The sequence below is a fragment of the Bacillus sp. T17B1 genome, assembly GCF_026796395.1.
Classification (GTDB): domain Bacteria; phylum Bacillota; class Bacilli; order Bacillales; family Bacillaceae; genus Bacillus; species Bacillus spizizenii_A.
Genome location: NZ_JALAYA010000019.1, coordinates 1 through 57,671, shown reverse-complemented (window position 1 = coordinate 57,671; position 57,671 = coordinate 1). Strand labels below are relative to the sequence as shown.

General features: G+C 45.0%; 58 protein-coding genes (1 of these 58 running past the window's edge). 42 read left to right on the top strand and 16 right to left on the bottom strand.

Annotation, left to right across the window (positions count from 1 at the left end; genetic code table 11):
- The 4 genes in view from MOF34_RS09940 to prpB are tightly spaced (at most 32 nt apart) and all read left to right on the top strand, a layout consistent with a single transcriptional unit that may run on beyond the window.
- A protein-coding gene (locus tag MOF34_RS09940) for an acyl-CoA dehydrogenase (protein ID WP_268400051.1) crosses the window boundary here: on the top strand, positions 1-398 show its 3' portion. Its footprint begins 742 nt before the window's first position; only the last 398 of its 1,140 coding nucleotides appear in the window; its start codon lies beyond the left edge, outside the window; it ends in the stop codon at positions 396-398.
- 32 nt (positions 399-430) lie between these two features.
- Complete coding sequence (mmgD, locus tag MOF34_RS09935) at positions 431-1,549, top strand: citrate synthase (RefSeq protein WP_268400050.1); 1,119 nt, start codon at positions 431-433, stop codon at positions 1,547-1,549.
- A gap of 21 nt (positions 1,550-1,570) precedes the next feature.
- Complete coding sequence (locus tag MOF34_RS09930; RefSeq protein ID WP_268400049.1) at positions 1,571-2,989, top strand: bifunctional 2-methylcitrate dehydratase/aconitate hydratase; 1,419 nt, start codon at positions 1,571-1,573, stop codon at positions 2,987-2,989.
- Positions 2,990-3,008: 19 nt separating this feature from the next.
- Positions 3,009-3,914 carry a methylisocitrate lyase gene (gene prpB, locus MOF34_RS09925; RefSeq protein WP_268400048.1) on the top strand — a complete coding sequence of 302 codons (906 nt, stop codon included), beginning with the start codon at positions 3,009-3,011 and terminating at the stop codon, positions 3,912-3,914.
- A gap of 45 nt (positions 3,915-3,959) precedes the next feature.
- On the opposite strand, the gene MOF34_RS09920 is transcribed toward prpB, so the two are convergent.
- Entirely contained in the window at positions 3,960-4,193 is a 234-nt protein-coding gene (locus tag MOF34_RS09920) for a DUF2627 domain-containing protein (RefSeq protein WP_268400047.1), read from the bottom strand.
- A gap of 152 nt (positions 4,194-4,345) precedes the next feature.
- Here MOF34_RS09920 and MOF34_RS09915 point away from each other — a divergent pair, with 152 nt between their 5' ends.
- From MOF34_RS09915 to MOF34_RS09880, 8 genes are all read left to right on the top strand, one after another.
- Positions 4,346-6,421 carry a sigma-54 interaction domain-containing protein gene (locus MOF34_RS09915; RefSeq protein WP_268400046.1) on the top strand — a complete coding sequence of 692 codons (2,076 nt, stop codon included), beginning with the start codon at positions 4,346-4,348 and terminating at the stop codon, positions 6,419-6,421.
- A gap of 124 nt (positions 6,422-6,545) precedes the next feature.
- The gene (yqiS, locus tag MOF34_RS09910) at positions 6,546-7,445 is read left to right on the top strand and encodes a phosphate butyryltransferase (RefSeq protein WP_268400045.1); all 900 of its coding nucleotides are present in this window, start codon (positions 6,546-6,548) and stop codon (positions 7,443-7,445) included.
- An 11-nt stretch (positions 7,446-7,456) separates the two neighbouring features.
- Positions 7,457-8,551 carry a branched-chain amino acid dehydrogenase gene (gene bcd, locus MOF34_RS09905; RefSeq protein ID WP_019714905.1) on the top strand — a complete coding sequence of 365 codons (1,095 nt, stop codon included), beginning with the start codon at positions 7,457-7,459 and terminating at the stop codon, positions 8,549-8,551.
- 18 nt (positions 8,552-8,569) lie between these two features.
- Positions 8,570-9,661 (top strand): butyrate kinase, encoded by a 1,092-nt coding sequence (gene buk, locus MOF34_RS09900; protein ID WP_268400044.1) that lies wholly within the window; start codon positions 8,570-8,572, stop codon positions 9,659-9,661.
- Positions 9,662-9,682: 21 nt separating this feature from the next.
- The gene (gene lpdA / locus MOF34_RS09895; RefSeq protein ID WP_268400043.1) at positions 9,683-11,107 is read left to right on the top strand and encodes a dihydrolipoyl dehydrogenase; all 1,425 of its coding nucleotides are present in this window, start codon (positions 9,683-9,685) and stop codon (positions 11,105-11,107) included.
- Between the two features lie 21 nt (positions 11,108-11,128).
- Entirely contained in the window at positions 11,129-12,121 is a 993-nt protein-coding gene (bfmBAA, locus tag MOF34_RS09890; protein WP_019714902.1) for a 3-methyl-2-oxobutanoate dehydrogenase subunit alpha, read from the top strand.
- Between the two features lie 13 nt (positions 12,122-12,134).
- Complete coding sequence (bfmBAB, locus tag MOF34_RS09885; protein WP_019714901.1) at positions 12,135-13,118, top strand: 3-methyl-2-oxobutanoate dehydrogenase subunit beta; 984 nt, start codon at positions 12,135-12,137, stop codon at positions 13,116-13,118.
- A gap of 21 nt (positions 13,119-13,139) precedes the next feature.
- On the top strand, positions 13,140-14,417 hold the full coding sequence (locus MOF34_RS09880) for a dihydrolipoamide acetyltransferase family protein (protein WP_268400042.1): 1,278 nt from the start codon (positions 13,140-13,142) through the stop codon (positions 14,415-14,417).
- A gap of 60 nt (positions 14,418-14,477) precedes the next feature.
- On the opposite strand, the gene bmrR is transcribed toward MOF34_RS09880, so the two are convergent.
- The 3 genes from bmrR to MOF34_RS09865 all read right to left on the bottom strand — a co-directional run bounded on the left by bmrR (position 14,478) and on the right by MOF34_RS09865 (position 17,522).
- Positions 14,478-15,314, bottom strand: a complete 837-nt coding sequence (gene bmrR, locus MOF34_RS09875) for a multidrug efflux transcriptional regulator BmrR (RefSeq protein WP_268400041.1) — start codon at positions 15,312-15,314, stop codon at positions 14,478-14,480.
- A gap of 72 nt (positions 15,315-15,386) precedes the next feature.
- Entirely contained in the window at positions 15,387-16,556 is a 1,170-nt protein-coding gene (gene bmr, locus MOF34_RS09870; RefSeq protein WP_268400040.1) for a multidrug efflux MFS transporter Bmr, read from the bottom strand.
- An 81-nt stretch (positions 16,557-16,637) separates the two neighbouring features.
- Complete coding sequence (locus MOF34_RS09865; protein ID WP_268400039.1) at positions 16,638-17,522, bottom strand: YegS/Rv2252/BmrU family lipid kinase; 885 nt, start codon at positions 17,520-17,522, stop codon at positions 16,638-16,640.
- Positions 17,523-17,681: 159 nt separating this feature from the next.
- Here MOF34_RS09865 and brxB point away from each other — a divergent pair, with 159 nt between their 5' ends.
- The 6 genes from brxB (at position 17,682) to MOF34_RS09835 (ending at position 22,234) form a co-directional block, all read left to right on the top strand.
- Positions 17,682-18,119 carry a bacilliredoxin BrxB gene (gene brxB / locus MOF34_RS09860; RefSeq protein ID WP_003226477.1) on the top strand — a complete coding sequence of 146 codons (438 nt, stop codon included), beginning with the start codon at positions 17,682-17,684 and terminating at the stop codon, positions 18,117-18,119.
- Positions 18,120-18,387: 268 nt separating this feature from the next.
- A complete protein-coding gene (gene artP, locus MOF34_RS09855; protein ID WP_019714896.1) occupies positions 18,388-19,155 on the top strand; it encodes an arginine ABC transporter substrate-binding protein ArtP in 768 nt (255 codons plus the stop codon).
- A gap of 78 nt (positions 19,156-19,233) precedes the next feature.
- Positions 19,234-19,893, top strand: a complete 660-nt coding sequence (gene artQ, locus MOF34_RS09850) for an arginine ABC transporter permease ArtQ (RefSeq protein WP_268400038.1) — start codon at positions 19,234-19,236, stop codon at positions 19,891-19,893.
- Entirely contained in the window at positions 19,886-20,608 is a 723-nt protein-coding gene (gene artR / locus MOF34_RS09845) for an arginine ABC transporter ATP-binding protein ArtR (RefSeq protein ID WP_019714895.1), read from the top strand. The genes artQ and artR overlap by 8 nt, the downstream gene beginning before the upstream one ends.
- A 72-nt stretch (positions 20,609-20,680) precedes the next feature.
- Entirely contained in the window at positions 20,681-21,649 is a 969-nt protein-coding gene (locus MOF34_RS09840) for an aromatic acid exporter family protein (RefSeq protein ID WP_019714894.1), read from the top strand.
- 51 nt (positions 21,650-21,700) lie between these two features.
- Entirely contained in the window at positions 21,701-22,234 is a 534-nt protein-coding gene (locus tag MOF34_RS09835) for a L,D-transpeptidase (RefSeq protein WP_268400037.1), read from the top strand.
- 20 nt (positions 22,235-22,254) lie between these two features.
- Here the strand turns inward: MOF34_RS09835 and prli42 are convergent, their stop codons facing one another.
- Complete coding sequence (prli42, locus tag MOF34_RS09830; RefSeq protein WP_003226489.1) at positions 22,255-22,347, bottom strand: stressosome-associated protein Prli42; 93 nt, start codon at positions 22,345-22,347, stop codon at positions 22,255-22,257.
- Between the two features lie 88 nt (positions 22,348-22,435).
- Between prli42 and mce the strand changes: the two genes are divergently transcribed.
- Genes mce through MOF34_RS09815 form a run of 3 tightly spaced genes read left to right on the top strand, consistent with a single transcriptional unit; the run spans position 22,436 to position 25,507 of the window.
- On the top strand, positions 22,436-22,858 hold the full coding sequence (gene mce / locus MOF34_RS09825; protein ID WP_268400036.1) for a methylmalonyl-CoA epimerase: 423 nt from the start codon (positions 22,436-22,438) through the stop codon (positions 22,856-22,858).
- Positions 22,851-24,374 (top strand): acyl-CoA carboxylase subunit beta, encoded by a 1,524-nt coding sequence (locus MOF34_RS09820; RefSeq protein WP_268400178.1) that lies wholly within the window; start codon positions 22,851-22,853, stop codon positions 24,372-24,374. The genes mce and MOF34_RS09820 overlap by 8 nt, the downstream gene beginning before the upstream one ends.
- Before the next feature lie 17 nt (positions 24,375-24,391).
- Entirely contained in the window at positions 24,392-25,507 is a 1,116-nt protein-coding gene (locus tag MOF34_RS09815; protein ID WP_268400035.1) for a tripeptidase T, read from the top strand.
- A gap of 45 nt (positions 25,508-25,552) precedes the next feature.
- Here the strand turns inward: MOF34_RS09815 and MOF34_RS09810 are convergent, their stop codons facing one another.
- The 3 genes from MOF34_RS09810 to mifM all read right to left on the bottom strand — a co-directional run bounded on the left by MOF34_RS09810 (position 25,553) and on the right by mifM (position 27,589).
- Positions 25,553-26,281, bottom strand: a complete 729-nt coding sequence (locus MOF34_RS09810; protein ID WP_268400034.1) for a DUF2071 domain-containing protein — start codon at positions 26,279-26,281, stop codon at positions 25,553-25,555.
- Between the two features lie 162 nt (positions 26,282-26,443).
- On the bottom strand, positions 26,444-27,271 hold the full coding sequence (locus MOF34_RS09805) for a membrane protein insertase YidC (RefSeq protein WP_268400033.1): 828 nt from the start codon (positions 27,269-27,271) through the stop codon (positions 26,444-26,446).
- Between the two features lie 30 nt (positions 27,272-27,301).
- The gene (gene mifM, locus MOF34_RS09800; protein ID WP_268400177.1) at positions 27,302-27,589 is read right to left on the bottom strand and encodes a membrane protein insertion/folding monitor MifM; all 288 of its coding nucleotides are present in this window, start codon (positions 27,587-27,589) and stop codon (positions 27,302-27,304) included.
- Positions 27,590-27,661: 72 nt separating this feature from the next.
- Between mifM and MOF34_RS09795 the strand changes: the two genes are divergently transcribed.
- Together MOF34_RS09795 and gndA are read left to right on the top strand one after the other, a co-directional pair.
- Positions 27,662-28,906, top strand: a complete 1,245-nt coding sequence (locus tag MOF34_RS09795) for a DNA polymerase IV (protein ID WP_268400032.1) — start codon at positions 27,662-27,664, stop codon at positions 28,904-28,906.
- A 110-nt stretch (positions 28,907-29,016) separates the two neighbouring features.
- Complete coding sequence (gndA, locus tag MOF34_RS09790; protein WP_019714886.1) at positions 29,017-30,426, top strand: NADP-dependent phosphogluconate dehydrogenase; 1,410 nt, start codon at positions 29,017-29,019, stop codon at positions 30,424-30,426.
- A gap of 129 nt (positions 30,427-30,555) precedes the next feature.
- Here gndA and zwf read toward each other — a convergent pair whose 3' ends face one another.
- Positions 30,556-32,025: a glucose-6-phosphate dehydrogenase gene (gene zwf, locus MOF34_RS09785; RefSeq protein ID WP_019714885.1), complete on the bottom strand. Its 1,470-nt coding sequence runs from the start codon at positions 32,023-32,025 to the stop codon at positions 30,556-30,558.
- 225 nt (positions 32,026-32,250) lie between these two features.
- On the opposite strand from zwf, the gene rnz reads away from it, so the two are divergent.
- Complete coding sequence (gene rnz / locus MOF34_RS09780; RefSeq protein WP_019714884.1) at positions 32,251-33,174, top strand: ribonuclease Z; 924 nt, start codon at positions 32,251-32,253, stop codon at positions 33,172-33,174.
- Positions 33,175-33,254: 80 nt separating this feature from the next.
- Positions 33,255-33,404, top strand: coding sequence for a 50S ribosomal protein L33 (gene rpmG / locus MOF34_RS09775; protein WP_003226511.1), 150 nt, complete (start codon positions 33,255-33,257; stop codon positions 33,402-33,404).
- A 41-nt stretch (positions 33,405-33,445) separates the two neighbouring features.
- Here the strand turns inward: rpmG and MOF34_RS09770 are convergent, their stop codons facing one another.
- Complete coding sequence (locus tag MOF34_RS09770; RefSeq protein ID WP_268400031.1) at positions 33,446-34,207, bottom strand: alpha/beta fold hydrolase; 762 nt, start codon at positions 34,205-34,207, stop codon at positions 33,446-33,448.
- A 109-nt stretch (positions 34,208-34,316) separates the two neighbouring features.
- Positions 34,317-35,333 carry an NADPH dehydrogenase NamA gene (namA, locus tag MOF34_RS09765; RefSeq protein ID WP_268400030.1) on the bottom strand — a complete coding sequence of 339 codons (1,017 nt, stop codon included), beginning with the start codon at positions 35,331-35,333 and terminating at the stop codon, positions 34,317-34,319.
- Between the two features lie 171 nt (positions 35,334-35,504).
- On the opposite strand from namA, the gene MOF34_RS09760 reads away from it, so the two are divergent.
- Positions 35,505-37,139: a M20/M25/M40 family metallo-hydrolase gene (locus MOF34_RS09760; protein WP_268400029.1), complete on the top strand. Its 1,635-nt coding sequence runs from the start codon at positions 35,505-35,507 to the stop codon at positions 37,137-37,139.
- 48 nt (positions 37,140-37,187) lie between these two features.
- Here the strand turns inward: MOF34_RS09760 and proC are convergent, their stop codons facing one another.
- Positions 37,188-38,024, bottom strand: a complete 837-nt coding sequence (proC, locus tag MOF34_RS09755) for a pyrroline-5-carboxylate reductase (RefSeq protein WP_268400028.1) — start codon at positions 38,022-38,024, stop codon at positions 37,188-37,190.
- Between the two features lie 404 nt (positions 38,025-38,428).
- Between proC and MOF34_RS09750 the strand changes: the two genes are divergently transcribed.
- The 9 genes from MOF34_RS09750 to MOF34_RS20865 all read left to right on the top strand — a co-directional run bounded on the left by MOF34_RS09750 (position 38,429) and on the right by MOF34_RS20865 (position 49,337).
- A complete protein-coding gene (locus tag MOF34_RS09750; protein WP_268400027.1) occupies positions 38,429-39,388 on the top strand; it encodes an MBL fold metallo-hydrolase in 960 nt (319 codons plus the stop codon).
- 5 nt (positions 39,389-39,393) lie between these two features.
- Positions 39,394-40,173, top strand: a complete 780-nt coding sequence (locus MOF34_RS09745) for an SDR family NAD(P)-dependent oxidoreductase (RefSeq protein ID WP_268400026.1) — start codon at positions 39,394-39,396, stop codon at positions 40,171-40,173.
- A 78-nt stretch (positions 40,174-40,251) separates the two neighbouring features.
- Entirely contained in the window at positions 40,252-41,604 is a 1,353-nt protein-coding gene (dsdA, locus tag MOF34_RS09740) for a D-serine ammonia-lyase (protein ID WP_268400024.1), read from the top strand.
- Between the two features lie 71 nt (positions 41,605-41,675).
- Positions 41,676-42,635, top strand: a complete 960-nt coding sequence (coaA, locus tag MOF34_RS09735) for a type I pantothenate kinase (RefSeq protein WP_268400023.1) — start codon at positions 41,676-41,678, stop codon at positions 42,633-42,635.
- Positions 42,636-43,015: 380 nt separating this feature from the next.
- Entirely contained in the window at positions 43,016-44,011 is a 996-nt protein-coding gene (locus MOF34_RS09730; RefSeq protein WP_268400021.1) for a zinc-dependent alcohol dehydrogenase family protein, read from the top strand.
- A 60-nt stretch (positions 44,012-44,071) separates the two neighbouring features.
- Positions 44,072-45,553 carry a xylulokinase gene (xylB, locus tag MOF34_RS09725; protein WP_268400020.1) on the top strand — a complete coding sequence of 494 codons (1,482 nt, stop codon included), beginning with the start codon at positions 44,072-44,074 and terminating at the stop codon, positions 45,551-45,553.
- 15 nt (positions 45,554-45,568) lie between these two features.
- Positions 45,569-45,733 carry an HTH domain-containing protein gene (locus MOF34_RS09720; protein WP_268400019.1) on the top strand — a complete coding sequence of 55 codons (165 nt, stop codon included), beginning with the start codon at positions 45,569-45,571 and terminating at the stop codon, positions 45,731-45,733.
- A gap of 99 nt (positions 45,734-45,832) precedes the next feature.
- A complete protein-coding gene (locus MOF34_RS09715) occupies positions 45,833-47,632 on the top strand; it encodes a PRD domain-containing protein (protein ID WP_268400018.1) in 1,800 nt (599 codons plus the stop codon).
- Between the two features lie 4 nt (positions 47,633-47,636).
- Entirely contained in the window at positions 47,637-49,337 is a 1,701-nt protein-coding gene (locus MOF34_RS20865) for a PTS sugar transporter subunit IIA (RefSeq protein WP_268400017.1), read from the top strand.
- 108 nt (positions 49,338-49,445) lie between these two features.
- Here MOF34_RS20865 and MOF34_RS09705 read toward each other — a convergent pair whose 3' ends face one another.
- From MOF34_RS09705 to MOF34_RS09690, 4 genes are all read right to left on the bottom strand, one after another.
- Positions 49,446-50,708, bottom strand: a complete 1,263-nt coding sequence (locus tag MOF34_RS09705; protein WP_268400016.1) for an MFS transporter — start codon at positions 50,706-50,708, stop codon at positions 49,446-49,448.
- A 418-nt stretch (positions 50,709-51,126) separates the two neighbouring features.
- Positions 51,127-51,285 (bottom strand): hypothetical protein, encoded by a 159-nt coding sequence (locus tag MOF34_RS09700; protein ID WP_268400015.1) that lies wholly within the window; start codon positions 51,283-51,285, stop codon positions 51,127-51,129.
- A 49-nt stretch (positions 51,286-51,334) separates the two neighbouring features.
- On the bottom strand, positions 51,335-52,567 hold the full coding sequence (locus MOF34_RS09695) for an MDR family MFS transporter (RefSeq protein WP_268400014.1): 1,233 nt from the start codon (positions 52,565-52,567) through the stop codon (positions 51,335-51,337).
- Positions 52,568-53,062: 495 nt separating this feature from the next.
- The gene (locus MOF34_RS09690; protein ID WP_268400013.1) at positions 53,063-53,269 is read right to left on the bottom strand and encodes a YqzH family protein; all 207 of its coding nucleotides are present in this window, start codon (positions 53,267-53,269) and stop codon (positions 53,063-53,065) included.
- A gap of 167 nt (positions 53,270-53,436) precedes the next feature.
- On the opposite strand from MOF34_RS09690, the gene MOF34_RS09685 reads away from it, so the two are divergent.
- From MOF34_RS09685 to MOF34_RS09655, 7 genes are all read left to right on the top strand, one after another.
- Positions 53,437-54,675 (top strand): DNA polymerase IV, encoded by a 1,239-nt coding sequence (locus MOF34_RS09685; RefSeq protein WP_268400176.1) that lies wholly within the window; start codon positions 53,437-53,439, stop codon positions 54,673-54,675.
- Positions 54,672-55,010 (top strand): YolD-like family protein, encoded by a 339-nt coding sequence (locus tag MOF34_RS09680; protein WP_268400012.1) that lies wholly within the window; start codon positions 54,672-54,674, stop codon positions 55,008-55,010. The genes MOF34_RS09685 and MOF34_RS09680 overlap by 4 nt, the downstream gene beginning before the upstream one ends.
- Before the next feature lie 191 nt (positions 55,011-55,201).
- Positions 55,202-55,672, top strand: a complete 471-nt coding sequence (locus MOF34_RS09675) for a GNAT family N-acetyltransferase (RefSeq protein ID WP_019714870.1) — start codon at positions 55,202-55,204, stop codon at positions 55,670-55,672.
- 10 nt (positions 55,673-55,682) lie between these two features.
- Positions 55,683-56,027 (top strand): antibiotic biosynthesis monooxygenase family protein, encoded by a 345-nt coding sequence (locus MOF34_RS09670; RefSeq protein ID WP_268400011.1) that lies wholly within the window; start codon positions 55,683-55,685, stop codon positions 56,025-56,027.
- Complete coding sequence (locus MOF34_RS09665; RefSeq protein WP_268400010.1) at positions 56,020-57,051, top strand: GNAT family N-acetyltransferase; 1,032 nt, start codon at positions 56,020-56,022, stop codon at positions 57,049-57,051. Before MOF34_RS09670 ends, MOF34_RS09665 begins: the two co-directional genes overlap by 8 nt.
- Positions 57,048-57,371 carry an iron-sulfur cluster biosynthesis family protein gene (locus MOF34_RS09660; RefSeq protein WP_268400009.1) on the top strand — a complete coding sequence of 108 codons (324 nt, stop codon included), beginning with the start codon at positions 57,048-57,050 and terminating at the stop codon, positions 57,369-57,371. The genes MOF34_RS09665 and MOF34_RS09660 overlap by 4 nt, the downstream gene beginning before the upstream one ends.
- A 13-nt stretch (positions 57,372-57,384) precedes the next feature.
- Positions 57,385-57,624, top strand: a complete 240-nt coding sequence (locus MOF34_RS09655; protein WP_268400008.1) for a YqkC family protein — start codon at positions 57,385-57,387, stop codon at positions 57,622-57,624.
- Positions 57,625-57,671 lie beyond the last annotated feature (47 nt).

Here is a 57,671-nt window from a genome sequence, read left to right as displayed (position 1 = left end):
CGCTCGGAATTGCAGAGGCGGCTCTTGAGCATGCCGTTGGTTACGCGAAGCAGCGGGTGCAATTCGGAAGGCCTATCGCAGCAAATCAAGGCATATCGTTTAAGCTGGCTGACATGGCGACAAGGGCAGAGGCAGCAAGGCATCTTGTCTACCACGCCGCAGACCTTCATAACCGCGGCTTGGCCTGCGGAAAAGAAGCGTCTATGGCTAAACAATTTGCTTCTGATTCTGCGGTGAGGGCGGCATTAGACGCCGTCCAAATTTTTGGGGGATACGGCTATATGAAGGATTATCCGGTCGAGCGGCTGCTTCGTGATGCCAAAGTGACGCAAATCTATGAAGGGACCAACGAGATCCAAAGACTGATTATTTCTAAGCATCTGCTTAGCGGAACCTGATAGACAAAAAACGCAAAACGGAGGTTGAGGATATGGAGGAGAAACAGCATTATTCTCCGGGTTTGGACGGTGTGATCGCGGCAGAAACTCATATTTCTTATCTTGACACCCAGTCCAGCCAGATTTTGATAAGAGGCTATGATTTAATAGATCTTTCTAAAACAAAAAGCTATTTGGAGATTGTTCATTTACTGCTGGAGGGCAGGCTGCCGGAAGAAAGTGAAATGGAAGCGCTGGAAAGAAACATAAACAGTGCATCAAGCCTGCCTGCTGATCATCTCCGTCTGCTTGAGCTGCTCCCTGAGCATACTCATCCGATGGATAGCCTGCGTACCGGCCTGTCGGCACTTGCCGGCTATGATCGGCAAATAGATGATCGGTCTCCTTCTGCAAACAAAGAACGCGCCTATCAGCTTCTCGAGAAAATGACCGCCCTCACTGCTGCCAGCTATAGGATCATCAATAAGAAAGAGCCGATTTCTCCGCTTCAAACCCTATCCTACAGTGCAAACTTTTTATACATGATGACAGGGAAATTGCCTTCCTCACTGGAAGAACGGATTTTTGACCGCTCTCTCGTCCTGTACAGTGAGCATGAGATGCCCAATTCAACCTTTGCGGCAAGGGTCATTGCTTCTACACATTCGGATCTTTATGGTGCTTTGACAGGAGCTGTCGCCTCACTGAAAGGGAATCTTCACGGAGGAGCAAACGAAGCTGTGATGTATATGCTTTTAGAGGCGAAAACAACATCCGATTTTGAGCAGCTACTTCAAATAAAACTGAAAAGAAAAGAAAAGGTTATGGGATTCGGCCACCGGGTGTATATGAAAAAAATGGATCCGAGAGCACTCATGATGAAAGAGGCGCTGCAACAATTATGCGATAAAGCCGGTGACCATCGTTTATACGAGATGTGTGATGCGGGAGAGCAGCTGATGGAGAAGGAAAAAGGACTTTACCCGAATTTGGATTACTACGCTGCCCCGGTGTATTGGATGCTCGGCATACCGATTCCTTTGTATACACCTGTCTTTTTCAGCGCAAGAACGTCCGGTTTATGCGCCCATGTTATCGAACAGCATTCCAATAACCGTCTCTTCCGCCCCCGTGTCAGCTATAAGGGCCCGCGTTATCAGGCCGAATCATAAATCATGAAAGGAACTGGTAGCATGCTGAAAACGGATCATGTTATTGAAGAAATTACAGACTATGTGCTTGATAAAGAGATTACAAGTTCCGAGGCCTATACAACAGCAGGGCATGTGTTGCTGGATACGCTTGGCTGCGGGATTTTGGCGCTTCGGTATCCTGAATGCACAAAGCTGCTCGGCCCGATTGTTCCCGAAACGATTGTCCCGAATGGAAGCAAAGTGCCGGGTACATCCTATGTTCTCGATCCGGTGAGAGCGGCGTTTAATATCGGGTGTATGATCCGGTGGCTTGATTACAACGACACGTGGCTGGCCGCGGAGTGGGGGCATCCATCTGATAATCTGGGAGGAATCCTTGCCACTGCTGATTATGTATCGAGAGTGAGGCTGTCTGAAGGAAAAGATCCTTTAATGGTACGCGACGTACTTGAAATGATGATCAAAGCACACGAAATTCAAGGCGTGCTTGCGTTAGAAAACAGTCTAAACCGAGTTGGCCTTGATCATGTGCTGTTTGTCAAAGTTGCGACAACTGCTGTTGCAGCAAAGCTTTTGGGCGGCGGAAGAGAAGAAATCAAAAATGCACTTTCGAATGCATGGATTGACAATGCTGCCTTGAGGACATACCGGCATTCACCGAATACCGGCTCGCGCAAATCATGGGCGGCAGGAGACGCAACGAGCAGAGGTGTTCATTTGGCATTGATGGCGTTAAAAGGGGAAATGGGTTATCCAACAGCTTTGAGCGCACCGGAGTGGGGGTTTCAAGACGTTTTATTCAATAAACAAGAGATCAAACTCGCACGTCCGCTTGACGCTTATGTCATGGAAAATGTGTTATTTAAAGTGTCTTATCCTGCGGAATTTCATGCTCAGACAGCGGCGGAGTGCGCCGTCATTCTTCATCCGCAGGTAAAGGGCCGGGTTGATGAGATTGACCGTGTTGTCATCAGAACGCACGAATCCGCTATCCGGATTATTGATAAAAAAGGCCCGCTTCACAATTCCGCTGATCGTGATCACTGCCTCCAATACATTACAGCAATCGGTTTGCTTTTTGGTGATATTACCGCGCAACATTATGAAGCTGAGACAGCGAGTGACCCGAGAATAGATAAACTTCGTGATAAAATGGAAGTGACTGAAAATAAAACATATACGGAGGATTACCTGAAACCCGACAAACGTTCCATTTCAAATGCCGTTCAGGTTCATTTTAAAGACGGAACGAGCACGGAAATGGTGGAATGTGAATTTCCGCTTGGCCATCGTTTTCGAAGAGACGAGGCAGTGCCGAAACTGCTGGAAAAGTTTTCTGACAATCTCAAAACCCATTATGCTGATAAACAGCACAAACATATTTATGAGCGCTGTACCAGCTATGAGACATTACAAACGATGCGTGTAAATGAATTCGTAGATATGTTCTGCATGTAATAGAAGGAGGACTTGCGTCATGTCGTGGATCGTCAATAAACAATCGTCACAAGAGGAGCTTGCCGGGCGTTTCCGCAAGCTGATGTCAGCGCCGGACATTCTGCAAATTCCCGGCGCCCATGACGGGATGGCTGCCTTGCTTGCAAAGGAAGCCGGCTTTTCTGCGATTTATTTGTCTGGTGCGGCATATACAGCCAGCAGGGGGCTTCCTGATTTAGGGATCATCACGTCGACAGAAGTGGCTGATCGGGCCAAAGATCTTGTGCGTGCAGCTGACCTGCCTCTGCTTGTTGATATCGATACGGGGTTTGGCGGTGTGTTAAATGCCGCCCGAACTGCCCGCGAGATGCTTGAAGCCAGAGTAGCCGCCGTTCAAATTGAAGACCAGCAACTTCCGAAAAAATGCGGACATTTAAATGGCAAACAGCTTGTTCCGATAAAGGAAATGGCGCAAAAAATAAAAGCGATCAAACAAGCAGCGCCCTCCCTTGTCGTTGTTGCCCGTACTGATGCCAGGGCGCAGGAAGGGCTTGATGCCGCAATGAAACGGTCAGAGGCTTACATTGAGGCTGGAGCGGACGCGATATTTCCAGAAGCGCTTCAGGCGGAGAACGAATTCCGCCAGTTTGCTGAGAACAGCTCCGTTCCGCTTCTTGCGAATATGACCGAATTTGGGAAAACGCCGTATTATTGCGCCGATGAATTCGAAGATATGGGGTTTCGCATGGTGATTTATCCTGTCACATCGCTTCGAGCGGCGGCAAAAGCTTATGAGCGGATGTTTGGTTTGATAAAGGAGCACGGCTCACAAAAAGAAGGGCTTCAAGATATGCAGACACGAAAAGAATTGTACAAGACGATTTCTTATTATGACTATGAAGCGTTAGATAAAACAATTGCCAAGACTGTTTTGCCTGACGAATAGTTTCAACTAAAAAAGCCGGAGTGTTCTCCGGCTTTTTTGCAGCTATCATTTTCTGAATCGCGGGCTGACTTGATTGCGTTTTCTGTCTCTGAATAAAATGAACCCAGCCAGCACATAAAGGCCGAACACAAAAAAGATAAAACCTGACAAACCTTGGAGCCAAAGAGCTCCGAATGGCTTTATCGTATGGCCGAAAAGCGTATCCCTCATCAGTTTAATGCCTAAAGCGGAGATGGCGCCGGGGATGACTAATATCAAAAGCGCAAGAAGTCGGCTCATCCTCAGAAAACTCCTTTATCTTTTCATTTCCTTTATTGTCCAGCTGAAAAAATATTTTGTCAAGAGAAGAAAACGTGGTAACATAGGGTTGTGCAAATTATTGCAACGGAATAAATAGGCGTGCAAATTTTTTCATACAAAGGGGGAGCGGGATGCAAAAGGTACTGATTGTAGGTGCCGGCAAAAGGGGAACGGCGTTATTACACATTCTGATCAAAACAGCCATCATAGAGATCATTGCCGTGGTTGACAAAGACCCCGAAGCGCCGGGATTGATAGAAGCAGAACAGTATGGGATTGCCGTTTCATCTGACTGGAAACCTTACATACAACATAAACCGGATATCGTCATTCATACCACCGGCAATCAAGCCGTATTTGACGAACTCCTTCAGGAAAAGCATGAAGAGACTATTGTTATGCCAGGGAAAATGGCGTACATCGTTTTTCAGCTGATGGAAGAAAAGCAACACCTGATTCAAATGCTGAAAGAGCAAACATACAAACACGACCGAATTTTTAATTCTACCCATGACGGGATGATTTTTATTGATATCAATGAAGAAATCATTCTCTTTAACCATATGGCCGAAAAAATGGTCGGGAAAAAACGAGAGGAAGTCATCGGGCGCCCGATCAAAGAAGTCATTCCGAGCACGAAGATGCCGCGGATATTAAAAACAAGAGTGCCTGAATACAACCAGAAGCAGCTTTTAGGTGAGAATCAGATCGTGACGACCAGGCTGCCGATTATTGATGAAGGCGGCCGTTTGCTCGGAGCGCTCTGTGTATTCAAGGATATAACGGATGCTGTTGAGCTGGCGGAGGAAGTGACGAATCTCAAACAGGTGCGCACGATGCTGGAGGCGATCATTCAATCCTCTGATGAGGCAATTTCTGTCGTTGATGAAAACGGCATCGGACTCTTGATCAATAAAGCGTATACGAAAATGACGGGGCTTTCTGAAAAAGAAGTCATCGGCAAGCCTGCAAACACTGATATCTCTGAAGGCGAAAGCATGCATTTAAAGGTGCTTGAAACAAGACGGCCTGTCCGCGGTGTCAGAATGAAGGTCGGCCCGAATGAAAAAGAGGTCATCGTCAATGTAGCGCCGGTCATTGTAGACGGGATTTTGAAAGGCAGCGTCGGTGTGATTCACGATGTCTCCGAAATTAAAATGCTGACAGCCGAGCTCAACCGCGCCAGGCAAATCATTCGGACGCTGGAAGCAAAATACACGTTTGACGACATTATCGGCAAAAGCGAGCAAATGCTGGTTGCGCTTGAACAGGCAAAGCTCGGGGCGAAAACGCCGGCAACGATTTTGCTGCGCGGGGAATCGGGAACAGGAAAAGAACTGTTCGCCCATGCCATCCATAACGAAAGCGACCGGAAATACAATAAATTTATTCGCGTGAATTGTGCAGCCCTTTCTGAAAACCTGCTCGAATCAGAATTGTTCGGCTATGAGGATGGTGCGTTTTCAGGAGCAAAGCGCGGAGGTAAAAAGGGCTTATTCGAAGAAGCCAATAACGGCAGCATTTTCTTAGATGAAATCGGCGAGCTGACACAAAATATGCAGGCGAAATTGCTCCGCGTCCTTCAAGAGAAGGAAATCGTAAGAGTAGGCGGCACAAAAGCGATTCCTGTCAATGTCAGAGTGATCGCGGCGACAAATGTAAATATCGAAAAGGCGATGGCGGATGGAGCATTCCGCGAAGATTTGTATTACCGGATTAACCGCTATCCGATTTCTATACCGCCTTTGCGACAGCGGCTGGAAGACATTGAAGCACTTAGCGTCAGGCTTATCCAAAAGATCAACCGGGATTACGGCAGGAATGTAAAGGGACTCTCGCAGCAAGCCTTGCGTGCCTTATCTGCGTACCATTGGCCTGGGAATGTCCGCGAGTTGGAAAATGTCCTTGGACGAGCCATGATTTTTCTGAATCCGCATATGGAATGGATTGAAAAAGAACACCTGCCTGTTTTCGAACTTGAACATCAAGAAAGTGACACAGAACAGGGTGCAGGGTTTGATTTTCCGGATATTGAAGGCGAAAAGCTGTCTGTCGCAGTAGAAAAATTTGAAGCGCATTTAATCCAGCAAACGCTCGAAAAGCATCATTTTAACCGAACAAAAACAGCGAAAGCCCTCGGTGTCAGCATTCGGAATTTATATTACAAAATGGATAAATACGGCCTTGCAAATGAAGGCATGCAATAATTTGCAGAATGAACGCAAACATCTGCACTGATTTTTCAATATATCACGTTTTGACAGCATGGCGAGGAGTGGCATGGAACTTGCATAATAAAAGGCGGAGTCGAAACAAGAAAGGTGGTAACAGATGAAGCTGAAAGATTTGATCGGGAAAGCGTCGATGTACAAAAACAAGACCATTGCGGTTGCACATGCTGAGGATGAGGAAGTGATCCGGTCTGTAAAGCTGGCTGCCGAGCACCTATCCGCCCGTTTTTTGTTAGTGGGCGACAGCAAGAAACTAAACGATCTGACATCATCTATGCAAGGGCATCATGTGGAAATTGTTCATGCCGATTCGCCTGAGGAATCGGCAAAATTAGCAGTCCATGCCGTACATCACAAAACAGCGGACGTTTTAATGAAAGGGAATGTGCCAACTTCTATTTTGCTTAAAGCGGTGTTGAACAGACAGGAGGGGCTTCGGTCAACCAGTGTCCTTTCCCACGTGGCTGTGTTTGATATACCGGACTTTGACAGATTGATGTTTGTGACAGATTCGGCTATGAATATTGCCCCCTCGCTGGAAGAGCTTCGGCAGATTTTGCAAAACGCCGTTCGTGTGGCTCATGCAGTAGGGAACAATATGCCGAAAGCAGCTGCTCTGGCAGCGGTCGAAACGGTGAACCCGAAAATGGAAGCGACAGTGAATGCAGCTGCTCTTGCTCAAATGTATAAAAGAGGCCAGATCAAAGGCTGCATTGTTGATGGACCGCTTGCTTTAGATAACGCAGTATCCCAAATTGCTGCAGCCCAGAAAAAGATTTCGGGAAATGTAGCGGGCAGCGCTGATATCCTTCTCGTCCCGACAATTGAGGCCGGCAATATTTTATATAAATCACTAATCTATTTTGCAAAGGCCAGCGTAGCGGCTGTCATTACAGGAGCTAAAGCGCCGATTGCCTTAACGAGCAGAGCGGACTCTGCTGAAAATAAACTGTATTCCATTGCGCTCGCGATATGCGCATCTGAAGAATACGCACATTAGGAGGAACGAACATGGAACTTTTTAAATATATGGAGAAATACGATTACGAACAATTGGTATTCTGCCAAGATGAACAATCAGGCTTAAAAGCGATTATCGCAATTCATGATACAACGCTTGGCCCGGCGCTTGGCGGAACGAGAATGTGGACATATGAAAATGAAGAAGCGGCAATTGAAGATGCCCTCAGACTGGCAAGAGGCATGACCTATAAAAATGCAGCGGCAGGCTTAAACCTTGGCGGCGGAAAAACAGTAATTATCGGCGATCCGCGCAAGGACAAAAATGAGGAAATGTTCCGCGCGTTCGGCCGCTATATCCAAGGGCTGAACGGCAGATACATTACAGCTGAAGATGTGGGCACAACGGTTGAGGATATGGATATCATTCATGATGAAACAGACTATGTCACAGGAATTTCTCCTGCTTTCGGCTCTTCTGGAAATCCATCTCCAGTTACAGCGTACGGGGTGTACAGAGGAATGAAGGCAGCCGCTAAAGCTGCTTTCGGATCCGACTCTCTTGAAGGGAAAACAATCGCTGTACAGGGTGTAGGGAACGTGGCCTACAACCTATGCCGCCACCTCCATGAAGAAGGGGCAAACTTAATCGTTACGGATATCAATAAACAGTCAGTACAGCGCGCAGTTGAAGATTTTGGCGCCCGTGCGGTTGATCCGGAAGAGATTTATTCACAAGACTGCGATATTTATGCGCCGTGCGCCCTTGGTGCGACAATCAACGACGACACCATTAAACAGCTGAAGGCGAAAGTCATCGCGGGTGCGGCTAATAACCAATTAAAAGAAACGCGCCATGGCGATCAAATTCACGAAATGGGCATCGTTTACGCACCGGATTATGTCATTAACGCAGGCGGGGTAATCAACGTGGCAGATGAGCTTTACGGCTATAATGCAGAACGTGCATTGAAAAAAGTTGAAGGCATTTACGGGAATATTGAGCGTGTACTTGAGATTTCTCAGCGTGACGGCATTCCAACATATTTAGCAGCTGACCGCTTGGCAGAGGAACGGATTGAACGCATGCGCCGCTCAAGAAGCCAGTTTTTGCAAAACGGCCACAGTGTGTTAAACAGACGTTAAGAAATTGATCTGGAGGTTATGAAAGTGCTACATGATGAAAAACGCATTCTCACAATTAATCCAGGCTCAACTTCAACGAAAATCGGTGTTTTTCATAACGAACGAAGCATTTTTGAAAAAACATTGAGACACAACATAGAAGAGCTGCAGCGATTTAACCATATTATTGATCAGTATGAATTTCGCAAAAATCATATTCTCGAAACGCTACATGAACAGGGTATCAATATCTCAAAGTTTGATGCAGTATGCGCTAGAGGAGGCCTTCTCCGGCCGATTGAAGGCGGAACTTACGAAGTGAATGATGACATGATTGAAGACTTGAAAGGCGGCTATGCCGGCCAGCATGCTTCTAATTTAGGCGGTATTATCGCGCGAGAAATCGCTGACGGCCTGAATATCCCTTCGTATATCGTCGATCCTGTTGTCGTAGACGAAATGTCAGTTCTCGCAAAAGTTTCTGGTATGCCCGAAATTGAACGGAAAAGTATTTTCCATGCGTTAAACCAAAAAGCTGTCGCCCGTAAAGCGGCAGCCTCTCTTGGCAAACGATATGAGAACATGAAAATGATTGTTACCCATATGGGTGGCGGGATTACAATTGGCGTCCATGACCACGGGCGAGTGGTAGATGTCAATAACGGCCTTCACGGAGAGGGGCCGTTCAGTCCTGAACGTGCAGGAACAGTTCCTGCGGGAGATCTTGTGGATTTATGTTTTTCAGGACAGTATACAAAAGAAGAACTCATGAAAAAACTGGTGGGCACCGGCGGGCTTTTCGGCTATCTCGGTACGAATGATGCAGTAAAAGTGGAACAGATGATTCAGGGGGGCGATGAAAAAGCCCGTTTCATTTTTGACGCCATGGCGTATCAGGTAGCAAAGGAAATCGGGGCAGCCAGCGCCGCATTAAAAGGCGAAGTGGAAGCGATTGTGCTGACGGGAGGCCTTGCATATGGCAAAAGCTTTGTTTCCAGTATCAGATCATACATAGATTGGATTTCAGATGTTTTAGTTTATCCGGGAGAAAATGAACTGCAGTCTCTGGCCCAAGGGGCGCTCAGGGTATTGCTGGGCGAAGAGCAATCCAAACAATATCGTATTAAATAGACAGACTAGGAGTGAGTCACCATGGCAACTGAGTATGACGTAGTCATTCTGGGCGGCGGTACCGGCGGTTATGTTGCGGCCATCAGAGCCGCTCAGCTCGGATTAAAAACAGCCGTTGTTGAAAAGGAAAAGCTCGGGGGAACATGTCTACATAAAGGCTGTATCCCGAGTAAAGCGCTGCTTAGAAGCGCGGAGGTATACCGGACAGCTCGTGAGGCCGATCAATTCGGAGTCGAAACGGCTGGCGTATCCCTCAACTTTGAAAAAGTACAGCAGCGGAAGCAAGCTGTTGTTGATAAGCTTGCAGCCGGTGTGAATCATTTAATGAAAAAAGGAAAAATCGACGTGTACGACGGATATGGCCGTATACTCGGGCCGTCAATCTTCTCCCCGCTGCCGGGAACGATTTCTGTTGAACGGGGAAATGGCGAAGAAAATGACATGCTGATCCCGAAACAAGTCATCATTGCAACAGGATCAAGACCGAGAATGCTTCCTGGCCTTGAAGCGGACGGAAAGCATGTATTGACTTCGGATGAGGCTCTCCAAATGGAGGAGCTGCCAAAATCGATTATCATCGTCGGCGGAGGCGTTATCGGTATCGAATGGGCGTCTATGCTTCATGATTTTGGCGTGAAGGTAACGGTTATCGAATACGCGGACCGCATATTGCCGACTGAGGATCAAGAAATTTCAAAAGAAATGGAAAGTCTTCTTAAGAAAAAAGGCATTCAGTTCGTTACAGGGGCAAAAGTGCTGCCTGACACAATGACAAAAACGTCAGACGACATCAGCATTCAAGCGGAAAAAGACGGAGAAACCGTTACTTACTCTGCTGAAAAAATGCTAGTTTCCATCGGCAGACAGGCAAATATCGAAGGCTTCGGCATAGAAAACACCGATATTATCACTGAAAAAGGCGTCATTTCAGTCAATGAAAGCTGCCAAACGAAGGAATCTCATATTTATGCAATCGGAGACGTAATCGGTGGCCTTCAGTTAGCTCACGTTGCATCGCATGAAGGAATCATTGCCGTTGAGCATTTTGCGGGTCTCAATCCGCATACGCTAGATCCAACGCTTGTACCGAAGTGCATCTACTCGAGCCCTGAGGCTGCCAGTGTCGGCTTAACAGAAGATGAAGCAAAGGCAAATGGGCACAATGTCAAGGTCGGCAAGTTTCCATTTATGGCAATTGGAAAAGCGCTTGTATACGGTGAAAGCGACGGATTCGTAAAAATCGTGGCGGATCGTAACACGGATGATATCCTAGGCGTGCATATGATCGGACCTCATGTTACCGACATGATTTCAGAAGCAGGACTTGCAAAAGTACTGGACGCGACGCCGTGGGAGGTCGGTCAAACGATTCATCCGCACCCGACGCTTTCAGAAGCAATTGGGGAAGCAGCGCTTGCCGCAGCCGGCAAAGCCATTCATTTTTAAAAGCAAAAAGGAGGGGCTTGAATGAGTACAAACCGACATCAAGCACTAGGGCTGACTGATCAGGAAGCCGTTGATATGTATAGAACCATGCTGTTAGCAAGAAAAATTGATGAAAGAATGTGGCTGTTAAACCGCTCTGGCAAAATCCCGTTCGTGATCTCTTGTCAAGGACAGGAAGCAGCGCAGGTAGGAGCGGCTTTTGCCCTTGACCGTGAAATGGATTATGTACTGCCGTACTACAGAGACATGGGTGTCGTACTGGCATTTGGCATGACAGCAAAGGATTTAATGATGTCCGGGTTTGCCAAAGCTGCAGATCCAAACTCAGGCGGCCGTCAGATGCCGGGACATTTCGGACAAAAGAAAAACCGCATCGTGACAGGATCGTCTCCAGTAACAACGCAAGTTCCGCACGCAGTCGGCATTGCGCTGGCGGGACGTATGGAGAAAAAGGATATCGCAGCCTTTGTTACTTTTGGTGAAGGTTCTTCAAACCAAGGCGATTTCCATGAAGGTGCAAACTTTGCCGCTGTCCATAAGCTGCCGGTGATTTTCATGTGTGAAAACAACAAATACGCAATCTCAGTGCCTTACGATAAGCAAGTCGCATGTGAGAACATTTCCGACCGTGCCGTCGGCTATGGAATGCCTGGTGTAACCGTGAATGGAAATGATCCGCTGGAAGTTTATCAAGCGGTCAAAGAAGCACGTGAACGCGCGCGCAGAGGAGAGGGCCCTACATTAATTGAAACAATTTCTTACCGCCTTACACCGCATTCCAGTGATGATGATGATAGCAGCTACAGAGGCCGTGAAGAAGTAGAGGAAGCGAAAAAAAGTGATCCCCTGCTTACTTATCAAGCTTACTTAAAGGAAACAGGCCTGCTATCCGATGAGACAGAACAAACCATGCTGGATGAGATTATGGCAATCGTAAATGAAGCGACGGATGAAGCGGAGAACGCCCCTTATGCAGCTCCTGAGTCAGCGCTTGATTATGTGTATGCGAAGTAGGGAGGAAGAACAAATGTCAGTAATGTCATATATTGATGCGATCAATTTGGCGATGAAAGAAGAAATGGAACGAGATTCTCGCGTCTTCGTCCTTGGAGAAGATGTAGGAAGAAAAGGCGGTGTGTTTAAAGCGACAGCCGGCCTCTACGAACAATTCGGGGAAGAGCGTGTTATGGATACGCCGCTTGCTGAATCTGCGATTGCTGGAGTCGGCATCGGAGCGGCTATGTACGGGATGAGACCAATTGCTGAAATGCAGTTTGCTGATTTTATTATGCCGGCAATCAACCAAATTATTTCTGAAGCGGCTAAAATCCGTTACCGCAGTAACAATGATTGGAGCTGTCCGATTGTCGTCAGAGCGCCATACGGCGGAGGTGTACACGGGGCCCTTTATCATTCTCAGTCAGTCGAAGCGATTTTCGCCAATCAGCCCGGACTGAAGATAGTGATGCCTTCAACGCCATATGACGCGAAAGGCCTCTTAAAAGCCGCAGTTCGTGATGAAGATCCGGTGCTGTTTTTTGAGCACAAACGTGCATACCGCCTGATAAAAGGAGAGGTTCCGGCAGATGATTATGTCCTGCCAATCGGCAAGGCTGATGTAAAACGGGAAGGCGACGATATTACAGTGATCACATACGGCCTCTGCGTCCACTTCGCGTTACAGGCTGCAGAACGTCTCGAAAAAGATGGCATTTCAGTGCATGTGGTGGATTTAAGAACGGTTTATCCGCTCGATAAAGAAGCGATCATCGAAGCCGCATCCAAAACCGGCAAGGTTCTTTTGGTCACAGAAGATACAAAAGAAGGCAGCATCATGAGTGAGGTGGCCGCGATTATATCCGAGCATTGTCTGTTCGACTTAGACGCGCCGATCAAACGGCTTGCAGGTCCTGATATTCCGGCTATGCCTTATGCGCCGACAATGGAAAAATACTTTATGGTCAACCCTGATAAAGTGGAAGCGGCGATGAGAGAATTAGCGGAGTTTTAAAGACGTAAGGAGGTTACAATCATGGCAATTGAACAAATGACGATGCCGCAGCTTGGAGAAAGCGTGACAGAGGGGACGATCAGCAAATGGCTTGTTGCCCCCGGTGATAAAGTGAACAAATACGATCCGATCGCGGAAGTTATGACAGATAAGGTGAATGCAGAGGTTCCGTCTTCTTTTACAGGTACGATAACAGAGCTTGTGGGTGAAGAAGGCCAGACCCTGCAAGTCGGGGAAATCATTTGCAAAATCGAAACAGAAGGCGCCAACCCGGGTGAACAAAAGCAAGAGCAGCCGGAGTCGTCAGCAGCAGCGGAGACACCTGCTGCAGAAAGCCGCGCCGAAGAAGCCAGTCAGCCCAATAAAAAGCGCTACTCGCCAGCTGTACTTCGTTTGGCCGGAGAGCACGGAATTGATCTTGATCAAGTGACAGGAACAGGTGCCGGCGGGCGTATTACGCGAAAAGATATTCAGCGCATCATTGAAACAGGCGGCGTGCAAGAACAACCTGAGGAGCCGAAAACAGCAGCTCCTGAACCTGCGTCTTCAGCAAAAACAGAGCCGAAGAAGGAAGAGACTTCCTATCCTGTGTCTACAGCCGGAGATATAGAAATCCCTGTTACAGGCGTAAGAAAAGCAATTGCTTCCAATATGAAACGAAGTAAAACAGAAATTCCGCATGCTTGGACGATGATGGAAGTCGACGTCACAAATATGGTAGCATACCGCAACAGTATAAAAGATTCTTTTAAGAAGACAGAAGGCTTTAATTTAACGTTCTTCGCCTTTTTCGTCAAAGCGGTCGCTCAGGCGTTAAAAGAATTTCCGCAAATGAATAGCATGTGGGCGGGCGATAAAATCATTCAGAAAAAGGATATCAATATTTCAATCGCGGTTGCGACAGAGGATTCTTTATTTGTTCCGGTGATTAAAAATGCTGATGAAAAAACAATTAAAGGCATTGCAAGAGAAATTACTGACCTTGCCAAAAAAGTAAGAGACGGAAAACTCTCAGCAGATGATATGCAGGGGGGAACGTTTACCGTAAACAACACAGGTTCGTTCGGTTCAGTTCAATCTATGGGCATCATCAACTACCCTCAGGCTGCGATTCTTCAAGTGGAATCCATTGTCAAACGCCCGGTTGTCATGGATCATGGCATGATTGCTGTCAGAGACATGGTCAATCTGTGCCTGTCCTTGGATCACAGAGTGCTTGACGGCCTTGTGTGCGGACGATTCCTCGGGCGTGTGAAGCAAATTTTAGAATCGATTGACGAGAAAACATCTGTTTACTAATAAGCAAAAAGAGCGTTTTTTGAAATGTAACTTCAAAAAATGCTCTTTTTCTATACAGCATTATTCAGCGATTCGGATTTTCATTTCGACCCGATATTCTTCTTGTTTTTTGGGTGAGTAATGTACCGGTATAATTAACTCGTAAACATCACTGGCAACTGTTAATTGATGGTCTGCGATATACTTGATAAGCTTCTGTAAGTTGAGAAAATAATGCTCAGGTAAAAAATGATACGCGATACAAACATATCTGCCCTTAGGAATCGTTGTGATTTCCATATCCGGTGTAATGGCAGAAATTTGTTTATTCGTCAATACAGGCGTAAAGATATGACGGTAAGTCATTTCATCAATGCTGGTGTACGGCTGAAACGAGAAAGTTGCACCGTAGCTATTATTTGTAAATCCATCTGCTGATTCGATAAATTTTTTTAATTTGCTGTAGGAGGCGTTGAGCACGTTTTCAGGCCCAATTCCCTCTGCCTCTGTCTGAATGATGCGTGTTTCTTCTTCATCCAAAACAAACACCTCGCCGAGCGCAGGGTATTCCATCTGCCGCTTCATCCGCTTTTTCACCAAGGAAATGGACTGCTCTAATGTTGATAAAAAATCTAATTTCTCCCTGATTTGCTTTTCCTGCTCTGTATAAAAAGCAAACAGTTCCTCCATCTCTAATTCCTGTGCCTTTTTCATCTCTTCTAAAGGTGTGCCAATATATTTCAATGATTTAATCAAATCAAGATGATAGAGCTGAGAATCTGTATAATAGCGGTAGTTGGTATCCGGGTTGACGTAGGCGGGTTTAAATAAATCAATTTTATCGTAATAACGGAGCGCTTTAATCGACACATTTGCCAGCTTTGAAACTTCTCCAATTGAGTAATACGATTCTTTCATGCCACCACTCCTTCTATGATCAGTATAATGAAGAAGCGCATTCTTTGCAGTACACAAAGAATACGCTTTTTATTATGTGCTGGCTTTTAGATGTGCAGGCGCTTTCCAAGCAATAGTCAGCGCAATGCCTATGGCTAAAGTCACCGTTGCAAAGTAGAATGGGTAGTTTACATCGATATCGAACAGCATTCCGCCGATAATAGGCCCGAACACATTTCCGATACTTGTAAACATCGAATTCATGCCACCGGCGAACCCCTGTTCATTCCCAGCAATCTTTGACAGATAGGTCGTCACCGCAGGCCGCATGAGATCAAATCCGACAAATACGGTGACTGTAACCAGCAGAATCGCAACATAAGAATTCACGGCTGTCATAATGAATACCAGACTCGTCGAGAGAATTAAGCTATACCGAATTAAACGGATTTCGCCAAACCACCTTGTAAAGCGGTCGAATAAGAGGACTTGCGTAATAGCGCCGACAATCGCTCCTCCTGTAATCATAATAGCAATATCGCTGGCTGAAAATCCGAATTTATGGTCAACGAATAACGCAAATAAAGATTCAAATGACGCTAAACCAAAAGACGAAATCAAGATAATGAGAAAAGCAATGAAATACATGGGTGCAAAAATCCGTTTGAACCCTGTTTTTTGTCCTTTCCTGTCCTGATTTTCAGGATTTCGTTCCGGCTCGCGCAGCGTGAATATTGATAAAATGGCTGCCAGCAAAGCAAAGGCTGCCGCAAAGAAAAAAGGCAAACGAGAATAGATTTCCGCTAAAAATCCCCCGATGCCAGGCCCGATAATAAAGCCCGTTGAAATAGCAGCTGACATATAACCTAGCGCTTTTGGCCGTGTTTTAATGGTCGTGATATCCGCGATAAAAGCCGTGACCCCAGGCATAATAAAGGCAGCGCTGACACCGCCAAGCATACGGGAGATAAATAAAACCTCAACTGTTTGTCCCATACCGAATAAAAACTCCGAAACACTAAAGAAAAACAGGCCGATCACGATCATAATTTTACGTCCGAAGCGGTCAACCCACCTTCCGCCTATTGGTGAAATAATGAGCTGTGTAACAGCGAAGCAGGCGACCATATAGCCAACCGCAGTGCCTGATAAATGCAGTTCATTCATAATGGTAGGTGTTACTGGGATCACAAGTCCGATCCCCAAAAACGCAATAAATAAATTGGTTAGTAATATTGTTAAGGTGATATTTTGTTTCTCCATGTAACTTCCCCTTTTTCAAAAGTGTATCCCTTATACTCTAAGGCCTCCTCTTAGTGGAGAGTCAACGGATTTACAAAATCTTTACGGGACTAGCATATCAATGTGCCGCGGCAGGACTTGAATCACCGCAGGCGTATGAGTATAGATTTCTCCATCTGTATCAACCTTTTTGACAGTGTCCGTTTCAATTTCGACTCGAGAGGCCTGGATATAGGAAAGCTCTCCGGTAAACCGATCAATTGTGCCCTGTTCCATGCTCATCAGCTCCCGCAATGCGGAGAGATTGGTGCTGCGGCAAATGAGGATATCGAGTAAGCCGTCATCTATACTGGCATCCGGCAGGGGAATTCGGTTCGTTCCAATGTATTGTCCGTTCATAACAAGCAGCATAACGGCTTCTTCTTTAATTTCTTTTCCATCAATTTTTAATGTCATCGGAAATGATCCGGCAGATGAGACTGTTCGGAGTGCACTTGTATAATAGCTAATTTTTCCCAATAATGCTTTTGAGGTTTCGTTGATCTGATTCGACGTTTCTGTAATCAGACCGATCCCCCAGAAATTTAAAAAATAACGCTCGTTCATCTGACATACATCTACGCTAGTTTTTTTTCCTGACACAAGTGCTTCCGCCGCTTTTGCGAGATTTTGAGGGATGCCCAGCACTCTTGAAAAGTCATTGCACGTTCCGCCGGGCAAAATCCCGACCGCAGGCTTTCTTTCTAAAGCGCTGATGGCATTAATGCATTGATGGACTGTGCCGTCGCCGCCTAGAATAAAGACGGTGTCGACAGAATCATCAATGGATTGGCAAAAATAATACGCATCGTCTTTTTTCTTTGTCTCTTTAACGGTCACCTCATCTAAAGCTTGTGATAATACCGGTACCACAGCCCCTAATGCTTTTTCTATATTTTTGTTGCCGGCATTTCCGTTATGAATTAGTAACGCTTTCCGATGGCTCATACAAAACTGCTCCTTTATTTTACATCTGGTTATATAATCCCCTATTCCTGTAAGCTGTAAACGGAGACCAAAAAAGTGTACGGCTAAGCAATGTTATTTGCCGATATGGACGTTTCCTTGCTATCATAAGAACAGATGATAAAAAAGGAGAGGTCTTCATTGAACATGGATTTTAATTTATTTATGAATGATATTGTCCGCCAAGCGAGACAAGAAATTACTGCTGCCGGATACACTGAGCTGAAAACCGCTGAAGAGGTGGATGAGGCACTTACGAAAAAAGGAACGACGTTAGTCATGGTAAACTCTGTTTGCGGATGTGCCGGAGGAATTGCAAGACCGGCTGCCTACCATTCCGTTCACTATGATAAAAGACCTGATCAGCTCGTTACCGTCTTTGCCGGACAGGATAAAGAAGCGACAGCGCGAGCGCGTGACTATTTTGAAGGATATCCGCCATCTTCTCCGTCCTTTGCGATTTTGAAAGACGGAAAAATCATGAAAATGGTAGAGCGCCATGAAATTGAAGGACATGAGCCGATGGCAGTAGTGGCAAAGCTGCAAGAAGCCTTTGAAGAATATTGTGAAGAAGTATAAGACGAAAAACCCGGGTGCCTAAGCAGATCCGGGTTTTTTTATGCATAAAACCCCAAAGAGATATGAATAAATATTAAGAGATTATTCAATTGGATTATGCAACGAATCTATTTTTATCTAGTAATATCAAAAAGAAACCGTTGGAAAAAATAAGCTTGAAGAAATTTTTGAAAATAGTATTGCATAAAAATAAGAAACTGTTTAAAATACAAATTAACGAATAAATATTCAAATACACTAAAAGTAATGAATATGGGGGAAATGGATCATGAAGAAATGGCTCTTATTACTTGTAGCTGCATGCATCACCTTTGCATTATCTGCTTGCGGCTCAAGCAGTTCTGGTTCAGAAAGCGGAAAGAAAAAATTAATTATGGGTACTTCGGCGGATTACAAACCGTTTGAATATAAAGAAGGCGATGATATTGTCGGCTTTGATGTAGAGTTGGCAAAAGCGCTGGCGAAGAAGACTGGCTATGAAATTGAAGTGCAGGATATGGACTTCAACAGCTTAATTACAGCGCTGAAATCAAAACAGGTGGATCTGGTTCTGTCAGGAATGACACCGACGCCTGAGCGTAAAAAACAAGTTGATTTTTCCGATGTGTACTACACAGCGAACCATATGATTGTCAGCAAAAAAGACAGCGGCATTACATCTCTGAAAGACCTGAAAGGAAAAACAGTCGGCGTTCAGCTTGGCTCTATTCAGGAAGAGAAGGGGAAAGAGCTTTCTCCGGAATATGGTTTTCAAACAGAAGACCGCAACAGAATTTCTGATTTAGTGCAGGAAATCAAATCTGACCGCTTTGATGCCGCGATTATCGAAGACATGGTAGCAGAAGGGTATTTCAAATCAAATGACGACTTGCAAGGCTTCGTAATTCCTGATGCGAAAGCGGAGGAAGCCGGTTCAGCGATTGCTTTCAGAAAGGACAGTGAACTGACAGACAAATTCAATAAAGCCCTCAAAGAAATGGAAGATAACGGAGAGCTCGAGAAATTGAAGAAGAAATGGTTCACTGGCGAGAAGTAAAAAAGCGGCTCAACTTTTTCGTTGAGCCTTTTTATTGAATAGGAAATCTTTTTTCCGTAAGAAAAGGAGACAAAAACTATGAATTTGGATTTTTCAGCAACGATCCCCCAAATTCCTTTTATATTAGAAGGCTTGGCAATTACTTTAAAAATTGTTATCGTATCAGCCATTATCGGACTTATTCTCGGTATTGTGCTAAGCTTATGCAAGATCAGCACGTTCCGCCCGCTGATCTGGATCGCTGATTTTTATACATCAGTGTTCCGCGGTACGCCTTTAGTGCTGCAGCTTATGATTGTCTATTTCGGGCTTCCGCAGCTGCTCGGCTTTCAAATTGACCAGTTTTGGGCGGCGGTTGTCGCATTGTCATTAAATTCCGCAGCTTATGTTTCGGAAATTATCAGAGCCGGGATCAACGCCATTGATAAAGGGCAAAAAGAGGCGGCTGTCGCACTTGGTGTCCCGTACGGAAAAATGATGAAGGATCTGCTGTTGCCGCAGGCCTTTAAAAATATATCACCTGCAATTGTAAATGAATTAATTACGTTAACAAAAGAATCGGCGATCGTCACCGTCATCGGGCTAGGTGATGTCATGAGACGCGCTTATCAATCAGGCGCCGCCACTTATAATTACCTTGAGCCGCTCATTATCGCCGGATTGATTTATTATGTGCTTGTCCTGATTTTAGCGTTTATCGGCAAGGCTGTAGAAAGGAAGCTGAAATCCAATGATTAAGATTGAAAAGCTGTCAAAATCATTTGGGAAACACGAAGTATTAAAAAACATTTCAACAACAATCGCAGAAGGTGAAGTTGTTGCCGTAATCGGTCCTTCAGGCTCAGGCAAATCAACGTTCCTTCGCTGTTTAAACCTGTTGGAGAAGCCTAACGGCGGAACCATTACCATCAAAGACAAGGAGATCACGAAGGCGAAAACCAATACTTTAAAGGTCCGGGAAAACATCGGGATGGTTTTTCAGCATTTTCATCTCTTTCCGCACAAAACGGTTCTCGAAAATATCATGTACGCGCCTGTCAATGTCAAAAAAGAATCAAAACAGGCTGCACAGGAAAAAGCCGAAGAACTGCTCCGCAAAGTCGGTTTGTTTGAAAAGAGAAATGACTATCCAAACCGCTTGTCTGGCGGACAAAAGCAGCGTGTCGCCATCGCTCGGGCTCTTGCAATGAATCCGGAAATCATGCTGTTTGACGAACCGACCTCTGCACTTGACCCGGAGATGGTCAAAGAAGTGCTCCAGGTGATGAAAGAATTGGTCGTAACCGGTATGACTATGGTGATTGTCACGCATGAAATGGGTTTCGCAAAAGAAGTGGCTGACCGTGTGTTATTTATGGATCAAGGAATGATTGTCGAGGACGGCAATCCGAAAGAATTTTTTCTTTCGCCAAAATCCAAAAGAGCGCAGGACTTTTTAGAGAAAATATTATAGAATATAGAAAAAAGAAGAAGGCTGATTGCTTCTTCTTTTTTATTGAAGAAACAAATAGAAATGGAGTCCGACATGTTTAAAATTGGTTACCGCACAATAAAGACCGCGCTTGGAACAGCTTTGGCTATTTATATAAGCCAGCTTTTGCATTTGCAAAACTTCGCCTCAGCAGGAATCATCACCATTTTGTGCATTCAAATCACACAAAAACGGTCGCTTCAGGCATCGTGGGCCCGCTTTGCGGCATGCTGTCTGGCAATTCTTTTTTCGTTTCTCTTTTTTGAGCTGATTGGCTATCACCCGTTTGTTATCGGAGCGCTTCTCTTGATATTCATCCCGATAACTGTCCTCTTAAAAATTAACGAGGGAATTGTCACCAGTTCAGTTATTATCCTTCATTTATACATGTCCGGCGGCATTACGCTTGCTTTCATTTGGAATGAAGTTCAGTTGATTACGGTTGGTATTGGTGTCGCTCTTTTGATGAACTTGTATATGCCGAGCCTTGACCGGAAACTGATTGCCTATCGTAAAAAGATAGAGGATAACTTTGCTGTCATTTTCGCGGAAATAGAGCGGTATTTGTTAACTGGTGAGCAAGATTGGACTGGAAAAGAAATTCCGGAAACACACCAGCTCATTACGGAGGCGAAAAACCTGGCATACCGGGATGTGCAAAACCACATTTTGCGCTACGAAAATCAGCATTATCATTATTTTAAAATGAGAGAAAAGCAATTTGAAATTATTGAACGCCTTCTTCCTAAAGTGACTTCTATCTCCATTACGGTGGATCAGGGAAAAATAATCGCTGAATTTATCCACGATTTGCGGGAAGCGATCCACCCGGGAAATACAGCGTACAAATTTCTGAAAAGACTTGCTGATATGAGAAAAGAATTCGAGGAGATGCCGCTCCCGGCGACAAGAGAGGAATTTGAAGCAAGAGCCGCTCTTTTCCATCTTCTCGGTGAAATGGAACAATATTTAGTGATTAAAAGTTATTTTAAAGGGATAAAATCGCAAAAATCACTCGGCTGATTCGCATGAGCTCTTCCTTCATTGGTCAACCTAATGAAAAAGGAGGAGCTTATGCGTTTTTTCTTATGTTTAATTTTTATGATGATGATTTCACCGATTTGGCCGCTCGGCGAAAACCCGCTGCCGGGCGATCCGTATGTCATTGTCAACAAGAGAACAAACGAACTTGCTGTCATCCTCGATAATAAAGTAGATGGCGTGTACAGCGTGGCGACCGGAAAAACAGACGAGCTGACGCCAGAAGGGGAATTTTCGGTAACGGTAAAAGCAGTGAATCCTTACTACAGAAAGAAAAATATTGAAGGGGGATCTCCTGACAATCCGCTTGGGGCAAGATGGATCGGATTTGACGCGAAAGGAACAGACGGGCGGATTTACGGAATTCATGGGACTAACCGGGAAGACTCAATAGGAAAATTTGTGTCTAACGGCTGTATTCGTATGCATAACGGTGAGGTCGTTCATTTGTTTCAAAAAATTCCGGTGGGAACAAGAGTGCTGATTACAAACGACACCCGATCTTTTGAGGAGATTGCCATTGAGCATAGAGCTCTGATAAAAAAGCAGGATGTTCCCATTCAGTAAGGCCGCCTGCTTTTTTATCGTTATAAAAACATGACGATTCCTGAGAGTACAGTTGAAAGAATAAAAACTCCCAAAATCACAATCAAAACGCTTTTCATCAGTTTTTGTGACATGATTTCACTCCTTAGACAATCTGTCTATATTTTAGCGTGTTTTGAATGGACGGACAAGCGATATCTATTGAAGGAAAGCAGGGATAAAATGAACAGGCTTGACCATATCGGGATAGTCGTTTTTTCGATAGAAGAAGCGAGAAGCTTTTATGAGGATATATTGGGGCTTGTGTTTCTTCATCAAGAAACGGTTGAAGAACAAAAGGTGAATGTTGCTTTTTTCCAAGCAGGAAGCGTCAAGCTGGAGCTGATAGAGCCGTTGACAGCTGACAGCCCCGTCCGTTTATTTTTGGAGAAGAAAGGGCAGGGGCTCCATCATATTGCATTTTTGTGCAACAGCCTATCTGAAAAGCTACAAGCATTGTCTGACCGGAAAGTTCAATTAATTGACAGGTATCCGAGACAGGGAGCAAACAGGAAAAGGATTGCATTTCTTTCTCCGCGGGAAACAAACGGCGTTCTTATAGAGCTTTGCGAACCGAAAGGAGACCAAACCAATGAACATGAATGAGCATATCGATCATTTATATACGAGACGCGGGCAGGCAGAACAAGGCGGAGGACATGAAAAGCTGGCAAGGCAGCTGCAAAAGGGAAAACTCACCGCTCGGGAAAGGATCACGTTTCTTCTTGATCAGGATAGCTTTATCGAGCTGCATCCTTTCATGGAAAGTCAAGTGTTAACAAAAGAACAGCGCATTTTAGGGGATGGGGTCGTGACAGGGTACGGGACAATTGACGGACGATCTGTATATGTATTTGCGCAAGACTTCACAGTATTCGGCGGGGCGCTTGGCGAAACCCATGCCAAAAAAATTTGCGCTCTGATGGACCTGGCAGCAAAAAATAAGGCGCCGATTATCGGGCTGAATGACTCAGGTGGTGCGAGAATTCAAGAGGGTGTGGTATCATTAGATGGATACGGTCACATATTTTACCGAAACGTGCTATATTCCGGAGTCATTCCGCAAATATCGGTTATTTTAGGGCCGTGCGCTGGAGGCGCTGTATATTCTCCGGCACTCACAGATTTTATATTTATGGCTGAACAGACCGGCCGGATGTTTATTACCGGGCCAAAGGTGATTGAAAAAGTGACAGGAGAACAGGTTGATGCGGAGAGCTTAGGCGGAGCGGGAATACATAATGCTGTCAGCGGAAACGCCCACTTTTCCGGACATTCGGAGAAGGAGGTACTGACAGGAGTGAAAAAGCTGCTGTCTTATTTGCCGCTGAATGGCCAGACAGCAGCGACGACGCCAGAGAAAGAGGCTTCCAGACCGTCATTAAACCGTCTGGTGCCCGCTGACACGACAAAGCCGTATGATGTTCGGTCGGTGATTAAGGAGCTGGCTGATCCGCAGTCTTTTTTTGAGATTCAGCCGTTTTTTGCGAAGAACATTGTCATCGGGTTTGCAAGGCTGGGTGAAAAAACAATCGGCATCGTTGCGAGCCAGCCAAAGCACCTGGCGGGCAGCCTGACGATTGACGCTGCTGATAAAGCAGCGAGGTTCATCCGTTTTTGTGATGCATTTGATATACCGCTGCTAACTGTCGAGGATGTTCCGGGGTTTCTGCCGGGTGTTCAGCAGGAGCATAACGGAATTATCAGACACGGAGCAAAATTATTGTTTGCCTATGCAGAAGCGACCGTCCCAAAAGTCACGCTCATTATCAGAAAAGCGTATGGCGGCGCCTATGTCGCTATGAACAGCAAAGCGATCGGAGCGGACCTTGTGTTTGCATGGCCGAATGCTGAAATCGCAGTGATGGGTCCAGAAGGCGCGGTATCAATTTTGTATGAAAAGGAAATAAAAGCTTCAGCCGACCCGCAAAAGACAAAACGAGAAAAAACAGCTGAATACAAAAAGCAAAACGCCGGCCCATACACAGCGGCGGCCTGCGGAATGGTTGATGACATCATTTCGCCGGAAGAATCTAGGAAAAGACTGATCCAAGCTTTTTACATGCTTGCACATAAGGCAGAAGAGAGACCGAAAAAAAAGCACGGTAACATACCGCTTTAACATGGAGGGACTTACAAATGGTGAATGAAAAACGCCTGCTGGAAGAATTTTTAGAGCTTGTTCAAATTGACTCAGAGACAAAACACGAAGCAGAAATCTGCAAAGTGCTGAAACAAAAATTTTCTGATTTAGGTGTAGACGTTAAAGAAGACGATACAATGGATATCACTGGCCACGGAGCCGGAAACCTGATCTGCACATTAAAAGGAACAAAAGAAACAGATACGATCTATTTCACATCTCATATGGACACAGTTGTACCCGGAAACGGCGTAAAACCGGTTGTAGAGAACGGTTATGTCAAAACAGACGGCACTACAATTTTAGGCGCCGATGATAAAGCGGGACTGGCTGCCATGTTTGAAGCGATTAAAGTGCTGAAAGAAGAAAACATTGAACATGGCACAATTGAATTCATCATTACAGTAGGCGAAGAATCAGGCCTGATCGGAGCGAAGGCGCTTGACCGTTCTATGATCACGGCATCCTACGGCTATGCCCTTGACTCAGACGGGAAAGTCGGAAATATCATTGTGGCTGCGCCGACACAAGCGAAGGTTAGAGCGGCAATTTACGGGAAAACCGCACACGCCGGGGTTGAACCTGAAAAAGGCATTTCAGCCATAACAATCGCTAGCAAGGCTATTTCAAAAATGCCATTGGGCCGTATTGATGAAGAAACAACAGCAAACATCGGCCGGTTTGAAGGCGGCACACAAACAAACATTGTATGCGACGAAGTCCATATTCTAGCTGAAGCACGCTCTTTAGTTCCTGAGAAGATGGAAGCTCAGGTTCAAAAGATGAAAGCTGCTTTTGAAGCGGCCGCTGCTGATATGGGCGGGCGCGCAGAAGTCGAAATTGAAGTCATGTATCCAGGCTTCAAATATCAAGACGGCGACCAAGTTGTTGAAATCGCGAAAAAAGCGGCAGCTAAAATCGGACGTCCAAGCGAGCTGCAAACAAGCGGCGGCGGAAGCGATGCGAACGTAATCGCAGGTCATGGCATCCCGACGGTCAATCTTGCTGTCGGTTATGAGCAAATTCATACAAAAAATGAAAAAATGCCGATCGAAGAACTCGTTAAAACGGCAGAAATGGTTGTTGCCATTATTGAAGAGGCGGCAAAATAAAAAAGAAAACCCGAGTGCGCTTGCCCGCATCGGGTTTTTTTGCATTCAGCGCCATTTCCTAAACGGCCAAAATAATACGTCCTGTTTTTTAGCGTAATGAAGCAAGGGGCCTGAATCTGGCAATGATATGTTGTGGGCTTCAGCTACCGTATTGACTGAAAACTCGGCCTCGGCATTTTGTAGCAGCCAAGGATGATGATGAATGTCTTCGTAAAAGAGCTTGTATCGATAAGTGGTGTAGAGTCTGTATCGTTCCGTCAGCCAATAATTGAGCGAATTCTCTTCCGCTGTAAAAGGAGCTGAAATAGGCCGGTATGCGGCGCAGAATGCTGCTTTTCCATCGTCTCTCCGCTTGCTGACATAGTCAATGCCATCACCGTTTTTTTCAGCTTTCATATCCGCGTAGAAATATGGCAAATGAAAGAACGTGCGAGCGCCCAGGACCGCCAGCTGATGATCAGCATCTAAGCTGAAAAAATAAATGCCGGGCTTGCCCTTATACGTGACATAGGTGCGGAGGTTAAGCTCAGGAAATGCACGTGCACCGGGAATGGCAGGGAGAAAACGCGCCCTCAGGTTTGTGAGCATAAAGGGAAGCATGCTGATCCAAGCTTGTCCGTTATATGTATCTAACTCTAAAACCGGCGGAATCATAGCCCGAAGGATAGAAACATCAACAGGCCAGTGTGCAAATAAGACATCATTCCATGTTTGTCTCATGAACCACATTCCCTCAGGAACAGAAATATTTTTTTGCTGAAAGCGTTCCGTCACGTATATCTTCCTTTCAGTTGGGTGTGAGTAAGGTATTCCCGATTTTCTTCTTTTTAAACGATAAGGCTGTTTTTTAGGGTGGCCCATTTTCGCCTCAGCCATGACAGAAAAGGGCGCGGCGAAACAAAAAACAACCCCGGCTTTTCGCTCGGGGTTGTTTCATTATTTCACCGGCTCAGTTAGAGCGGCGGTTTTTTTAGTTTTATGATGTGTCATCTGAAGGATAATGTTTTGCACTGTCAGGAACAGCCCGCTTGTGAACCAGTACAGCGGAAGAGCTGCCGGAACATTAAGTGAGAAAATCGTCATCATCACAGGGAAGATGAACACCATCAGTTTTGCAGATTGCTGCGCCGCCGGGTTTTGCGGGACAGCAGAATATTTCGCACTCAGTTTTTGAGCGACATAGGCCTGGATAAAGTACATAGCTCCCGCACTAAGAGACACGAGAATGTCAGATTGTCCTAAACTGAACCATAAAAACGAGTGTGACGCAATTTCAGGTGTAGAGCGAATCGCGTAATAAAATCCAATCACAATAGGAAACTGAATCAGCATTGGGAGACACCCCATGGCAAGCGGATTAATATTGTGCTCTTGATAAAGCTTCATCATTTCCGTTTGCAGTTCTTTTTGCTTTTCCGGGTCCTTCGTTTTTTTCAATTTGGCCTGAATGCTGTCAACCTGAGGTTTAATAACTGCCATTTTCTCTTGGAATATGCGCTGTTTTTTAAACTGATTGACAAACAAAGGCAGTACAACGACACGCACAATAATGGTGACGAGAATAATAGACAGTCCGTATTCTCCGTGAAACAGCCCGGCAACACCCTTAAGCAGAGCGGAAAACGGTTCGATTAAATAATCATGGAAAAACCCGACGTTACTGAGGCCTCCCACCTGATGAGTCGCCGCAAACGCAGGATTGCCCGAGCATAATACGATCAAAAAGATACCCATAGCCAAAAGTTTTTGATATGTTTTTAACAATTTTGTTCTCCTCCTTTTTATAAATGCGGTTTATAAAAGAAGGGAACTGACGTCTTCATCATCATTTACAGGCGAATTCATGCGGAAGACTTTACGTATCCATGTTGTAATGCGATGATATATAATAATAAGAAAGTCTGTTCGATTAATGTGAAAGACCGTCTGGTGTTCATCTGTTCGTTTTGATTTCCATTGCTCGCCGGCACGGCACTCTCGTAGGAGAAATGCAATCCCGATTGCCGTCAGAGCCGGAAGAATAATTGTGAAAAAATCGACTAAGAATAAAACATCATTTATCGATTCCACAAACATTGTAATCACATCCATTCAATACCTTCATTTTACTATATGTACAAGCCGTTGTCTAATGAACGAAAAGGAGATTTGTTTATGCAGGGGAAGAGCCGAATTATTTTCCATATTGATATGAATAGCTTCTATGCATCGGTGGAAATGGCATATGATCCAGCTCTCCGGGGGAAGCCGGTCGCAGTTGCGGGAAACGTAAAGGAGCGAAAGGGCATCGTGGTAACATGCAGCTACGAAGCAAGAGCGCGCGGCGTCAAAACAACGATGCCGGTTTGGGAAGCGAAGCGGAATTGTCCTGAGCTCATCGTTCTTCCGCCGAACTTTGACCGCTATAGAAGCTCCTCAAGAGCGATGTTTAACATTCTCCGCGAATATACTGACCTGGTGGAGCCTGTCTCCATCGACGAAGGCTATATGGATATGACCGAGACACCATACAGCAGCCGCGCTCTTGAGACGGCAAAAGAAATCCAAAGCAGGCTGCAAAAAGAGCTGTTGCTTCCGTCAAGCATAGGGATCGCGCCGAATAAGTTTCTCGCAAAGATGGCGTCTGATATGAAAAAACCGCTTGGCATCACGATTTTAAGAAAGAGACAAGTACCTGATATCCTTTGGCCGCTTCCTGTGGGAGAGATGCACGGAGTTGGCAAAAAGACAGCGGAAAAGCTAAAGGGACTCGGCATCCATACGATTGGAGAGTTAGCAGCAGCTGATGAACACTCGCTGAAGCGTCTGCTTGGCATCAATGGGCCGCGCCTTAAAAATAAAGCAAATGGCATTCATCATGCGCCAGTTGACCCGGAGCGCATTTACGAATTTAAAAGCGTCGGCAATTCATCGACACTTTCACATGATTCCAGTGATGAAGAAGAGCTGTTAGGCGTTTTCAGAAGGCTTGCGGCTTCCGTGAGTGACCGCTTACAGCGCAAGGAAGTCATGGCTTCGAAGCTTTTTATTATGATTAGATATGCAGATTGGAAAACCATCACCAGAAGCATCACGCTGAAAAATCCGATCGATCAAAAAAATGAGATTATGAAAGAAGCGGAGCACCTCTTTTTAAAACATTGGAATAAAAATCCTGTCAGGCTGCTTGGCATTACCGGAACGGATTTAGTAGAAAAAGAACAGGCTTATAAGCAGCTTGATTTGTTCAATTTTAATGAAGATGCGAAGGATGAGCCCATTCAGCAGATGATGGAAAAGCTGAATGAAAAGTACGGTGCCAAGCTGATCAGAAAAGGGGCAAGGGTAAAAAAAGAGGAGAGCAAAACAAAGGGAACAAGCTTTAATAAGGATTTTTTTCAGGATGAAAAGAAAAGTTGAATAGCTTGAAAAACAGGGTGAATGTATGGTAATTTCTTTATTATAAATATCATTTTATTTTAATTTAAATTTTAAAATGATTAAAACGTTTGCAGAAGGGACGTTAGAATATGTCAAAACAACAAATCGGAGTTATCGGGCTTGCGGTCATGGGTAAAAATCTGGCTTTAAATATCGAAAGCCGGGGATTTTCTGTTTCTGTTTACAACAGATCAAGCAGTAAAACTGAGGAGTTTTTGCAGGAGGCAAAAGGAAAAAATGTTGTTGGCACATACAGCATTGAAGAGTTTGTCCAATCCTTGGAAACACCGCGCAAAATCTTATTAATGGTTAAAGCGGGAGCTGCAACAGATGCGACAATTCAATCTCTTCTTCCTCATCTAGAGAAGGATGATATTTTAATTGACGGCGGAAACACATACTATAAAGACACACAGCGCCGTAACAAAGAACTCGCTGAAAGCGGCATTCACTTTATCGGAACAGGTGTTTCGGGCGGAGAAGAAGGAGCGCTTAAAGGGCCTTCTATCATGCCTGGCGGACAAAAAGAAGCACATGAGCTTGTGAAGCCGATTCTTGAAGCGATTTCTGCAAAAGTTGACGGAGAACCTTGTACGACATATATCGGTCCAGACGGTGCCGGCCATTATGTAAAAATGGTGCATAACGGTATTGAATACGGAGATATGCAGCTGATCTCTGAATCTTACTTCATTTTGAAACAGGTGCTAGGCCTTTCAGCTGATGAGCTTCATGAAGTTTTCGCTGAATGGAATAAAGGCGAGCTTGACAGTTACCTGATTGAGATTACAGCCGACATCTTCACAAAAAAAGACGAAGAGACAGGCAAACCGCTTGTTGATGTGATTCTTGATAAAGCAGGACAAAAAGGAACAGGAAAATGGACAAGCCAAAGTGCGCTTGACTTAGGTGTTCCGCTTCCGATTATTACTGAGTCTGTATTCGCGCGCTTTATCTCAGCTATGAAGGAAGAGCGTGTGAAAGCGAGCGGCCTTCTTTCAGGACCAGACGTGAAGCCTGTTACAGAAAATAAAGAAGAGCTGATTGAAGCGGTCAGAAAAGCGCTGTTCATGAGTAAAATCTGTTCTTACGCGCAAGGATTTGCCCAAATGAAAGCTGCTTCTGAAGAATATAACTGGGATCTGAAATACGGCGAAATCGCTATGATCTTCCGCGGCGGCTGCATCATCCGCGCAGCGTTCCTTCAGAAGATCAAAGAAGCTTACGATCGCGAACCTGAGCTTGACAACCTTCTTCTTGACAGCTACTTCAAAAATATTGTAGAAAGCTACCAAGGAGCGCTTCGCCAAGTGATTTCACTTGCAGTTGCCCAAGGTGTGCCAGTGCCGTCATTCTCAAGCGCTTTAGCTTACTATGACAGCTACCGCACAGCTGTCCTGCCTGCAAACTTAATCCAAGCGCAGCGTGACTACTTTGGCGCCCATACTTATGAGCGTACAGATAAAGAGGGTATCTTCCATACCGAATGGATGAAGTAATCAATAAAAACCCCCGAAGCCTTAGGGCTTAGGGGGTTTTTATTGAATGTTACATATCTTAAGGGATAAGGCAGTCTTGACAGCTGAAAAAAGCCGAAAATGCTCATAAGCATTTTCGGCTTTTGCGTATTATATATTCCACCAGTGCAAGCCGTCTTTCGCCAAAAGATCATCTGATTCTTTCGGCCCCATAGAGCCTGACTCGTAGTTAGGAGACAAGGTTTTGTTTGCTTCCCATGTTTCAGAAATGGAATCAACAAAGCTCCAAGAAAGGGCAACTTCATCCCAGTGTGCAAAGTTTGTTGCATCGCCAAGAAGACAGTCATGAATAAGTTTTTCATACGCTTCAGGGGTGTTCAACTCATCATTGCAATTGCTGCAGTAATCGAGTTTAATAGGCTGTGCATGTGCTGCTCCCCCAAGCTTTTTAGCATTTAAGTATAGCGTAATGCCTTCGTCAGGCTGAATATGGATGACGAGCAAGTTCGGATTCATGTTGTTTTCATTGCCGTAGTACAGGTTCATCGGAATGTCCTTAAATTGAACGACGATTTTTGTGGACTTTTCTTTCATTCGTTTTCCGGTTCGGATATAGAATGGAACACCGGCCCATCTGAAGTTGTCGATCAAGAGCTTGCCTGCAACAAAGGTTTCTGTATTTGAGTCAGGAGCGACATTATCTTCATCTGTATAAGCAGGAACCGATACACCGTTCATTTCACCGGCTTGATATTGTCCGCGCACAAAGTACTCATCCACTTCGTCTTTTGCAATCGGGCGCAGTGCTCTCAGAACCTTTACTTTTTCGCTTCTGATTTCTTCTGTGTTCAATTTGATCGGCGGCTCCATTGCAAGAAGGGCGACCATCTGCATAATGTGGTTTTGTACCATATCGCGCAGGGCGCCTGATTTTTCGTAATATCTTGCACGGTCTTCGACGCCAAGTGATTCACTAGATGTAATTTGAATGTTTGAGATGTAGCGGTTTGTCCAAAGCGGTTCGAAAATCGCATTGGCAAATCGAATCACTTCAATGTTTTGAACCATTTGTTTGCCTAGATAATGGTCGATTCTGTAAATTTGATCTTCCGTAAATGCTTCGCGGATTTCTTTGTTCAGTGCCTGTGCGCTTGGCAGATCATGGCCGAACGGCTTTTCAATGACAAGGCGGGACCAGCCTGTTGTTGCTGTAACACCTTCTGATTTTAATGTTTTTGCAATTGTCCCGAAGAATTCAGGAGCCATTGCTAGGTAGAACATTCTGTTGTTCGGAATTTGATATGTATCTTCCAACTGGTTAAGCAATACGTTAAGCTCTTGATAAGAGCCAGGGTTTGTCACGTCAAACGGGTGATAGTAAAAATGAGACGTGAAATCATCTATATGTTTATCTGCAGATGAGGAAATGGATGTTTTAACGGTTTGGCGAAGATCCTCATTGGACCAAGGTCTTCTTCCAACTCCTACAACTGCAAACTCTTCTCCGATTTGTCCGTTTTGATATAAACGGTGAATAGACGGATACAGTTTTCGTTTTGCTAAATCTCCAGTTGCGCCGAATATAACAATGACTGCTTTTGGTTGTTGGTTTGTTTTCACTAAAAGTACCTCACTTTATTCGAAGCTTTATTTTAGTACACCCCGTATATTTCCTTCATTTTAAATCTAAAATTCAACGAAAGCAAACATTTAAGCCCTTTTTTTGCAGAATGCCGTAAAAATGTTTCTAGAACAAAAGGGTTGTTCCTCTAAGAGGCAAGATTCACATTTTGCGCCTGATCCTGTATTCTTGTAGGTAACTAGTTCTAGTAGGAGGAAGGAAACGTGGAATTACTTTTTTTAGGGACGGGAGCCGGCATTCCCGCTAAGGCGAGAAACGTAACGTCGGTGGCATTAAAATTGCTTGAAGAAAGGCGTTCTGTATGGCTGTTTGACTGCGGGGAAGCCACGCAGCATCAAATTTTACATACAACGATTAAACCTCGTAAAATAGAAAAAATCTTCATCACCCACATGCACGGTGATCATGTATACGGGCTTCCAGGTCTTCTGGGGAGCCGTTCCTTTCAAGGGGGAGAGGACGAGCTGACGGTGTACGGGCCTAAAGGGATCAAGGCTTTTATTGAAACAAGCCTTGCCGTCACGAAAACCCATTTGACATATCCGCTTGTGATCAAGGAAATTGAAGAAGGAATTGTGTTTGAAGACGATCAGTTTATGGTCACAGCAGTATCTGTTATTCATGGAGTAGAAGCGTTCGGGTACCGTGTGCAGGAAAAGGATGTACCAGGTTCCCTAAAGGCCGATGTATTAAAAGAAATGAACATCCCACCCGGCCCTGTGTACCAAAGAATTAAAAAAGGCGAAACGGTAACGCTTGAAGACGGGCGCATCATCGATGGGAATGATTTTCTGGAGCCTCCTAAAAAGGGCAGGGCTGTGGTGTTTTCGGGTGATACGAGAGTAAGTGATAAGTTAAAAGAGCTTGCACGGGATTGTGATGTGCTTGTTCATGAAGCAACCTTCGCTAAGGAAGATCGGAAACTTGCTTATGATTATTACCATAGTACAACGGAACAAGCGGCTGTAACAGCGAAGGAAGCTGAGGTGAAGAAGCTCATTTTAACCCATATCAGTGCCAGATATCAGGGTGATGCCTCTCTGGAGCTTCAAAAAGAAGCGGCTGATGTTTTCCCAAACAGCGTGGCGGCGTATGATTTCTTAGAGGTAAACGTCCCGCGGGGGTGAAGGAATCGTTTTTATTTGACAATCTGTAATTACGTTGTATAATAAAACGTAATCATTACGCTTTGTGAGGAGATGTTAATATGAGAGTCAATGTTACTTTAGCTTGCACTGAAACGGGAGACCGAAATTACATCACAACAAAAAATAAACGCACCAACCCAGACCGTTTAGAGCTAAAAAAATATTCACCGCGTTTAAAGAAATATACCCTTCATCGTGAAACAAAATAACAAAGGAAGACCGGGCGTTTTACGGCCCGGTCTTTTTTATGTTAATTGACTGCCTGGTAAAGAGGAGCGGCCTGCTGGCATGCTGCGCACCACACGTCATAAATAGCTAAATGAACAATATGAGGTTCATCATGATGAATGTTATGCGAGCTGTTTTTAGCTTGAATCCAGCTGCTTTGATTCGAAAGAGACAAGATGCTGGTGTGCAGGTTTTGCCACTCCTGTTCAGCAGCGAATTTCTCAGTCCGTTCACCTGATGACAATACAATAAGAGGCATGTTTCCTAAATGGACTTGCCGCTGTTTGAGTTCCCGCAGGCTTCTAGAAAACTCTGCATGTGTACCTTCAAGCATTACCTTTCTTGCATATGCTTTTTGCATTTCTTCAGGAATAAAAGAGAAGCCTGCGCAATCTCCTAAAGCTGGATCAAGGAGGACCATGCCGATAATATCGCACCTGTTTTTGCAGGCCCATAAGCCGGTGATGACAGCTCCGTATGAATGTGAAACAGCCAGATATGGAGGTTTTACATCCGCTGCTTTAAGCAAACTCTCCAATTCGTTCACCTTTTGTTCAGCTGTTCGTTTAGCTCTGCTTTGCCCGCTTTTCCCTATTCCTGCCCGATCATATGTGAAAATGCCAAATTCATCATCAATGTCCTCCATTAATGGTTTCCATGTCTCTGAAGAAGTACCGTAGCCGGCCTCAAAGACAATCGTTACACCGCTTGATCCTCTCCGGTGTTGTGTATGGAATGAACATCCGTCAATCTTATATGTCTTTTCCATCCAAGCTGAGTTCATTGGAGTCATCTCCTCTAATTGGTTCTACTAGGGAGACGGAGAACCTGAGCTGATCGTTTCTCTTAAAATAAAAAAAGAGATATCCGGTTGAGGATATCTCTTTTGGGCATTACCAGCCTCTTTCGTATTGCACAGGGGCTGGAATCTCTGTATTGAGCTGTTTCGCAGCAGTTCTTGCAAAGAATGGATCACGCAAAAGCTCTCTGCCGATAAAGATGAGGTCGGCACGTCCATTTTGCAGAATTTCTTCAGCCATTGAACCGTTTGTAATCATGCCGACAGCACCAGTTGCCATGTCAGCTTGTTCACGGATTTTCTCAGCGAAGCTGACCTGATAGCCAGGGAATACGTTAATGTCTGCTTGAACAAGGGCGCCTGAACTGCAGTCAATTAAATCAACACCTTGCTCCTTCATCCATTTTGCAAACCCGATGTGATCAGCGATGTCTAAGCCTTTGTCCGTATAGTCAGAAGCAGATACACGGACAAATAAAGGGCCGTCCCACACTTGTTTGACTTCATCGATGACTTCTCTTAAGAATCGATAGCGGTTTTCTGGTGAGCCGCCGTATTCATCTGTGCGGTGATTGGAAAGCGGAGATAGAAATTCGTGAATTAAATATCCGTGCGCCGCATGAATTTCAATCACATCAAAGCCGGCTTCTTTTGCGCGTACTGCCGCTTGTTTGAACTCCTGGATCGTTTCTTTTATTTTTTCTGCTGACATTTCTACAGGTGTTGCTGATTGGTCGTCAAACGCAATCGCCGATGGAGCGAAAATATCTCCTTCAAGCTCTGCTTTACGTCCGGCGTGGGCAAGCTGAATGCCGATTTTTGAGCCTTGTTCTTTGACCTGCTCAGTCAGTTTGGCAAAGCCTTCGATATGCTCATCGCTCCAAATTCCTAAGTCTTGGTCTGTGATTCGTCCTTGAGGATTTACCGCTGATGCCTCCACAATAATCAGTCCGACCTGGCCGATTGCTCGAGATATGTAATGCGCCATGTGGAACGGCGTCAATTTTCCGTCCTTTTCATGAGAAGAATACATGCACATTGGCGACATGACGATGCGGTTTTTTAATGTCATATCTTTAATTGTTATCGGTGTGAATAATGTTCTGGCCATTTCTTTCGCCTCCCGTAAGGTTTTTAGAGGTTGATTATATCAAGTGATTTCTTTCCCGTCATATAAACTGCTCAAAAGATCCGTTTTGTTACATATTTCGGTATAATAGACAGGGAATCATCTTATTTTTCAGGCTAGAAGCGTTTTTATACAAAGGAGGGGCGGAGATCGATGAATTGGCAGACGAAAGACGAATTGCTGACCCTTTTAACTTCTCTTGTGCAATACGAAAGCATCACCGGTTCGAAGGGAGAGGCAGCACTTGCAGAATATCTTTATTTTATTTTGAAAGACAAGCCTTATTTTCAAACACATCCTGAGGATGTAACACTTCATCCGATGGATGACGGCAGATCCTTTCTAACGGCTCTTGTCAAAAAGAAGAATGTCAAAAAGACAGTGCTTTTGCTGAGCCATTTTGATGTCGTGGACATAGAGGACTACGGAGAGTTCAAGCATATGGCATGTAAGCCCGCTGAGCTTTTGAGCTCTTTTTTAGAGAAAAAAGAGCTCCTTCCGGAACATGTGCGAACAGACGCTGAAAGCGGCGACTGGCTGTTTGGAAGAGGGACGATGGATATGAAAGCGGGGCTCGCTGTTCAGCTGTCGATGCTGGAGCGGGCGATGGACGGCCAGTTTGAAGGAAATCTGCTGTTGATTACGGTTCCTGACGAGGAAGCAAATTCGAAAGGCATGATTGAAGCTGTTCCTGTACTGAAGGAAATGGAGAAAAAGCATGATATCACATTAACAGCTTGCCTGAATGCCGAACCGATGTTTGAAAAATTTCCCGGCGACCAGCAGCAATATTTTTACTCCGGAAGCATTGGCAAGGTACTTGCGGGGTTTTTCTGCAAGGGGATTGAAACTCATGTCGGAGAGCCGTTTTCAGGCGTAAACGCAAATTTAATGGTATCTGAGTTGAACCGCTTGCTTGAACTGAATGCTGATTATTGCGAGAAGGTTGAAGGTGAAGTCACTCCGCCGCCGGTAAATTTAATGCAAAAGGACTTGAAAGAGGCGTATTCTGTTCAGACACCACATACAGCTGTCACGTTATTTAATGTGCTGTCCATGAAACGATCGGCCAGTGAACTGCATCAGATGCTGCTTAAAACCGCAGAACAGGCGGCGGAGGAAATAACCGCGAACATTCGAAAGAAAACACAGGATTTTCAGCAATTTGAGTCATTTCAGCCGATTGAACGCACTGTCACTGTTTTGACATTTGATGAGCTGGTCGTACGTGCAAAAAGGCGTGTTGGAAACTCGGAAACCGAGCGGGTTCTTAATTATGCCTTTTCCAACAGGGGAGATCTTGGAGACAGGGATTTTTCGACCCGAATTGTATCTGAGCTTGCTTCGCTCTGTAAGGAGGATGCGCCGCTCATTGTTCTTTTTTACAGCCCGCCGTTTTATCCGGCGGTTTCTTCAAAGGACGATCCATTGATCAGGAATACAGCTGATCAGCTTATGCATTATGCTGCTGACAGGTACGGCATAGCGTTACGGGAGGTGCAGTATTTCCCCGGACTTTCAGACTTAAGCTATCTACAGCTGGAAAAGCAAGAGGTTAATGCGTACACAAGCAATATGCCGCTCTTTAACAGAGGATATTCACTGCCAAGCGGTAAAGATCAGGCTTTATATGTATCGGTTTTAAATGTAGGTCCGGCTGGAAAAGACCCGCACAAATGGACGGAAAGACTGTATATGCCTTATTCCTTTGAAGTGCTTCCGGACTTGCTTTCATTTACGATCTCCGCGTTATTAAAACAATCAGAAACTGCCGGCCAGCTGTTTTAGGAAACACCAAAGACAGAAGGCACAGGGCCCTCTGTCTTTGGCTTATATCTATGAATGCTTCTCTAAGGCGGCACCGGCAAACTGCTCTTTGATTTCCGCACTGCGTTTCGCGGTTTCTTCAATACAGTGAATAATCGCTTCTTCAAAGCGGGAGTCCTGTAAAGCGCGAAGGCCTGCCTCAGTTGTGCCCCCCGGGCTCGTGATTTCCTTCCGAAGCTGTGCAGGCTGTTTGCCGCTTTGGAGGAGCATTTCTGTTGCCCCTGCCATAGTCTGCATAATGAGTGCTTTTGCTGTTGCCTCATCCAATCCTACTTTTTGCGCCGCTTTTCCCATTGCCTCAATATAACGGTACACGTAGGCTGGACCGCTGCCGGCGATCGCTGTGACAGCGTCAAGATGGCGTTCCTCAACCAGTGTGGCATCACCGATTGTTTCTAATAAAGCTTTTGCAGCGGTGATATCATCCTGGCTTGCTTCAGTGCTCACAGAAAATCCGGTTGCCGATTTTCTGATGGCTGCTGAAGTATTAGGCATGACGCGAATGACCGCGAGCTTTCTGGCAAAATAGTGCTGAATGGTTTCGATGGTAAGGCCTGCAAGAACTGATATTACAAGCTGCTCCTTGATATACGGACGGATGCTGTCAATGCTTTCCGCCGCGTCCTTTGGTTTAAAAGCGAGGATGATGATATCGGTGTGAGTGAAAAACTCATTTTTATCTCTGCATGGACGCACGCCGTACGTCTCCTTTAATTCAGTCAGACGCTCGTCATTTGAGCGGTTTGTGATATAGATATGTTCGGGTCTTGTGATGCCGCTTTGCAAAATACCGTTGATCATTGCTTCTGCCATGGACCCGGCGCCGACAAATCCTATCTTTTTCATTGATATCCTCCTTTATCAGAACAACAAAAAACCTTTTCATCACGTAAAGGACGAAAAGGTTCGCGGTACCACCCTCATTAGCACAAATTGTGCTCAGCTCAAATCCCGTAACGCGGGAAAAAACGTTTAGGTTTACCTAACCGCGACTTGAGGGCAGGTTCTACAAACAAACGGGCCGCAATACCTTTCAGCCGGGGGTGTCGCTCTCTTTGGCCATTGTCTTGTATACTAATCCTCGTCATAGCGTTCCAATGATTATCGATTTAGTTTGTTGTTCATTATGCAATGGCGGACAAGCTAATGTCAATAGCTTTTTCAAAAAGGCCGTTCTCATTCAGCAATAATGACACAAGAACGAGAAAAAGCTAAAATATGAATAATGAATGAAGACAAGGAGCAATAGGATGACAACTGCAGATGTAATTACGATCCGCGTCCCGACACCATTTGCTGTCGGTGATGTTATCGTTTATCTAGTAAAAGGTGATGCGCTGACACTTATCGATGTGGGACCGAATACAAAAGAGGCTGCTGCAGCCCTTCAAGAGCAGCTTGCCGCTTTAAACGTGAAAATGTCAGATATTGAGCAGGTTGTACTGACTCACCATCACGCTGATCATGCCGGCTTGCTTGATGTTTTTTCTGATGGAATCGAAGTGATTGGGCATCCGTTCAACGAACCTTATATCAGCCGAGATCAAACTTATATGGATTGGCAAAAACGTTTTTTTCAAAAGCTGCTGCCTGAATTAGGCGTTCCATTTGATACGGGAAAGGCGGACAAGCTGATTCGGTCTGCGTACGCATTTTCCTGTACGAGATCCCTGACGAAAACAGTCAGAGAAGGGATGAGGATCGATGGACTTAAAGGCTGGTCTGTTTTGGAGATGCCTGGACATGCTGAGTCGCATATCGTTCTTTTCCATGAAAAAAGCGGGAGGATGCTTGGAGGCGATCTTCTGCTGGCCAACAGCTCGTCTAATCCCATTATAGAAGCACCGAAAGCGGGAGACATAAGGTCAAAGCCTTTAGTCGATTATCAGCGGTCTTTGCGAAGGCTGTCAGAACTTGAGCCAACAATCGTGTTTCCCGGTCACGGTGAAACGATTACCAATGTACAGGCGCTGATTGAGAAGCGTTTTGACAAGCAAAGGAACAGGACGGAGGATGTGCGGCGCATGCTGGATGAAAAGCCGTTGACCGCTTTTCAGGTCTGTCAGCAGCTTTTTCCTGCTGTGTATGAAAAGGAATTATTTTTAACGATGTCAGAAACGGCAGGGCATCTTGATGTGTTGGCTGCAGAAGAATCCATCACGTCACATTGGGAAGGCAAAACTGCATACTTTAGAACAGTGAAGAGGTGAACTGGGTGAAACATTTAGCGGGAAAGCGGATTTGGATAACCGGCGCTTCAGGAGGACTCGGTGAAAGAGTCGCATATTTATGCGCTGCTGAAGGAGCCCATGTCCTGCTGTCGGCAAGACGTGAGGATCGTTTGATTGAAATAAAAAGGAAAATAACCGAGGAATGGAGCGGACAGTGTGAAATTTTTCCTCTGGATGTCGGCCGCCTAGAGGATATCGCCCTTGTCCGCGATCAGATCAGCTCGGTTGATGTACTGATCAACAATGCGGGCTTCGGTATATTTGAAACGGTTTTAGACTCGTCACTGAATGACATGAAAGCGATGTTTGATGTGAATGTCTTTGGCTTGATCGCCTGTACAAAAGCGGTGCTCCCGCAAATGCTTGAGCAAAAAAAGGGCCATATCATCAATATCGCTTCTCAAGCGGGGAAAATTGCAACACCGAAGTCGAGCCTTTATTCTGCGACAAAACATGCCGTGCTCGGCTACTCAAACGCTTTGCGGATGGAGCTGGCGGGAACCGGCATTTATGTAACAACAGTCAATCCGGGACCGATTCAGACGGACTTTTTTTCCATTGCTGATAAAGGCGGGGACTACGCCAAAAAGGTCGGCCGCTGGATGCTTGATCCTGATGACGTGGCAGCTCAAATTACAGCTGCTATTTTCACGAGCAAACGGGAGATTAATCTTCCGCGTTTAATGAATGCCGGCACCAAGCTGTATCAGCTGTTTCCGGCTCTCGTTGAAAAGCTGGCAGGACGTGCGCTTATGAAAAAATAACGATGGAAATGCCTGTGGTGAGAGGCTTATTGGCATGATCACAGGCAGTTTTTTATAGAGGAAGGGAGAAATCATTGAATGCCACTCAATCAAGAAGCTCTTCGTGTTCTGTTTAAAGATCCGTTTATTCAGAAACTGATTGATGCAGACCCCGTATTTTGGGCAAATCCGGGCAAGAAAGAGGGTCCTTTATTCCACGCAGATGCAGATGAGTGGGAAAGCGAGGTAGCGGACGCAGAAAAAAGGCTGCGGCGGTTTGCTCCTTACATTGCCGAGGTATTTCCTGAGACGAAAGATGCCAAAGGAATGATCGAGTCTCCGCTTTTTGAAATGCAGCCTATGAAGGAAAAACTGGAAGCGGCATATCAGCAGCCATTTCCGGGAAGGTGGCTTTTAAAGTGTGACCATGAGCTTCCGATTTCAGGATCGATTAAAGCGCGGGGCGGGATTTATGAAGTATTAAAACATGCTGAAAAGCTGGCGCTTCAAGAAGGAATGCTACACGAAACGGATGATTACCGCATGTTACAGGAAGACCGGTTTGCCGCGTTCTTCTCCCGCTATTCGATTGCTGTCGGATCGACAGGAAACCTTGGATTAAGCATCGGCATCATCGGTGCCACACTTGGGTTTCGCGTGACTGTGCATATGTCCGCTGATGCTAAGCAGTGGAAAAAGGATCTCCTTCGCCAAAAGGGTATTACTGTCATAGAGTATGAATCTGATTACAGTGAAGCGGTGAAAAAAGGGAGACGGCAGGCGGAACAAGATCCATTTTGCTATTTTATTGACGATGAACATTCCCGTCAGCTGTTTTTAGGTTATGCTGTTGCCGCCAGCCGATTAAAAACGCAGCTCGACTGTATGGAAATACACCCAGGACCTGAAACGCCGCTGTTTGTGTATTTGCCTTGCGGTGTCGGCGGGGGGCCGGGCGGTGTGGCATTTGGGCTGAAACTTTTATATGGAGACCATGTTCATGTGTTTTTCGGGGAACCGACTCATTCACCATGTATGCTATTAGGGCTTTATTCCGGACTCCATGAGCAGATTTCTGTCCAGGATATCGGCTTGGATAATCGGACGGCTGCTGACGGACTTGCTGTAGGGAGGCCATCAGGGTTTGTCGGTAAGCTGATTGAACCGCTGCTGAGCGGCTGTTACACCGTAGAGGACGATACGCTTTATGCCTTACTTCATATGCTGGCTATATCTGAAAGTAAATATTTAGAGCCCTCTGCTCTTGCTGGCATGTTCGGACCGATTCAGCTCTTTTCAACTGAAGAAGGAAGACGCTATAGTCAGAATGATAAGATGGAACATGCCGTACATGTCGTTTGGGGAACGGGAGGAAGCATGGTTCCAAAAAAAGAAATGGTTGCGTATAACCGAATTGGTGCGGATTTGCTGAAAAACGAAATGAAAAAATAAGCAGACAGTGAAAGGGTTTTCCGTTACAATCTTTGTAAGGGTTTTAACCTTCAGAGAGTCAGGTGTAAACAGTGAAAAATAAAGAGCTTAATTTACATACTTTATATACAAAACACAATCGTGAGTCTTGGTCTGGCTTTGGGGGACATTTGTCGATTGCTGTTTCTGAAGAAGAGGCAAAAGCCGTGGAAGGGCTGAATGACTATCTATCTGTTGAAGAAGTGGAAACGATTTATATTCCGCTTGTTCGCCTGCTTCATTTGCATGTTAAGTCTGCAGCCGAACGCAATAAGCATGTCAATGTTTTTTTAAAGCACCCTCATTCAGCCAAAATTCCGTTTATTATCGGCATCGCCGGCAGTGTGGCAGTCGGAAAAAGCACGACGGCGCGGATATTGCAGAAGCTGCTTTCGCGTTTACCGGATCGCCCTAAAGTGAGCCTTATCACGACAGATGGTTTTTTATTTCCTACAGCCGAGCTGAAAAAGAAAAATATGATGTCACGAAAAGGGTTTCCTGAAAGCTATGATGTAAAAGCGCTGCTCGAATTTTTGAATGACTTAAAATCAGGAAAAGACTGCGTAAAGGCCCCGGTATATTCCCATCTCACCTATGACCGCGAGGAAGGTGTGTTCGAGGTTGTAGACCAGGCCGATATTGTGATTATTGAAGGCATTAATGTTCTTCAGTCGCCCACCTTGGAGGATGACCGGGAAAATCCGCGTATTTTTGTTTCCGATTTCTTTGATTTTTCGATTTATGTGGATGCGGAAGAAAGCCGGATTTTCACTTGGTATTTAGAGCGTTTTCGCCTGCTTCGGGAAACAGCTTTTCAAAATCCCGATTCTTATTTTCATAAATTCAAAGACTTGTCTGATCAGGAGGCTGATGAGATGGCGGCCTCGATTTGGGAGAGTGTCAACCGGCCGAATTTATATGAAAATATCTTGCCGACTAAATTCAGGTCAGATCTCATTTTGCGTAAGGGAGACGGGCATAAGGTCGAAGAAGTGCTGGTAAGGCGGGTATGATCATCGACACTATCATGGACCGTATGTCTGCAAGCGGAATAGTCATATAAAATCGAAGGAGAAGTTTCTAATGGGGGAAAAGCACTCAAAGCGCAATGAGTGCTTTTTATAATTTGGAAAATGTATAACAGTACCAAAAGCGCCTGATAGAATGAGAGATTAGTTTGAAGCAGCAGGGCGCCAGCCGTTTTTTAAGAATTGAGCCCTCTAACAAAACACAATCACATCAAATGGGCAGTTAAGGCACGGATAGTATCTTTCATTCTGTCACAAAACCTGATGACAAATTAGAAAGAACTGATTGACGCTTTCAAAAGTTTAGCGTGCTACAATAATATTGAAAGCGTAAACATTCAGAATGTTTGAGGGGAGCTGTGAGTATGAAAGCGCTTGTAATTGAAGCACCGTATCAAGTAGCGGTAAAAGAGGTGCCGTATCCATCACCGGGTCCGAAAGAAGTTGTAATTAAAGTTGAAAACATCGGAATATGCGGAACCGATATTCATATTTTTAAAGGTGAATTTCTGTCACCTTATCCAATCATTCCGGGGCATGAATTTTCAGGAACGGTATATGAAACAGGCGAAGAGGTGACAAATGTTAAACCAGGTGATCGAGTGACTGCTGATCCGTCTTTATTTTGCGGAGAATGTGAATATTGTCTAACCAGACGAGGCAACCAATGCTCCAATTGGGGGGCGCTGGGCAATACAACCGACGGGAGTATGGCTGAGTATGTCAGAGTCCCGAGCCGAAATGTCGTAAAGCTTCCTGATACGATGAGCTTTGAGGAGGGGGCTTTTATTGAACCGATGGCCTGTGTTGTACACGGGATGAACCGGCTTAATCTACAAGTGGGCGACCGGGTCATTTTGTTTGGAGCTGGGGCGATGGGACAGCAGTTGATTCAGTCGTTAAAAATGGCGGGCGCTTCAGAACTTGTTGTTGTTGACGTCGCTCAGGAGAAGCTTGACATGGCGGTTAAGTGGGGGGCGACAAAAGGGATGCTGAGCGAAGAACTCACACCAGAGGACTTTCCGGAAGGATTTAATGTTGTAGTTGATGCAACAGGAATCCCTGCCGTGATCGAAAATGCGTTTCAGTTTATGGGGAAAACAGCGACATACCTTCAGTTTGGCGTAACAGCGCAAAACGAAACGGTCCGACTTGATCCCTTTAAGCTGTACAACAATGACTGGACAATATTAGGATCAATGGCGATTAATTACACCTTTTTGCCGGCATTTCATTGGGTGAAAGAAAAGCGGATTGAGGTGGAGCATCTAATCTCGAAAAAGCTTACCTTAGAAGAGGCGGTCGATTTTCTGAAAGGACCGAGGAGTGCTGATTTGTTTAAGGTTCAAATTAAATTGTAATCGCCGATTCCCCTGCGTCGAGCACAGGGGAATATTTTTCTTGATGAAAGGAAGATTGTGATGAAGATGTTAGGAATTGATATAGGAACACAAAGTACAAAAGCTGTTGTTCTGGATCAAGACGGACATATCCTGAAATCGGCATCAGCTTCTTATATGTATGACTCTCCCCGCCCCGGATGGACAGAACAAGATCCGGAAGTTTGGTGGAAGGCAGTGAAGTCAGCACTGAAGCAGCTATGGAAGATGGGAGCCGACCCAAAAAGCATTGAATCGATTGGTGTAACAGGCCAAATGCACAGTCTCGTGGCCTTAGATCGAGATGCTATCCCGATTCGTCCTGCTTTGCTTTGGAATGACGGAAGAACCAAATGGCAATGTGACGAGATGAATAAGATATTGGGGCGGGACAAGATCTATCAAGTAACGAAAAACGCCGTTCTCCCAGGTTTTACTGCACCGAAGCTGTTATGGCTGAAACAGCATGAACCTGATCATTTTTCACGCATCTGCCATGTGCTGATGCCGAAGGATTATATCAATTATAAGCTATCAGGCGTGATGGCGGCTGATGTAACAGATGCCAGCGGCACAAGCCTTTTCAATGTGGGGGAAAGAAAGTGGTCTGATTCATTGATAACATCGATCGGATGCCGGCCTGAATGGTTTCCTGCCGTCTATGAAAGTGCAGCACCAATCGGCAAAATAAGTGCAGCAGCTGCAAGGGAAACAGGGCTATCAGAAGGAACATTACTAGCAGCGGGCGCTGGTGATAACGCGGCAGCAGCGTTCGGAAATGGCATTTACAAAGAAGGAACCGGAAATGTGAGTGTAGGAACGTCGGGAACTGTATTTGTTCCTATTAGCGGTATACCTGATATCAATCAGATGGGCGCTAATGAAACATTGCATATCTTTTGCCACTGTGTCCCCAACATGTGGCATGCGATGGGGACAACGCTATCAGCAGGGCTGTCACTAAGGTGGTTTAAAGAGACATGGGAAAAAAACAGCTATGAAGAGGCGCTTCAAGATGCTGACGTTATCTCAGCGGGCGCTGATGGACTTCTGTTTCTTCCTTATATAAATGGAGAGCGCACACCGGTAAATGATCCAGAGGCTGGCGGCATGTTTTTCGGAATCCGCTCTGGACACAGAAGAGAACATTTTGCACGTGCGGTCATCGAAGGTGTCGCTTACAGTTTAAAAGATTGCCTTTCTATGATTGAGGAGGCCGGAATCCAAATTCACACTCTATACGCTGCAGGCGGGGCCGTTAAACATTCATTGTGGAAACAGATTTTAGCGGATGTCCTTGGATTTAGCCTTCATGTGCATGACGATCGGGAAGGTCCGGCAGCAGGCGCAGCATTGCTGAGCGGGTTAGCTGCAGGGAGATGGCACGCTATAGACGAACTGCACGGCTGTTTTGGCATAACAAAACAAGTGAACCCCACTCAAGCCAATAAGCAATTATATCAGCAAAACTATCAGATATATAAACAGCTCTATCCAGCGTTCAAAGCGCTAAATCGTGTATAAGAAAGGAGAGGTCCCATGGAGCAACAAATCGTTATGAATACACGGCAAAAACAATTGATTTACCGGCTGCTCCATGCACATGCTCCTGTTCCTTTAAAAGAAATTGCCGAAGACCTGCATATCAGTGTCCGTACAGTACAAAGGGAAATGAGCCAGATTAAAAGTATTTTGAAACATTAGCAGCTTCATATTTCCAAAAAGTTCGGAACAGGGGTTGTCCTGAAAGGAGATAACACGTTAAAAGAACGTCTTGCATCGGAACTTGATCGTTTCTTTGAGATGAAAGATTATACACCAGAAGAACGAAAACAAGGGTTAATCTGCGATTTATTAAAACTAAAGGAGCCAGCGAAGCTGTTTGTATTCAGCCGTCAATACCATGTCTCTGAATCAACGATCAGCCATGACCTTGATAAATTGAAGGCATGGTTTGCTTCATTTCAGATTCAGCTTCATCGCAAACCGGGAATCGGGGTGTACATTCAAGGTGAAGACATAAACATACGTCAGGCTACTGCTGCTGTAATGCTTGAGCAAATGCTTCCTGAAGCATGGATTGAGCTTTTTCATCAAATGGATAATTCAGGAGCAGAATCAAAAACACTTTTGCCTGAACGCTATGAACAGCTGATCGACGTTGAACTGCTTCACAGAGTGCATCGCGTCATTGCAGGCGTACTATCACAAGAAGGCGCCCGGATTGACGAGAGAAATATGCTTCATTTAAGTATTCATCTGACGCTTGCAATTAGATGCTTGTCGGGTGGTCATGTCCGAGAAATACCTAACAATAGAACGTTGCCTGCGGGTTATCATCTGACCTGTCAAGTGATCAAACAGATCGAAGCGGTCTTTGATATTCACCTGTCACCGGATGACATCGACCATGTGAAACATCATTTGGCCGGGCTGGAAAAAGAACAGCAAACCGTTCATATTGATGACGCATTTGTGGCATATCTCACACAGCTCTTTATCTTAAAAACAGAGGAAGCGCTGCAAGAGCCGTTAATGAATTCTGCTTTACTAGAAGGGTTGAAAAACCATTTGCGTTCAGCCTTGACACGCATTACAGGAGGGCTTGCGATTCATAATCCGCTTCTTCAGCAAATTCAAGAAAAATATAAGCCTGTTTATAATGCGTGTGAACAAGGCGCCGAGGTCATCTCCGCAGAAATTGGTACACCTGTTCCTGATGCAGAAATCGCCTTTCTCACATTGCATATTGGCGCCTCTTATTATGATAGACAGATGAAACAATCAGAATGCCGGGCGATCGTGGTATGTGCAAGCGGTTTTGGCACCTCCCGTTTTATTTCTGCTAAACTGAAAAAAGAAATCAGAAATCTTGTCATTGTTGATATTGTTGCTTCTTATCAACTTGCTGAGTGGCTGAATAATCATGACACAATTGATTTCATTATCTCAACGATTCACCTCGATCAAATGAAGGAAAAGACGGTAGTTGTTTCGCCTCTCCTGACCGAAAAGGAGATTGATCTTTTACAAACTCGCATTGCTAACTGCCGAAATAATAAATCAAATGTCAGCTTCAGGATCAATAAGTATAGGGAGAGAGAATATCTGCAAACCGCGGCTTTTGGGGAAGGCATGCTGCAGGTTTTACGGCATTTTTCTGTCCGTTCGATCATTATTCCGCCAAAAAAACGTTTTGAGATCATGCGCCACATTGATGTTGACGGCTTGCCTGTAGCAAACCGTGCTGTTCTGATAGAAGACTTGCAGAAACGAGAGGAAAAGGGGGGATTTATCGTAAGGAAACTGGCTGTTCTTCATACTCGTTCAGCTGGAGTTACGAGTTTATTTGTTAGACTGATCCGCCCTGATCACCCGCTTCCTTGGAATGGAAAAGAAGCTGAAGCCATTTTGGTAATGGCAGGGCCGGCTGATGCACCTTTAGAGCATTTCGCGGCATTAGGGGAAATCAGCCAATCGTTCATTGACGAACATCATATCGAGATGTTTTTAAAGGGAAGTGAGGAAGAGGTTAATCAGCAAATCAAACGGATACTCGTCAAAGCATATGAAACACGACTTCAAAATATTGGAGAGAAGTAACAGCGTGAAAAATCTACTAAGAATGTACAGCGCAATCGTCTATCAAAACATGATCCTAGTGATCACAGCAGGTTTGGTCAATACCTTGTTCGGTGAGCGGGGCTGGCTTCCGAACCCGCGTTTTTCGCCTGTCATTGACAGTCTGTATCTTTTGGTCATCCCGCTTATTTTCGCATATACGGGAGGCAGAATGACTGCGGGGCAAAGGGGCGGCATCACAGCATCAGCAGGCGTTCTTGGGCTCACTTTATCAAGTGATCTTTCAATGATTCTTCCCGCCCTGCTATTGGGGCCGTTATTCGGCTGGCTGTATAAACAGTGTGAAAGATTTACACAACATAGGTTTCCGGTTGGTATGGAGCTGTTGTTCAGCCATGTGACAGGCGCACTTTTGTCGACAGTTTTTTTGCTTTTTTGTTTATACGTCGCAGGTCCTGCTGGAAATAGTGTGATTATTCATTTTTATCATTTAGTGCTGATTGTAGCGAAGTCAGTTTGGCTTCCAGCAGCCGCATGTTTTATTGAACCGGGAAAGGTGCTTTTTTTAAACAATGTGATGAATCATGGCATACTTGGTCCGATCGGCATTCAGCAGACGAAAGAACTGGGAAAATCTATTTTCTTTCTGCTTGAGGCTAATCCTGGACCAGGTCTAGGTGTGCTTGCAGCCCGCTTTTTCTGTCTGCAAAAAGAAGAGCGTCTCGAGCTAAAAACAGCCATCGGAATTCATGCCATTGGCGGCATCCATGAAGTATATTTTCCGTACATATTAAAACGTCCGTTGCTCTTTTTGCCCTTAATCGCAGGCAGTGCAGCTGGTATTGCTGTTTTTTCTTTTTTCGATATGGGGCTGGTCTCCACTGCTTCTCCGGCAAGCGCTCTGCTCATTTTATCGTTAACACCAAAAGGGGATACATTGTTTGTAGCGGCAGGAATGCTCATTTCTTGCACAGTTTCATTAGTGTTGGCATATCCGATTTTTTCCGCTTTTGACTTTAAAGCAGAGACAGGACTTCCTGCTCATCTGGAGCCGGTCTCTGCCCTTCATCCTCAAAAACTTATAGTCACTTGTGATGGCGGGCTGGCTTCAAGTGCTATGGGTGCGGCTATTTTAAAAAAGCTTACGCAACAAAATTGGCCGGAACTGCAGATTAGCTATGCCGCTATCCATCAAATTCCTCAAGATACGGATGTGATTATCGGACAGCAGCATTTAAAGCCAGAAGCGAAAAAATACAATCCGAACATTCCGTACATCGGCCTGATGTCGTTGGCAGATGAAAGTGAATATGACAAGGTCCTTTCGTATCTTGCGCCAAGCCGTGGTGAGCCTGTGATTCTGCTTAATCAAACATCTGAGACAAAAACGGAAGCAATAACTCTGCTCAGCAAATACATGCAAGAGTCAGGTTTAATGAAGCAGGCGGGCGAGTTCCTGATAAAAGATCCTGTTCTCAGCAATGGAGCTGCTGTTTTCCGCTGTTCAGGCAAGGAAGCAGGACTTGTGATTTTGCAGTTTCCTCATGGTGTTTACTTTAAAGGCACTCCGGTCTATCTGTTGATTGGCCTTTCTGGAGGCGCTCCTCAACAGCTTCGCGCGGAAGCTGAAATTGCAGTGCTCCTATCTGATGAAAGTATGATCAGTGAATTGCGGCGCACTGATAATAAACAGTATTTTATGGAGGTATTTCACACTGTGCACTGATATAGTTAAAGCAAGTCCAAGCGAAAAACGCCAACTCTGCATGAAGGAGGTTTGGCGCTTTTTCATTGTCTCATTTCAATTCGGCGATCTGATGCTGTTCCGTTCTTCTTAAACAGTCTGGCTTTTATTTATTTGCTTCGCTGGCTGTTCAGACCCCGGCAATGTAATAAATACTGTCAGAATGGAGCTGATAATATAAAGGGCTGCCAACACCCAAATGACCCCGGCTGATCCGATCGTTCCAATGAGGAGCCCTACAAGTGCAGGACCAACAAAAACAGGCAGACCGGCACCAAGGTTCAAAATGGAGATCGCGGCTCCTTTCTCCTCTTTAACAAGAGACGGAACAAGAGCAGACAGCGGAACATAACCTGCTAAAGAAGCCCCCCAGAGCATGCCGGCTATGGTAATGAAGGCAACATTTCCGTCCGTCCATTGCGGTGAATAATATAACAGTAATGTTGAAATGGCCGCGGATACGCCCCCGAACCAAATCACCGTATTTCTCCATCCCAGTTTGTCGCCGATTATTCCAAAACACACATTAAACAAAATGTTACTTGTAAAAATAGCGCCCCAAATTTGCAGCCATGTGGTTGTAGATATACCGAATTCCTGCATATGAAGCGGCAAAAAAATCGGAAACGCAAACTGTGAAGTGGTATTAATGGTGCGCACGATGCCCCCAAGCAGCACTTTAGGTTCCCGCTGGACAATCGTTATGCCTTTGAACAGCTCTTTTACCTTCTGTTTTGCAGTTGTATCTTTTTTTCTCTCCAGTTTATCACGATTCATAATGAGGGCGAAAAATGCGCCAAGCAACACCCAAAACAGCGAGCTCCACATGGTGTTCAAGTGTCCCATATAGACAATGGCCCAGCTGGAATAATAAGCCCCAAGCACATTTAATCCGCCTGTGAAGAAAAACCAAAACCAGCCTGCAGCTGTACTGAGTTTTTCTTTCGGGCTGCGGTATGCGATCCAAACGAGAAACGAATAGGCAAATAGCGGATAACCAAAGCCGCGTAATGCATAAGTTATCATCATGGTGGCAAACGACAAGTCAGGCATCCCAAAACCTACAAAGCCAATTGTACCGAGTATATATAGCAAAAGTCCGGCCATCATTGTCTTCTTTGCGCCCAGCGCCTCGACAAGCACTCCGGAAAACCAAGATGAAATCGCGATTGTTACGCCGTAAGCGGTAAATAAAGTTGCTGAAAGCTGAACGGTCAGCCCTCGTTCTACCAAGTAAGGGCTAAGCCAGCCAATTTCTATTCCATCCCCCATCATGAATATCAAAATTCCTAAGTAACCCCAGCCAATTTTACTGGGAATGCCGATCTTATCTAAGAAATTCTGCTGCTTCATTGCATTCATTCCTTTCTGTTATCTTTGTATTGTTTGCGCTTTCATTATTATCATTGTAACGTGTTCAGACATCGTGATATATCTGCACTTCCAGCAGTTTTGGCAAAAATACTTATGACAAAATCAAGCGAATGCAACAAAAAAAGAAGTAAAGTTTGTACTCCCTTTTGTGAAAGGATTCTTTTTTTCAACTGACTGACCCTGTGGTTAACTTTTTATTTTGCCAGTGAATCATTGCCTATGAGCTTGTGGCAGTTGTTTTAATGAAGTTATGTTCCAGCAGTTTTTGCGGAGATGATCGGTATGTTGTGTGAGATAGTGGACAGCAAGGGTATTTGTGTTTTGGTGAGAAAGGAGATGCTGATAAAAAATCAAATTCTCTCTATTGTCGAAAACGAAGAACACAGCTGCTGTACGGTTAATTGTGATCTTTGGATAAGCTGTTAAGCTCTTTCTCAATGCGATCCAGCTGCGCTTTTCGGTTTTTCACATACTTGAAGCTTGAAACTACTGCAAGGATGACAGCTGCAACCATAATAAATACGCAAAGCTGAAATATGATATCGCCTACATTCATGTTCATCACCTCTGTTGAGGGAGAGATTGGTTCTATCCCGTTTTTTTATTTAAAGCGGCTTTTCCAGCCTGGTTTGGTGTTTTGTAATTCCCATTTTCATCTGCCGATAGGCGAACGCTAAAAATGGCAGGCCGAGCAGGGTGATGCCGCTCAGAACAGAAAAAATAAAAATCGGCCGGCCAGCGCCAAATAGGTCTATACATATCCCCCCGATCCAGGGGCCGATGACGTTTCCGAGTTGTGAAAAACCGATTGCCCCGAAATAAGTGCCTTTTAATCCTGGTTTTGCAATCTGGTCTACAAACAAATCCATCATAGAGAATAAAAGCACTTCGCCGATTGTAAATGTGACCACAATCAACACAAGTGATGAAACACCGTGTGATATGGTGAAAATGGCTATGCTGATACTAACCATCACATTACCGAGCATCAGGGAGCGAAGCGGCGAAAAACGTTTTGCGAAATGGACGATGGGAAATTGCGTCGCCAACACAACGATTGCGTTTAATGTCAGCATCAACCCATACAGCTTTGTTCCATTGCCGATCAAGGGGTTCTGCGCCATGTACTGCGGGAATGTCGAATTGAATTGTGAGTAGCCGAAGGTGCATAGAGTAATACCGACCAAAGCAATTGTAAAAAGATGATCCTTTTGTGTCACCATAAACGCTTCCCGCACGCTCATATTTTGGGGTTGGTCTGATGCTGCTGATGAAGGATGTTTTTTAAATTGGATGGCAAGCATGAGTCCGTATAGTCCGTAAATGACTGCAGGCACCAAAAAGGATGCGGTCGATTGCGATGAGCCGAAATACAGGCCGAGGACCGGTCCGAAGACAACGCCGATATTAATAGCTGCATAGCGTAAATTAAAAACAAGCAGTCTCGTTTTTTCTTCTGTCATATCAGACAGCAAGGCCTTTGAAGCAGGCTCGAACAGTGATTTGCAAAGACCGTTTAATGCGTTTACCACAAAAAACATCCAGAGATGAGATGCCGCCGCAAAGCCTGCAAATACCAGCATCCAGCCGAAAATGGACACTAGCATCATGTTTTTTCTGCCGAATTTGTCTGAGATATATCCGCCGTAAAAGCTTGCAAGGATGCCGACTGATGAGCTTGCGGCGATGACCAGCCCTGCATAGGAAGCAGATGCGCCTTGGACGGCTGTTAAATAAATCGCTAAAAAAGGAATGCTCATCGATGTTGCCATTCTGCCGAAAATGGTTCCGATTATAATTGTCCAGCTGATGGGGTGGATATCTTTCCATTTCTTCATGAATCGTATTCTCTCCTGTATGTAAGAATCTTTTTCTATCATATATGAAAAAATTTCCTTCTCCAATAGGGAATTCAAAATATTTTGTTATTGACATTCACTATAAAACATGTCTAATTGTATGGCTTGGAGGAGGTGGACGGGGTTGACGGAGTTTCCATCGGTTGGCTTTGAGGTTAAAGCATTCGGAAGGAAAATGACGATATGTCCGGCGCTTATGTCTGTGGTGAAAGCACAATATTAGTTGATGCTGGAATGCCGGGGTATTTCAAAGTGATTCGCAGAATATGGAAGTGAACGGATGTCCGTTGGCATTTGAGTTTCACCCATCCAGATGTGGATCATTAAGTTTCAGAAAGGCTCAGTGATGCCGGACATGAAGTCAAAATTAGCGCTGAAAACCGACATTAGCCGCAGACCAGAGATCCGGCCGTGTCTCATCTGATTAATAATGAAAATAAAGTGTATGAGGGGCTTTACGTTTCTGGCCACCGATCAAGAGAACAGCCCTTGGTTTGTGACATAGTCATAAATGATATCTTCTATATGCGCATACAGATCCTCATCAGGTTCTTCATTCCATCTCTCTTCTAAGGCTGCTTTCAGGCTTTGTTTTTCATACGGGCTTAACGGATCTATGGCAACATTTCTGCCGTATTGACGCAGTGCCTGTCCCATCATTTTTTCGGCAAATTTCTCCATTATGACTCTCCTATCTTTATGCTTCGCTTTTATTCTACTAAATGTTTTTCTTCTCTCAAACCCTTGGATCATATTTTCTGTCAGACAAGAATCATTTACCAGTATAAAACGAACATATTTTCGCATATAATAGAAAAAGCGAACATAAGTTCTTTTTAGAGGTGTGTATAATGAAAGAAAAAGTGATTTTTCTCGTTGACATGCAATCGTTTTATGCATCTGTAGAGAAAGCGGAAAATCCACATTTGAAAAATAGGGCCGTCATTGTTTCGGGTGACCCTGAAAAAAGGGGCGGAGTCGTATTGGCTGCCTGCCCGTTGGCGAAACAAAAAGGTGTGGCGAATGCTTCACGGCTATGGGAGGCTCAGGAAAAGTGCCCTGAAGCTATTGTGCTCCGGCCCCGTATGCAGCGTTATATTGATGTATCACTGCAAATTACGGCCATTTTAGAGGAATATACAGACCTTGTAGAGCCGTATTCCATTGATGAACAGTTTATGGACATTACAGGCAGCCAGAAGCTGTTTGGGACGCCGGAAGAGATCGCACACAGCATTCAGGGCAGAATCATGCGGGAGATCGGTGTTTATGCGCGGGTCGGAATCGGTCCTAATAAAGCGCTAGCCAAAATCGCGTGCGACAATTTTGCCAAAAAAAATAAGAACGGTATTTTTACCTTAACGAAAGAAAATATGAAAACCGAAATGTGGCCGCTTCCGGTGGGCAGCATGTTTGGCGTGGGGAGCCGCATGAAGCATCATTTAAACCGGATGGGCATCAGCACGATTGGCGGGCTCGCGGCTTTTCCGCTCGATCTTTTAAAAAAGAAATGGGGCATTAATGGCCACGTGCTGTGGATGACGGCGAACGGGATCGACTATTCCCCTGTATCAACTTCGTCTCTGGACGGACAAAAGGCGATTGGCCATGGAATGACTCTCCCGAAAGACTATGAACAATTTGACAAAGAAATCAAAGTCGTGCTGCTGGAACTGAGTGAAGAAGTGTGCAGGCGAAGCCGAAACGCCGGGGTAAAGGGGGAGACGGTGTCAGTGAGCTGCCGGGGTGCTGATTTTGATTGGCCAACGGGCTTCAACCGGCAGGTGAAGCTGGCGGAGCCGACTAATTCTACCAAGGATGTATATGAGGCTGTATGCCGGCTGTTTCTTACGTTTTGGGACGGGAAGCCTGTCCGCCGCCTTGGGGTCAATTTGTCTCAGCTCTCCACTGATGATATATGGCAGCTCGATTTATTTCAGGATTATGCAAAGAAAATGAGCCTTGGCTATGTAATGGACGGCATTAAAAATCGGTTCGGCGATACAGCCATCATCAGGGCGGCGTCACTGACAGCGGCAGGCCAGGCATTTGAACGTGCGGCTAAAATAGGAGGGCACTATAAATGAACGACCATTTAAAAAGAGGCAACATGCTGTGGGAAGGGAGCAGGATGTTTCTGCCGGAACATAAACAAAGCCTGCTTGAGAGAAAACGCCAGAAACAGAAGCTGCAAAAGCCGATCCTTGATCCTGATAAGCTGGAGGAAATGAATCAAACGCTTTGCGCCGCGATGGAGTTTGCTCAGAAAGTCACTGTCAGCTGCTTTCAGGACGGTGAAATTGTCCGCTGCACCGGAAAGATCTGCCGGTATGAAGAGTTTGAAAAAACAGTATGGATAAAAGGAGGTGAGGATCAGCTTTATAAGCTGAAAATTGATCAGGTGCTTGATATTGTGCTGTAACATTTCTCCCTCCTGCATTGGGGGGAGAAATATATGTGTGAAAATATCAAACATGTTTCCCCCGGCAACCTGGAAACGTATGATACAGGAAAGAAGGCATTTACAATTCCAGTCAGGCAAAATATAATTTTTATATTGTGAGAAAAAAGAGCTAACATTCGTTTTGCCAGACGGAGGGAGATCAAATCGTAATGGATATTCGAACAATCACGTCTTCAGATTATGAAATGGTAACGTCTGTAATGAATGAATGGTGGGGCGGCAGACAGCTGAAAGAAAAATTGCCGAGACTATTTTTTGAGCATTTTCAGGACACAAGCTTTATTACTTCTGAACATAACAGCATGACCGGATTTTTAATCGGGTTTCAATCGCAATCAGATCCTGAAACGGCATACATTCATTTTTCCGGTGTGCATCCAGATTTCAGAAAAATGCAAATTGGAAAACAATTATACGATGTTTTTATTGAAACGGTAAAACAAAGAGGCTGCACGCGGGTCAAGTGCGTCACTTCACCGGTGAATAAAGTATCAATCGCGTATCACACCAAATTGGGATTTGACATTGAAAAGGGCACCAAAACAGTAAATGGCATCTCAGTGTTTGCAAACTATGATGGCCCCGGCCAAGATAAGGTACTGTTTGTCAAAAAGATATGAGGGGGGAATAATGATGGATTTTTTTTCAAAAATACCTGAGCCACCTTACTATGCAGTCATTTTTTCATCTGTCAAAAGCGATAATGACACAGGATATGGAGAAACAGCGGAGCGGATGGTATCGCTTGCGGCGGATCAGCCGGGATTTTTAGGCGTCGAGAGCGTCCGTGAAGCGGATGGAAGGGGCATAACGGTTTCCTACTGGGACAGTATGGACGCCATTAACCACTGGAGGCATCACACTGAACATCAAGCGGCAAAAGAAAAAGGAAAAAGCGTTTGGTACGAGTCGTATGCAGTCCGCATCGCAAAAGTCGAGAGGCAGCGGCTGTTTTCAGGAGAAGAGAATGATTGAATTTCTTCAGCATAAGGGGGACATCACAGCGCGTGAGATTATTGCCGTGCAGCAGCCCGCCTACATAAAAGAAGCGGAGCTTATCGGTTTTGACGGTATTCCTGCCTTACAAGAGAAGGCGAAGGATATTCAAGCATCTCATGAACAGTTTGCGGGATATCGGAAAGACGGCAAACTGATCGGTGTCATTTCATATGAGATAAACATGCATCATCTCACCATTTGCAGGCTTGTGGTGCATCCAGACGGCTTCAGAAAAGGGATTGGACGAGCACTTTTACAATTTGTCATCGATCAAAACGAAAACGCTGAGAAAATCGAAGTAGTCACAGCCGAGAAAAACACACCGGCCGTGTCGCTTTATACACAGGCGGGCTTCCAAAAGACAGAAACAGTCAAAGCAGCGGAGGGGCTATTGCTGTCTGTTTTTCATTTATATCCTCAACGAAAAGTTGAAGTTGTTCTCTACAACGAAAAATGGTCAGAATGTTTTGAGGAAGAAAAAGAATGGCTGAAGCTTGCGCTCGGACCGGAGATCATTGCTGTTCATCATATTGGAAGCACATCAATCCCAAACATGGCAGCAAAGCCAATCATTGATATATTAATTGAAGTCAGAAGCATTGAAGCGGTGAGCCAATATGATTTACAAATGAAGGCTATCGGCTATACACCGAAAGGGGAAAACGGCATACCTGGCAGACGTTATTTCCAAAAGGGAGGAAATAAACGCACCCATCATGTCCATATGTACGAAAAGGGAAACCCTGCTATTGAAAGGCACCTGTTATTCAGAGATTATCTCAGAGCTCATCCACAAAAAGCGGAAGAATATGCCGTTCTCAAAAAACAGCTGGCTGCCCAGTATCCGGACTGCATTAATCAGTACATACAAGGGAAAGATGATTGGATCAAGACTGCAGAAGAACATGCAAAGCGGTGGAATGAAGGCAGAAACAATGCGAATGGAAGCGTTGTATGCTACAATTGCGAAAATGATGAAAACGGGGGTCTCACCTTATGAACATACATGTGACAGATGCTGCTAAACAAGCACTGCAGCAGGTATTTGACGCCAACCCAGGAAAGAAAGCCCAACTTCGTTACGATGCAGAAGGATGCGGCTGCGCGGTAAGCGGTGTGCCGACAATCTGGCTGGCAGAAGAATTAACGGGACAGTGCGAGCAGCTAGAAACGAACGGCATCCCGCTGTATATCCAATCATCGCAAAAAGTGTTTTTTGACGATCAAATGACGATCGATTACAATGAAAAAGCCAAAACACTGGCGCTGAAAAGCCCGGCTGAAATGCTCAGCCCCAGAATGAGCATATTAGTAAAGTAGGGAGACACGAAACGTGGAACAAAAGCTGAAGGCAATGAAGAACACAGCACAAAATAAAACGTGGGTATCCTTCCTAAATCAAAACCATCCTTATTCTTTGCTCCACTGGTCAATTGGAGGAGCAGAATCCGTCAAAAAAGATGTTTGGCTATTGCAGGATGAAATGACATTCGAAACGCAGGAGTTTACAACGATAGATCTTGCGATTGAATGGATCAGAGAAAATATGGATGGCATTACCGACGTTTTGTGAAATGGAAAAGTGAAAGAGCCCGAAGTGAAGTGCACCCCAAATTTTAG

What these genes read in the sequence shown, in the direction of transcription:
- mmgD (WP_268400050.1), top strand. Translation starts at nt 431, where the DNA reads ATGGAGGAGAAACAGCATTATTCTCCGGGTTTGGACGGTGTGATCGCG.
- MOF34_RS09930 (WP_268400049.1), top strand. Translation starts at nt 1,571, where the DNA reads ATGCTGAAAACGGATCATGTTATTGAAGAAATTACAGACTATGTGCTT.
- prpB (WP_268400048.1), top strand. Translation starts at nt 3,009, where the DNA reads ATGTCGTGGATCGTCAATAAACAATCGTCACAAGAGGAGCTTGCCGGG.
- MOF34_RS09920 (WP_268400047.1), bottom strand. Translation starts at nt 4,193, where the DNA reads ATGAGCCGACTTCTTGCGCTTTTGATATTAGTCATCCCCGGCGCCATC.
- MOF34_RS09915 (WP_268400046.1), top strand. Translation starts at nt 4,346, where the DNA reads ATGCAAAAGGTACTGATTGTAGGTGCCGGCAAAAGGGGAACGGCGTTA.
- yqiS (WP_268400045.1), top strand. Translation starts at nt 6,546, where the DNA reads ATGAAGCTGAAAGATTTGATCGGGAAAGCGTCGATGTACAAAAACAAG.
- bcd (WP_019714905.1), top strand. Translation starts at nt 7,457, where the DNA reads ATGGAACTTTTTAAATATATGGAGAAATACGATTACGAACAATTGGTA.
- buk (WP_268400044.1), top strand. Translation starts at nt 8,570, where the DNA reads ATGAAAGTGCTACATGATGAAAAACGCATTCTCACAATTAATCCAGGC.
- lpdA (WP_268400043.1), top strand. Translation starts at nt 9,683, where the DNA reads ATGGCAACTGAGTATGACGTAGTCATTCTGGGCGGCGGTACCGGCGGT.
- bfmBAA (WP_019714902.1), top strand. Translation starts at nt 11,129, where the DNA reads ATGAGTACAAACCGACATCAAGCACTAGGGCTGACTGATCAGGAAGCC.
- bfmBAB (WP_019714901.1), top strand. Translation starts at nt 12,135, where the DNA reads ATGTCAGTAATGTCATATATTGATGCGATCAATTTGGCGATGAAAGAA.
- MOF34_RS09880 (WP_268400042.1), top strand. Translation starts at nt 13,140, where the DNA reads ATGGCAATTGAACAAATGACGATGCCGCAGCTTGGAGAAAGCGTGACA.
- bmrR (WP_268400041.1), bottom strand. Translation starts at nt 15,314, where the DNA reads ATGAAAGAATCGTATTACTCAATTGGAGAAGTTTCAAAGCTGGCAAAT.
- bmr (WP_268400040.1), bottom strand. Translation starts at nt 16,556, where the DNA reads ATGGAGAAACAAAATATCACCTTAACAATATTACTAACCAATTTATTT.
- MOF34_RS09865 (WP_268400039.1), bottom strand. Translation starts at nt 17,522, where the DNA reads ATGAGCCATCGGAAAGCGTTACTAATTCATAACGGAAATGCCGGCAAC.
- artP (WP_019714896.1), top strand. Translation starts at nt 18,388, where the DNA reads ATGAAGAAATGGCTCTTATTACTTGTAGCTGCATGCATCACCTTTGCA.
- artQ (WP_268400038.1), top strand. Translation starts at nt 19,234, where the DNA reads ATGAATTTGGATTTTTCAGCAACGATCCCCCAAATTCCTTTTATATTA.
- artR (WP_019714895.1), top strand. Translation starts at nt 19,886, where the DNA reads ATGATTAAGATTGAAAAGCTGTCAAAATCATTTGGGAAACACGAAGTA.
- MOF34_RS09840 (WP_019714894.1), top strand. Translation starts at nt 20,681, where the DNA reads ATGTTTAAAATTGGTTACCGCACAATAAAGACCGCGCTTGGAACAGCT.
- MOF34_RS09835 (WP_268400037.1), top strand. Translation starts at nt 21,701, where the DNA reads ATGCGTTTTTTCTTATGTTTAATTTTTATGATGATGATTTCACCGATT.
- prli42 (WP_003226489.1), bottom strand. Translation starts at nt 22,347, where the DNA reads ATGTCACAAAAACTGATGAAAAGCGTTTTGATTGTGATTTTGGGAGTT.
- mce (WP_268400036.1), top strand. Translation starts at nt 22,436, where the DNA reads ATGAACAGGCTTGACCATATCGGGATAGTCGTTTTTTCGATAGAAGAA.
- MOF34_RS09820 (WP_268400178.1), top strand. Translation starts at nt 22,851, where the DNA reads ATGAATGAGCATATCGATCATTTATATACGAGACGCGGGCAGGCAGAA.
- MOF34_RS09815 (WP_268400035.1), top strand. Translation starts at nt 24,392, where the DNA reads ATGGTGAATGAAAAACGCCTGCTGGAAGAATTTTTAGAGCTTGTTCAA.
- MOF34_RS09795 (WP_268400032.1), top strand. Translation starts at nt 27,662, where the DNA reads ATGCAGGGGAAGAGCCGAATTATTTTCCATATTGATATGAATAGCTTC.
- gndA (WP_019714886.1), top strand. Translation starts at nt 29,017, where the DNA reads ATGTCAAAACAACAAATCGGAGTTATCGGGCTTGCGGTCATGGGTAAA.
- rpmG (WP_003226511.1), top strand. Translation starts at nt 33,255, where the DNA reads ATGAGAGTCAATGTTACTTTAGCTTGCACTGAAACGGGAGACCGAAAT.
- MOF34_RS09770 (WP_268400031.1), bottom strand. Translation starts at nt 34,207, where the DNA reads ATGAACTCAGCTTGGATGGAAAAGACATATAAGATTGACGGATGTTCA.
- namA (WP_268400030.1), bottom strand. Translation starts at nt 35,333, where the DNA reads ATGGCCAGAACATTATTCACACCGATAACAATTAAAGATATGACATTA.
- MOF34_RS09760 (WP_268400029.1), top strand. Translation starts at nt 35,505, where the DNA reads ATGAATTGGCAGACGAAAGACGAATTGCTGACCCTTTTAACTTCTCTT.
- proC (WP_268400028.1), bottom strand. Translation starts at nt 38,024, where the DNA reads ATGAAAAAGATAGGATTTGTCGGCGCCGGGTCCATGGCAGAAGCAATG.
- MOF34_RS09750 (WP_268400027.1), top strand. Translation starts at nt 38,429, where the DNA reads ATGACAACTGCAGATGTAATTACGATCCGCGTCCCGACACCATTTGCT.
- dsdA (WP_268400024.1), top strand. Translation starts at nt 40,252, where the DNA reads ATGCCACTCAATCAAGAAGCTCTTCGTGTTCTGTTTAAAGATCCGTTT.
- MOF34_RS09730 (WP_268400021.1), top strand. Translation starts at nt 43,016, where the DNA reads ATGAAAGCGCTTGTAATTGAAGCACCGTATCAAGTAGCGGTAAAAGAG.
- xylB (WP_268400020.1), top strand. Translation starts at nt 44,072, where the DNA reads ATGAAGATGTTAGGAATTGATATAGGAACACAAAGTACAAAAGCTGTT.
- MOF34_RS09720 (WP_268400019.1), top strand. Translation starts at nt 45,569, where the DNA reads ATGGAGCAACAAATCGTTATGAATACACGGCAAAAACAATTGATTTAC.
- MOF34_RS09715 (WP_268400018.1), top strand. Translation starts at nt 45,833, where the DNA reads ATGAAAGATTATACACCAGAAGAACGAAAACAAGGGTTAATCTGCGAT.
- MOF34_RS09705 (WP_268400016.1), bottom strand. Translation starts at nt 50,708, where the DNA reads ATGAAGCAGCAGAATTTCTTAGATAAGATCGGCATTCCCAGTAAAATT.
- MOF34_RS09700 (WP_268400015.1), bottom strand. Translation starts at nt 51,285, where the DNA reads ATGAATGTAGGCGATATCATATTTCAGCTTTGCGTATTTATTATGGTT.
- MOF34_RS09695 (WP_268400014.1), bottom strand. Translation starts at nt 52,567, where the DNA reads ATGAAGAAATGGAAAGATATCCACCCCATCAGCTGGACAATTATAATC.
- MOF34_RS09690 (WP_268400013.1), bottom strand. Translation starts at nt 53,269, where the DNA reads ATGGAGAAATTTGCCGAAAAAATGATGGGACAGGCACTGCGTCAATAC.
- MOF34_RS09680 (WP_268400012.1), top strand. Translation starts at nt 54,672, where the DNA reads ATGAACGACCATTTAAAAAGAGGCAACATGCTGTGGGAAGGGAGCAGG.
- MOF34_RS09675 (WP_019714870.1), top strand. Translation starts at nt 55,202, where the DNA reads ATGGATATTCGAACAATCACGTCTTCAGATTATGAAATGGTAACGTCT.
- MOF34_RS09670 (WP_268400011.1), top strand. Translation starts at nt 55,683, where the DNA reads ATGATGGATTTTTTTTCAAAAATACCTGAGCCACCTTACTATGCAGTC.
- MOF34_RS09665 (WP_268400010.1), top strand. Translation starts at nt 56,020, where the DNA reads ATGATTGAATTTCTTCAGCATAAGGGGGACATCACAGCGCGTGAGATT.
- MOF34_RS09660 (WP_268400009.1), top strand. Translation starts at nt 57,048, where the DNA reads ATGAACATACATGTGACAGATGCTGCTAAACAAGCACTGCAGCAGGTA.